This is a genomic window from Corynebacterium sputi DSM 45148 (assembly GCF_000427865.1).
GTDB classification, from domain to species: Bacteria; Actinomycetota; Actinomycetes; order Mycobacteriales; family Mycobacteriaceae; genus Corynebacterium; species Corynebacterium sputi.
Genome location: NZ_ATYV01000016.1, coordinates 1 through 57102, shown reverse-complemented (window position 1 = coordinate 57102; position 57102 = coordinate 1). Strand labels below are relative to the sequence as shown.

The following is a 57102-nucleotide window of genomic DNA, read 5'->3' as shown; positions in this document are numbered from 1 at the left end:
TGTCGGACAACCGCATCGGTAGGTGGCCGTTCAGCAGTCGCCCCAGCCGCGTGTAGTCCATCCCCGTCTGCTCGGCCAACCATTTCCTGTTGTGCCCGTGCCGCTGGAGGGTGCCCCGGACGACGATGGCGAAGCGGTGCTGCATGAGGCTGGCATAGGCCAGCCCTCGTCGTTCGTCACCGTCCGGGTAACGAACGAACTTCACGGTGGGGTTGCGCCCGAACAACTCCGGTAACTGGCAGAAGTCCCGTGGTGAGTAGGCGGGCGGAGAGGGCACCAACCCAGCCTGCCTCACCCAACCCTTCCCCCTAAGCGCCCACGCTGAGTCCTGAGAAATCTGCGCCCTAGGCGCAACTTCTGATCCTCCCTGGCGCCTCAATCACGACTCTGGGGTGGGTTCGCCTGCGTCTAGCATGATCGAGAACTCACTCTTGCTCCTGTGCGGAGCGCATCTCCGCTCCCGGCCACAAATCCGCCCCCAGCCACTGCTCCAATCGAGCGAGGGCCCCGAAGTCCGGCAGCGCCTCTCCTGCGAGCACCCGCTCGACAGTTCGCCTGCTCACCTTGGCCTCTCGCTCGATGCTGCGCAGCGACGGGGCCCCTTTGGCCTCCAGAGCCTTCAGCAGCCGGTTGACGAACTCCTGCGCGTAGATCGCGCTTACCGGTGCGTCCTTGCGGAGCCTGCCCGTGGGCCACTGGCCACGCGCGACGTACTCGCGTGGGGCGGCGTCTCCTCCGGACCTGGGCATGTCCTCAGCCTAGAGCCAGTCGCTCTCGATTCCAGGATTGTCGGGGTTCCTTACTATAGTTGTGTCGATGGGTCTTATAGGACCCACGCGCACAACGGAGGTAGGCCATGCCCAAGCATCGCGTCATCGGAGGCGTCGTCGTGACGACCCCCGAAGGCGTGTTCGCCAACTACCGCCCTGCGGCCCACCTGATCTCAGCAGAGGTTTGGGAACGGGTGCGCCCCATCGCCATCGACGCCTGCCGCGCCGCCGACTACGCCTCGGTCGCCTCGGCCCTCCACTGCCTGGGCACTGTCACCAACTTCCTCGCGTGGGCTCACTGTGAAGGACTGTCACTGGAGCCGGAGGCGGTCTTCATCCCGGCCCACGTGGAGCGCTACTGCGCCACCGCGCTGAAGCATCTGTCCTCGGTGACCCAATCGACCCGACGCGGTTACCTGCGGCGGGTGGCACGGGCGTGCACGAAGAAGGCCCCGTGGGCTCCGCCTCCCAAGCCGTTCGCCAACAACCACACGATCCAGCCGCCCTACCAGGCGCACGAGGTCGAGGCACTCTGGGCTGCCGCACGGTCCCAAGCCACCGAGCATCGCCAGCGCGTGGCCACGGCCATCCTGACCCTCGGCTTGGGCGCTGGGGTGAAACCGGGCGAGATGATCTCCGTTTGTGCCGAGATGGTCGCCCGTCACCCGCATGACCGCCGCCTGGTCGTGATCCTGCTGGAAGACCGCGTGGTGCCCGTGCGCTCCCAGTACGTCGAGGAACTGCTGGACCTGTGCAGGCGCTTCCCCGAGGGTCCGCTCGTCGGGGCGCACAAGGCGACCGCCAAGGACCCGCTGGGAGCCCTTCGCCAGAACATGCGGTGGCCCGACTGGGTGGCCTTCCGTCCTGCACGGCTCCGGACCACCTGGATGGCCGACGTGCTGGCGCAAGACGTGCGCATCAGCGAGTTCATGAAGATCGCTGGCACGGTGTCCTCCAAGTCCCTGGAGGTCATCGCGCCCTACGTCGCGCAGCGCATCGAGCGGGATGAGTACCTCTTCGCGGCTGCCGGGTTGGTGCGCCGATGAGGTGGCGCACCGGACCCGTGGACACCCCCACCTTCAACCGCGCGCGAGCCATCGTCCGCGCAGCGCGGGTGACCCAGCGGTGCCAGCAGGACATGACCGCTCATCGCGGGCGCAAGCGTTCCTACACGTATGAGGCCCTGTTCACCGTCTTCCAGATCGCCGCCATCGAGGGCTTAGGAGAACTGCTCGTGTCCGATGCCGCCCAGGCGCTCGTCCGGCTCACCCCGAGTCAGCGCGAGACGCTCGGGATCAAGCACCAGTGGTCCTATGACCTCGTGGAGCAGGCCGTGGCCGAACTCGGTGCCGCCTTCAAGGAACGGGTCGACCTCACGACGGGCGAAGTGCGCGATCCCCGACTGTCGGTGACCTTGGCGGAGTTCATGACCTCGATGGCCAGCGACTTCATCCCCAGCCAAATCCCCCAGTCCGACACCCAAGCCATCGACTCCACGGACTACGAGGCCCACGCCCGGAGGCGATCCTGGAAGCACCTCATGAAGGCCGACATCCCCGAGGACTCCCTACCCGAGTTGGACGCGCTGGGAGGCGACGCGCCCAAGAACGAGCCGGGCTGGCCCCTTCAAGGTGCTGACGGGCGGCATCAGCACACCGTCGACCCCGACGCCCGCGACGGCTGCCGGGCAGGGAAGAACCGCAACCGCAAGGGCGTCTTCTGCGGCTGGGACCTGCACCTGTCCGTGGACGTGCCCGACCTGGGCGGTGACGCTCGCCCGGGCCTGATCCGGGGAGCCTCCCTGGTCCCTGCGGGAACGTACAAGGCCGAGGGCGGCCTGTCGTTGATCGACGCCATGATCGCCGCCGGCAGGAAGCCCTCGACCATCCTGGTCGACCGTGGCTACACCTACCTCGCCACCGGCCAGTGGGCACGCCCCGTATGGATGCGCGGCATCGAGCAGGTCCTCGACCTCCACACGACCCAGCGGGGAACTCGCCCCGGGCCGATCCCCGGCACCATCTTCGTGGACGGGGGCCTGTTCAAGGAGACCCTCCCGAAGGACCTCCGCTCGCTGGGCGGCTTCTCTCTGGGCATGAGCGCCGAGGCCAAGGCACTGCTGGCCGAGCAGTACGACCGGCGCAAGTACCACGCCTTCACCCCCATGGGAGCGCCGAACTACGAGCGAGCCACGCAGCGCTACCGCGACCCGGTTCTCTCCGGCACGATGCGCTGCGCGAACCACCCGGCCTCGCTGCGCCTCGACGCGGCCCGTTACCCCCAGACCCAGTGCGTCGAAGGTGAGCCGTGCCACTGCGGCACTACCGTGACCCTCGGCCCCGACGACCTGCTCAACCTGCGCCAGCGCGTCCTTTACGGCACCACCAAGTGGAAGGCTTCCTACGGTCGCCGCTCCGCCGTGGAGTCGACCAACGCTTGCGCCAAGGTGCACCACGCCCGCCTCACCCGGCACTCGACCCGCGTCCGAGGGACAGAGCGAAACGGCATCCTGCTGTCGTTCATCCTCGCGGCGGTCAATGCCTCGATCCTTCTGACGCGCTACGGCTACGACGTGGGCGATCCACCGCAGGTCGCAGACGACGAGGTGATCGAGCCGCTGCCCAGCGCGAGGCCGACGAAGGCCCTGCATCGCCAGCGGAAGTTCAGCCGACCGCGACGGGCCCAGGCACCACCCGGCCCTGCACACACCGGACCCCCCACGGCGCCCTGGGTCACGGTGAAGCGGACCGCCAAGTCCCCCGGCAAGAGAAGCGTCAAGACGATGTAGCACCCCACAGCGATGGCCCCTGCCCGGAAACACCCGGGCAGGGGCCGTTTTGCGTCTGGAAGCGGCCCGCGCACCCTCAACCGCCCACCAAGGCGGCGTGGATGGTGCGCTCAGGGTCCGAAGCCGTGAGATAGGTCTGGCCAGAGGGCCCGAAGGACCTCTGGCCAGCCATTTCCTGAGTCGATGGGGCCACATTGACTGTGACACCTACTGTGCGCCCGAAGGGATTCGAACCCCTAACCTTCTGATCCGTAGTCAGATGCTCTATCCGTTGAGCTACGGGCGCAGTCCGTTGCGGTGACATCGTCGCTGCAACGAAATGTAACAATACCCAGGCACCACCAACCAGACAAATCCCCTGGTGAGGGGTGATGGGAGGTGAGGTGGGCGTCGGGAAGCCGGTAGTTTTACACCAGCGCCACCAGGACCTCCTGAACGATGATGAACACACCCATCACCATGACGAACCAGCCGAAAGCCTTGCGCAGCGTCTGCTCCGGGATCCGGGAGGCGAGCAGGTACCCACCCTGTGCGCCAACAATCGCGATAGCGGAGAAACCGAGGACCAGCGGCCAGTCGATCTGCACGTTGACGAGATATCCGCTGAGTCCTGCGGCTGACTTCATGGAGATGACCAACAATGACGTGCCAACGGCGGCGGTCATCGGCAGGCCAGCCAAGAGAACCAGCGCCGGGACGATCATGAATCCACCACCAGCGCCAACGACACCAGTCGCGATTCCCACCAGCAATCCGTCGATGGCGATCCGCACTGATTGAAATGGCGCCGGCTCACCACCAGGTGAAGTGCGAGAACTCGGCAGTCGACGCGGCCGGAGCATCGCCGCCGACGTCGCGATCATCATCACCGCGAACGCCACCATCAGTACCTCCCCTGGGAGGACTCCTCCGAGGAGCCCGCCGAGGAATGCTCCAACCATTCCCGCGGCACCGAAGATCAATCCGATTCGCCAACGGACCCGTCGAGCCCGGGCATGCGGAATCATTCCGAACAGCGCTGTTAAGCCAACGATGACAAGCGAGGAAGCGATCGCCTCGTGCGGCTCCATACCCAGCACATAGGTAAGGACCGGCACCGTCAGAATCGATCCGCCACCACCGAGCACACCAACCAGCACCCCGACGATTACTGCCGCCAGTACCGCTATCACCATCACCACGATTCAAACCATAGCGCCCCACACCGGTTCTGATCCCAAGCACAGGTGATGACACACTTGTGCCGATGCTCCGCCGCTATGCGGAGCCGCACGGTTCACACTGACTGCCCGAGGATTGCCTGCATGAACACGAAGACCGTATCCGCCGCTACCGCATTGCCGGTCGTAGCGCTGCTGACGCTCACCGCATGCGGTGACGCGGACACCGACCATAACTCCATCGGAGAAGCCTTGGCTGACGACTTCGTCGCCGCACTTAGCTCCGGAGATGCAGGTCTTGCCAGCGAGGTAGCCTGCCCGCCCATCGCGGACCAGATGGAACAGGTCGTAGCCCTGGCGGGCATGGAAGACATCGACGGCATGACCATCGATGAGTACGGCGAGGCCACCTCAACCGACGAGGACGGCGGCGAACACGCCTTCTCCTACCCCATCGAGTTCACGACTCATTACAGCGACGATTCGGACGATTTCTCCGAATCACTGACGCTCGACATCGAGAACGTCGATGGTGACTGGTGCATCGCGAACCTGAACTGACCGTCCGCGTGACACACTGCCCGCCAACTCTGAGACCGGGGACGACACACATGAAAAAGACCACCGCATCCACGATGATCGCGCTGCCCGCCACCGCACTGCTCACGCTGAGCGCCTGCGCATCGGACGAGGTCGACCACAACGACATTGGACAGTCCCTAGCCGATGAGTTCATGGCCGGAGTCGACGCGAACGACACCGAAAAGGCGACCGGAGCTTCCTGCCCCGACTTCCAGGGACCGGCTACGCAGCTCATCACCGCAACGCAGGACCAGATGGACATCGAGTCAGTGACCGTGAACGAGCACGGCGATGCCGTGACCAATGATGGCGACGATGATGCCTTCGACTACCCGGTCGAGATCACCACCGCGTTCAACGACGACGCTGCCGACGTGGTGGAGCTACTGACATTCAACATCGAGAATGTCGAGGGCGAATGGTGCATCGCCAACCTGAGCTGACCTGATCAGGGCCAAAAAACGCACTTACTGTTGGCAACAAAAAGAATTAAAATGGTGAATATCGGCGCTGGTGCCGATCCCTCAAGAGGAGATTCGCCATGGCAACGTCACACCCTCTCACCATCACACTGACTGCAGTGCTCGCCGATGCCGCGGGCGTGCTAGATATCCCTGCCGAGGACATTGACGTCCTCGAGGTGACCTCCATCGAATGGCCGGATTCATGCCTCGGAGTGCCCGGCACAGACGAAATGTGCGCCGAGGTGATTACACCGGGCTACCGGATCACCCTGGCTGGCGGACTGATCTATCACACAGATCGGCAGGGCAACTTCCGTCAGGCCAGATGCCACCCGGACGACGAAACAACCATTCGACTTAGCTACCTGGTCATCGGTGGCGTAGGCGGTTGGTCCACGAGTTTTGAGACCGACAGTTCCCGCCTGACTGAGGCGGAGGACAAGGAACTGCGGCGACTGATCGCGGACGCCGACTTCTTCAATGTGCCCAACGTTGAACCCACAACAGTCATCATGGACGGATTCACCGGCCGCTTGAAGATCGCAGTGGGGCGCCGACACCATGAGGTCGTCCGGGGCGACGGCATCGAGTACGAGGACACCGCAGAATTCCTGGCGCTACGGCAGTGGGCCCAGGACCGGACACCGCCACTGCACGGCAGACCGTTCACAAGAATCGAAGACTGAGCGATGCGGCCCCATCAACGCAAAGACCCGAACCCCGACCCTGTTTCCAGGGCCAAGATCCGGGTCTTGGCTGTTTGGTGCGCCCGAAGGGATTCGAACCCCTAACCTTCTGATCCGTAGTCAGATGCTCTATCCGTTGAGCTACGGGCGCGTGGCGGAGGCGAGAGGATTCGAACCTCCGGCCCACTTGCGTAGGCAACTCCTTAGCAGGGAGCCCCATTCGGCCGCTCTGGCACGCCTCCACGCACGAAAAACCTGCAAAGCAGGTCTTCCGCTGGTGATTCTAGCCGCCCTTCCCGGATCAACAAAACTGCCCCGGTCAACCAGGTCAGCGGCCCTCGGCGCATGAGGTCACGGGCGTGGCGCGTAGTGTGTTCCCCATGATTCGCGACCTCTCACAGCTTCCTGCGTACGTACCCGGCACAGCAGCACCTGAGTCGTTGAAGATCTCCAGCAACGAAATGGCACACAACCCTCTGGAGTCGGTGCAGCAGGTCATCGCCGACACCGCGGGCCAGGTCAATCGCTACCCCGACCTGACTGCCACGTCGCTGCGCACCGAACTCGCGGACTACCTGGGGATCACGTTCGACCAGGTTGCCGTTGGCTGCGGCAGCTCGGCGCTGTGCCAGCAGCTGGTTCAGGCGACGTGCCAGGACGGCGACGAGGTCGTCTTCCCGTGGCGCAGCTTCGAGGCCTACCCGATCTTTGCCCATGTCGCCGGCGCGACTCCGGTGCCGGTGCCGTTGACCCCGGAGTTCCGTCATGACTTCCCGGCATTGCTCGAGGCAGTCACCGACCGCACCCGACTGGTGTTCCTGTGTAACCCGAATAACCCCACGGGCACTACGTTCTCCACCGCTGAGTTGGAAGAATTCTTGGCGAAGGTGCCGAAGGATGTCGTGGTGGCTCTCGACGAGGCATACATCGAGTTCGCAGACGGCTTCGACCCGCGCGATCCCGGCGCGATTAATGGCGAATTGCCGAACGCCGTGGAAACGATCACCAAGCACGACAATGTGGTTGTCCTGCGCACGTTCTCCAAGGTGTGGGGCCTGGCTGGTCTGCGCGTTGGTTATGCCTTCGGTCCGGTTCCGCTTATCGACGCCGTGAACCGCGTCGCAATCCCCTTCTCTGTGAACATGCTCGCTCAGACCGCCGCGGTGGCATGCCTGCGCCCTGAGGCCCGCGACGAACTGCTCAACCGCGTAAAGGGTGTGACAGAGCAGCGTCTGCGCACCACCGAGGCAATCAATGGCGCCACAGGTGTCAAGACCGTTGTCACCGGGACCCAGGCGAACTTCGTGTGGATCCCTGAGGACCGAATCCCCGCGCTGTCGGTCATCGCTGGCACCACCGGCGGCGGCGAGGCTCTCACCGCCGTGCTGGCCGAGCGCTTGGTGAACGTCCGCCACTTCCCCGGCGAAGGCATCCGAATCACGGTCACCACCGCAGACGAGGTGGACCGCCTTCTCGCCGCCCTGCAGGTCGGCTAGCGCGGCCACGTATCGCTATGCGGTGCAGGAACCGCCCTGCACCGGGTGCTGCCGGATGACGGCGGCCAGTTCGTCGAGCATTTCCTGCGCCGTCTCGTAGGTGCCGTCACCAGGCTCCACCGCGACCGAGATGCCCAGGAAGCTCGAGGGCAGCGGGTAGGCGTCGTACTGCGTGTAGTCACGGTCCTGCGTGCCGACGCCCTCAGTGCGCGTTGTCGACGTCGGATCCTCAGAGACAGGAACCTCGTTCTCAGTGACGTAACTTGATCCGGCACCAGGGATGACACCGAATTCACGGACGAAGTAGTTACCGTCATCGTCTGGCGACCAGCCGCCCTTAAAACGGGCGCCGTCGATCGTGCCAAGGCCATACCGCTGCTCCTGGACGACGTGGCCCATGACCTGCGAAATCTCCTCGCCACCGTCAATGCACGGCAGGTTAGCGCCAAAGGTCGCCTGATCAACCAGCGACCATTCAGTCAGTCCGAACGGGGTGCTGCCACCGGCATCGTCGCTGCGCTGGAACTCGGTCTCCATGTCGCCGCCATCGCGAAGTACCTCGTCCACACCATCACCGGTGCCAGACCAGTCGCCGAGGCTGTTCCACAGCGCTTCAGCGGCCTCATTGTCAGACCACGCCAGGGACGCTTCAAGCGAGTCGTCAATTTCCTGGCGTTCCCGAAGCACGGCGACACCGATCGGGACCTTGGCGGTTGACCAGGCGGGACCGTCGAGAAGCGTTCCTGCGAATGCTGCTGCCGGCACATCCGCTTCGAGCCCGGCTCCTGGCAGTGCCATCGCCAGCCCAACAGAGCCGTCGTACTTGTTTTCCACGGCCGAGACCGCGTCCGCCCACTCCTGCGGAATCGCCTCACCCCGAGCGTTATCGGCGGGAACGGTCGTCTCGCCGGCGGCACCGTTGTCCGCTCCACATCCGATCAAAAGTCCAGCGGCCACCACGAGAGCCGTGACGCCGGTGAACCGACGACCTACGGCACTGTGGCTAGCCCGATGACGAAAAATCTCCATACCTGAAAAATACGCCCTCCGGTGCCGGTCAACTAATCCTCACGCGTGTCTTCGGCAGCCCTGAAGGAGCACTCATGTTTTTGATTCGAGAAACGCAAAGCTGCAGTTGAGCAAACAAAAATGCTTCACGACACCACGAGCGCCTACCCGAGACCTCCCCCAGCGAAGGTCCGGACCTTAGACGACCTTGACGACAGCGTTATTGCCACCCTCACAGGTGATGACAGTCCCGTCGTCATTACACGTCATGGTGTATTCATCACCGGTGACTGGACTGCGCACATTCAGTACCGAGTTGGTTTCCCCATCGGTGTCGTGAAAGTGCTCTGCCACCGCATCACGCACTGCCACGGAGAACTCACAACTGGTGACCGTGGTGGCCGAGTACGCGTAATTCAGCTGACCCAAATCACCGGAGCCACCACACTGGGTCCAGGACGCCGGTGGTTCGAATCCGTCTGCGCGCCCGCCGGCATCATCACCATCGTTATCGGTATCGGTCGGAGCGGCAGGCACCTCCGTGAGATTCTGCGCCTGGGTCTGACCATCATCGTCGGTAGTAGCCAGCATGAAGCCGAACACTCCGATGACCGGGACCAAGATGAGCGCCAGCACCACGATCAAGGCAATCTTCGTGCCATTGCCACCGGGCTTCTGGTACTGCGGCTGCATTTGTGGCGGCATGGGCGGCTGTTGGCCGTATCCGCCGGGAACGCCCTGACGAGGCGCGGTCCCCGGGAACGGTGCACGACCGGCCTGGCCCGGCTGCGGGTAGCCCTGCTGACCGGGGTAATTCGGACCACCAACGAGAGCCCCATAGCCGGAGGCGCCATATTCCTGGTCCCACATATCGCCGCCGACCTGCGGTTGTTCACCGGTGTCTTGAGCTGACGGGCCGACGCGACCGCCGGAGCGGGAGGGCCCAAAATCGCTGTTATCGGACCATGCCTGACCCGGTCCGGACCATGCGTCTCCCCAATCATCACCACCGGACGACCTATCGGACCCTCCCATAGCTCCTCCGATCAGCTCTGCCGACGAGGTCCTGCCCCTGCGGAACTGCTGCCGGGACCGGCCCCACATTGCGGAGATGGAGGGATTTGAACCCCCGGTCCGGTTAAGGACGCTCGCTTTCAAGGCGAGTGCATTCGGCCGCTCTGCCACATCTCCAACTGTCTTCCTCCAGCCATGGGAACCCCATGACCAGAAAGACCAGAATCAGCCTACCGTCAACTGCTCTCAGTTCCGAACTGAATGGTGGCGTGTCCCCGAAAAGTCCCAACAACCCCTAAACGACACCCTTGTGTCCTAGGACACACTGCAGGGTTAGGGTGGTTCTCATGAAGGCCATCATCCAGACCGATACATCCAATCCCCGAGCACTGGAATGGGGCGACACCGACACGCCCACTGCAGGACCGGGCGAGGTCCTCGTCAAGGTTGCCGCGACATCCGTAAACCGCGCTGACCTGCTCCAAACCCGTGGCCACTACCCACCGCCGGAGGGCGACAGCGAGATCATCGGGTTGGAGTGCACCGGCACCATCGCCGAAATCCCCGGCGACACAGACTCCACTGGCTGGCAGGTCGGCGATGAGGTGGCGTGCCTGCTCTCTGGTGGCGGTTACGCCGAGTACGTTGTCGTCCCGGTCGGGCAGCTGATGGGAATCCCGGAGGGATTCTCGCTTACCGACGCCGCAGCCATGGTCGAGGTCGCCTGCACCGCCTGGTCCAACATCGCGATGACTGCGGGGCTCAAAGAGGGCGAAACCGTTCTTATCCACGGCGGCGCTGGTGGCGTGGGAACTTTTGCGATCCAGATGTGTAAGTACCTGGGTGCCACCGTCGCGGTGACCGCGGGGTCTGCTGAGAAGCTGCAGACCTGCCGTGAGTTGGGCGCGGATATCCTCATCAACTATCGCGAAGAGGAATTCGAGGCTGTCATGGCCGAGCACGGCGGCGCGGACGTCATCCTCGACATCATGGGGGCCAAGTACCTTGATCGGAACGTCAAGGCCCTGGCTAAGGACGGCCGACTGGTGATCATCGGACTGCAGGGTGGTATCAAGGGTGAACTCAACATTGCCCGCCTGCTGTCGAAGCGAGCCTCTGTGACCGCAACTGGCTTGCGCTACCGGGACCGGGACGGCAAGACGAGGATCGTCTCCTCTACCGAAGACACCGTCTGGCCGCTGCTGGCCGATGGCACCATCAAGACCTCCGTCCACACCACCATGGACATCAAGGATGCTGCCAAGGCCCATGAACTGCTGGATTCGGGTGAGGTGACCGGAAAGATTGTTCTGACCGTCGGGTAAGCCCTTCTGTCATTCAGCTCTTCCGGTCTCGCCGGAACGCTGCCCTGCCAGGGACTCTGCGCGGGCAGTGACCCACTGGCGCACCGAAGAGATCTCAGCGTCGATGTCCTCCTGCGCCAGCCCCTCAGTGGCCGGGACCGCCCGGGCGAGCGAATCCACGATGGCTTCCGCAGCACCAGAGCCATACATCTGGCCATACAGGCGCCAGTAGGTCTCGGTGTAGAGGTCAGCGAACGCGTCCGATTCCAGGAACCGGGATTTCAGTTCATTGCCGCCCATCCCGGGCCCACCCTGGCCGTCCATGCCCGCGGGAGGTTCCATCCCTTCGGGCATGTTTGGCATGTCGGGCATCTCTGGCATGGCCCCCATGTCAGGCATCTCGCCCGTATCCGGCATCTCGGGCATGTCACCAGGCATACCGCCACCACCGCCACCCATCGTGGTGTCGTCATCAGGTCCGGCGTCAGTGGATCCCATCATCGACATGTTGAGATCCCAGGAGACAACGCTGATCAGGCCAGTGTCTCGGTCCCACCACAGGTAATAGTTCTGACCGGGCCCGGCCATGTCGTCGCCATTACCGAGCAGATTCTGCGTGGCCAGATATTCGGCAAAGCTCTCGACGTCGACATACTCCGCCAGATGCTCATCAAATTCCGCATCATCGGCGGTATCGAGCCACTTCAGCAGATTGATAATCGGCTGCAGATCCCCGTCGCCATCGCCGTTTTCTTGGGTGAACTGGCTGGTGTACGCGCTTTGGTCGTCGCCTTGATAGGTGAAGGAACTACTGGCGTCGGCCTTGTAGAGGATGCCGTTGCCGAGTTCGGCCGCGTAGTTCTCGTCGGGTACCTCGATGACGAGGCGGATGGTGTCGGGGCCGCCGTTGATGGAGTACGTCGTATAGGCGAACCGTTGGCTCGGCTGATCAGTCTCAGCCGTCAACGCCAATGCTGTGGCCTCCTCCACGACCGGAGTTCCCGGTCGGACCGATAGTTCGGTGAGCCCCTGGTAGACGCGGCCGTCGACGTATTTGTCGAAGCTAAGCAGCAATGGATAGGTAGATGGATCATCAGCGTCAACGCCGGTGTTCATCATCCCGCCGGGACCGCCATCGGACGATTCCGTCGCGTTCAGGGAACCAAGCGTCGAGTTTCCCTTCAGGCGCACGCCGACATCGTCGATAGTCACTCCATCGATCACCACAGTCGCCTTGAACCACGTCTTGTCGCCGTCATCTTGGTAATCCGAAACCATGTCCTCGAGGTATCCCTCTGGCAGGTCGATGGAGATGGAGTGGGATGAGGCGTCGAAAAGCGAATCGTTTGCCTGTCCCACATCGATGGTCGCCGTCGCCTCCTGCGTCACCGACACGGAGGAGGTGACGTATGGAACCACCGTCGCGGTCCCCGCCAACGCACCGACGCTCAACACCCCAGCAGCGGTTACGGCAACCAGCCGCCGGTTCATCCGCCACACTGACTTTTTCAGCTCCGGCATCACTACACGTCCGTCTGATCGTGACCGGTCAGCACGGTGGCTTTCTGCCCCATATTCACTTCACGCAGCTTCCCGACGACTTCAGCGCCCGTCACACCCTTCTTCATATGGGCCGTGTACGCCATTTCGGTGAGCGCGCCGCCGCGAACCAAATCAACGCTGACCAGCTCAAACTCATCGCAATTATCAGCGAGAATGCGCTCGACGGCCTCGGTGTAGGAGGTGTTCGTGCCGTCGTCGGCTGGGACCTGAACCTTGATGAGCTGGCGCTGGATGTCGAGGTGGAACCAGTCGAAACGGTGCATGATCAGCAATGCTGCGCAGATGAAGATGGCCGCGCCGATCGCGAGGACATAAAAGCGCGTTCCGACGGTCATACCAATCGCCATCGCCAAGAACACAAAACCCACATCCCTGGTTTCTTTGATCGCGTTGCGGAAGCGGACCACTGAGAGCGCTCCGACAAGGGCGAAGGCGCGGGCGATGTTGGAGCCGACCACAAGCATGATGACGGCGAGGACCATTGCCACCAGTACCAGCGTCTGCACGAAGGACTGGGAGTAGGAGATGTTTTTGTGAGTGCGCTGGTAGACGGTGCCGATGATCGTCGTGAGGACGAAGGACAGGGTCAGCGCGATCAATACGTCCGTAACTGAGAAGGTGCCGGACAGGTCCTGGAAGTCCAGGGAGAACAGGTTGTTGAGATCCACGGGGATTCTTCTTTCAGGAAATAGTGCAGGGAAAAGTGTGTGAATCGGTGCTGGGTCTGGATCAGAGGATCCGGTCGACAGCGCCTGCTGCGGAGGCTGGCATCACGTCGTATTGGTCAATGGCCCGGCAGTACTTCGACATGCGTATGACGGTGAGACCGCAGCGGGCGGTGACGTCGGTAAGCCAGAGCGGGACCCGCTCGTCGGCTTTGATCTCCATGACGACGCAATCGTTCGGAACCAGCGGGCGGTTGGTCGTGTCCGGCATACCGAGGCGAAGATCTCGGTCCCGCCCGGTGACTGCGTGGTCAAAGGTGACGCGGACGCCATCTTCGAGGTCACGGCCGACATACGGCTCGCGCCGATAGGCCGTCATCGCGATCGGCCGCAGGTCACAGGTATCAACGAGCGTCTCGATCTCGCTGAGGAGCCCGTGGTGTCGGGGCTCGGCGACCGGGTAGAGATCCTCCGCACGAAGGCGGGTGCCGGTGGAGGAACCGGAGGCGTCGCACAGCGACAGTGCCTGCGCCAACGGCAGCTCTAGGCGCCGTTTCTGGGTGACGCGGTTCATGCGCTGCTTAATCTCTACGGTGACTGGAGACTGGGCGGTGGTCTCGCCCTCGCCGTAACGGCGCACGCGCAATTTGCGGCGGAATTTCAGACCCTCGATCTTCTCCCAATAAAACCGCAGGTCCTGCGAGTCGTAGTAGAGGGATTCGACGCGGTAGCCCGCCGGCGGTTCCATCGGATCGCGGTCGAGGTAGTCCGCGAATTCCTCACGAAGCCTCGGGAGATCCTTTTCCGCGACGAGGTACTTGATCTCGTAGCGATTGAAACGGTGCGGCACGGCGGTCGCAGATGTCCGCGTCGGCGGGTTCGGCCTTGTCGTGTTGGTGCTGTTGAATGCCATGCCGAGCAATTAACTCGCCGACCGTGTGAGGTCGTATGGGTCCACCTGTCAGCTATCTGTGAGTGTCGTTCCCAGCAAACTCACAGCGACCTTCCAGCGTCGTCGACGGGATTGCACCGATACTTGCCGTATGACTTCGCACAAGATCCTGGTGGTCGATGATGAACTGAGCATCGTCGACCTGCTTAGCGTCAGCCTCCGCTTCCAGGGGTTCGACGTCCGCACCGCCGCCGATGGGCGCGAGGCGCTGACTGCGGCCCTCGACTTCTCCCCGGACGTGATCATCCTCGACGTGATGATGCCCTACGCGGACGGCTTCACCGTCCTGGAGCGTCTGCGCGGCTCCGGCTCGGATGCCCCGGTGCTGTTTCTCACCGCGCGTGGGGATGTCTCTGACCGCGTCCGGGGCCTCACCGCTGGCGGCGACGACTACGTGACCAAGCCTTTCAGCCTCGAGGAGGTCATCGCGCGCGTCAACGTTCTGCTGCGCCGAGGTCCCGTGCTTGACGACGCCCCCACCTCCACCATCGAATTCGGCCCTATCGAGCTGGACGAGGACGCTCACGAGGTCTTCAGCAACGGCACCCTAGTCGACCTGTCCCCCACCGAGTTTTCGTTGCTTCGTTATCTCCTAGTCAACCAAGGTGTAGTGCTGTCCAAGGCGAAGATCCTGGACCACGTGTGGAATTACGACTTCGGTGGTGACGGCAACGTCGTGGAGACTTATGTTTCTTACCTGCGCCGCAAGCTCGGAGAGCCGGCGGACGGGTACCTGCAGACGGTGCGCGGCGTTGGTTACGTGCTGCGTGAGCCTCAATGAGGGAGGTGGGGTCAGTGTCGACAACGGTGGACAATACCAGGGGTTTTCTAGATCGGCAGCCACTGAGAAGGCTGCTTGTCATCGCGGTCACGGTGATTACCTTCGCGGGGCTTGTGGTCTCTGGGATCGCGGTGACGCTGACCATGCGGACGAGCCTGATGGACGGGGTGGACGACGATCTCTATGCCGCCTCCGCCGACTGGGTGCACCGACCGGCTCCTAGTCCGGACGTCTTTCCCCAGGAGCCGCCCAACCCTGACCGGCCGCCGTCTCGGTTCTTCGTGCTGCGCACCGACGGCAGCAGTACCGGCGCGGAGACGGTCATCAATGACAATGACACCTCGCCCGACCTCGGCGATCCCATGGAGCTGGCCACTAGTGAGCCCATGACCGTCCCATCCGTCGACGGCAGCAGTAGTTGGCGGATCGTTGCTGTCGACACGGCGGACACCGGCCGGATGGTCCTCGGCATTCCGCTTGATGACGAGGTCAGCGGCACCGTCAATCGCCTTATCCTGGTGCAGGTAATCGTCAGTGTGCCCGTGCTGTTGTTGCTTGCAGCCGGTGGCACTCTTTTGGTCCGCCGCTCACTACGTCCGCTGGACGAAGTGGAGACTGCTGCCGCTGGCATCGCCTCTGGTGACCTCAGTACCCGGCTGCCGGAGCGGCCCTCCGGCACCGAGGTCGGCTCTCTGACAGAGAGTTTCAACGAGATGGCAGAGAAGGTCCAGACCTCCTTCGCCGAGGTAGCTGCCTCTGAAGCCACTGCCCGATCTTCTGAAGAGCGGATGCGCCGGTTCGTCGCCGATGCCGGACATGAACTGCGCACTCCCCTGACCTCGGTCGTAGGATTCACAGACCTACACGCCCAGGGAGCGGTCCCCGCGGACTTCGCTTTTGAACGGATCCGCGGCGAGTCGGCCCGAATGTCCCAGTTGGTCGAGGATCTGCTGACCCTCGCGCACTTCGACGAGGAACGTCCCATCGAGCATGGTCCGGTCGACCTGGTGACGGTGATCGGTGACTCGGTCGCCGCCACCCGGGCCGCCCACCCAGACCTGGATGTGGAGGTCCGCATCAACAGCGCCACCCAAATCAGCGGTGACAGCGCGCGCCTGCGCCAAGTGCTGATGAACCTGCTGACCAATGCCGCAAAGTACACCCAGGAAGGGACCCACGTTGAGGTGACTCTCGACGAGGACCCTCAGAATGCGTCAGCGGTCATCACCGTCGCCGATGACGGCCCGGGAATGACGCAGGAGCAAGCTGCGACGGTCTTCGACAGATTTGTGCGGCTGGATGAGTCACGGACTCGCAGCGGCGATCGTGCCGGCGGATCCGGGCTCGGTCTAAGCATTGTCCGCGGGATCGTGGAATCCCACGGGGGACGCGTCACACTAGACACGGCCCCGGGCCAGGGCTGCAGTTTCAAGATCGAACTGCCGCTGAACTGACCCGGGGCCGCGCTCTGAGGACTATGCCTCGGTGATCTGACCGACCAACTCCTCCAGCACGTCTTCCAGGGCCACGATGCCTGCAACCGTGTCCCCATCTCGCACAACTGCGAGGTGAGTGCCGCTCTTTCGCATCTTGTCCGCGACCAGCAGGACCGAGACGTCACGCTTGAACTCAAGCAGCGGACGGATCATTTCCTTGGTGAGCGGGCGGTCTCGATGTTCGGCAGCCAAGGTGTCCTTGACGTGGACGTATCCGAGCATGCTCGCACCGTCCGTGACCGGGAACCTGGAGTACCGCTCCAGCGCTGCAGCCTCGACTTCATTGGGAGTCGAGTCCACCGGCAGCACCGACACCTCAGCGATCGGGATGAGGATCTGCCCCGCAGTACGGGTCTCGAAGGAGAGGGCGTTCTCCAGGAGATCCGCTTCCTCGGGGTCGATCAGGCCCTCTTCGTGAGATTCCTTCACCATGTCCGACACCTCTTCGCGAGTGAAGGCACTGGTCACCTCGTTCTTCGGCGTGAAGCCGAACGCGCGGAGGATCAGGTTGGCGATGGAGTTCATCATCCACAGGAACGGCCGCAGCACGGTGACGATCAGAAGCAGCGGCGGAGCCAACTTCAAAGCGAGCTTCTCGGGTCCGGCCAGCGCGATGTTCTTCGGGACCATCTCGCCAAGCACCACATGCAGCACTGTCACCAGTGCGTACGCGACGGCGTAGGAGATCGTATCGATCCAAACCGGTGGCACACCGGCCAACTCAAGCGGCCCTTCCAGAACCGTCTTAACCAGTGGCTTCGTCACGAAGCCGAGCACCAGTGAACACACGGTGATACCCAACTGAGCACCTGCCATCATCAGCGAGACATTCTCCATGCCACGAAGGGTCAAGCGGGCAGCGCGGTTGCCCGCTTCCGCCATCGGTTCGATGATGCTTCGTCGTGCGGAGATCAACGAGAACTCCGCGCCAACGAAGAAAAAGTTGCCGGCAAGCAGGACAATCGTCCAGAAAATTCCCATCAGGTCCATTACCTGCTCACCTCCGCAACGACACGGACAACGGAGAATTGATCCATCTCCATCACCCGAAGCACGACTCTGGACTCACTGAGATCGTCATCAACAGTCACTTCGTCACCGACCTCAGCGATTCGACCCAGTTCGGTAGTCACGAGGCCACCGATGGTCTCGTAGTCGTCACTGTCTGGCAGGTCCACACCGATAATCTCGGCGACCTCGTCGGGCCGCATGTATCCGTCAAGGGCCCAGGCGTTGTCACCAACCTGGGTGAATCGCCCGGTGCCAGGGTCATGTTCGTCGGTTACTTCGCCGATAATTTCTTCCAGCACGTCTTCCAGGGTGACCAGGCCGACAATGGAGCCATGTCCGTCGATGACCAATGCACAGTGCAGCGGTTCGCTGCGAAGTTCGCCGGCAAGGTCGTCGAGCGGGATGCTCTCGGGGATCACAGCGGCGTCGTCGACGATCTCTGCCACGGGCGTCGTCGCACGCTCAGAGACCGGGACCACCAGGGCACTGCGCAAATGCACGACACCAACCAATGAATCCTCGGCAGCATCGATGACGGGGAAGCGAGAGAAGCCGGTCTCGGCGACTCGCTCTAGAACATCAGAGGCCATCGACTCCGCAGAGATGGCCGCCATGCGTGAGCGTGGGGTCATCACCTCGCGGGTCTTACGTTCAGTGAAGGTCACAGTGCGGTGCAGGAGCTTGCCCGTCTGGGCGGTGAGCGTGCCTTGCTTCACCGAGTGCGTGGCCAGTGAGGCCAACTCGGCGGTGGAACGCGCCGAGGCGAGCTCTTCCTGCGGCTCGATGCGCATCATCCGGAGGATGCCGTTCGCCATCCCATTGAAGAACTTCAACAGAGGTGCCGTACAGAAACTGAATCCGCGCTGGAACCAGGTCACCTTCCGCGCAGTCCACAACGGCTTGGCGATGGCGAGGTTCTTCGGGATCATCTCGCCAAAGATCATCGTGAGGAAAGTGGCGATCACCAGAGCCAAGGTTACCGATACTCCCCTCGCCGCCACCGGATCCAGTCCGGCGTCAGTAAGGGGCGTGACGAGGAGGTCCGCGATAGCGGGTTCAGCGATGAAGCCGATGCCCAGGTTGGTCAAGGTTATGCCGAGCTGAGCCCCGGAGAGCTGCGTCGAGAGTGTCTCCACTCCCTGCAGGACACCTGCGGCACGTTTGTCACCGCTTGCTGCGGCTGCTTTGACCTCATTGCGATTGACGGTGATCAGGGAGAACTCGGCTGCGACGAACAAGCCGCCGGCGATGATTATCGCCGCGGCCGCCAGCAGGTAAACTATTTCCACGATCCTCCCTCCCGTCTTCTGACGAGTTCCTTATACGGAAGGGAGCCGGTACTAAGACCCGGACTGTCGCTGGGGGCGTCCATCATTCCTCTCACAAAGTGCAAAGTAGTTCACGTTCGTGACCTAATGAGATAACGATACCGGAAATCCCCGGCTTACGCCGTTAGCCCAGCGAGCGCACTGCGCGGACCAGTTGATCGACGTCGTGGCGGAGGTTAAACGGCTGCAGCCCCACGACCACAGCACCGCCCTCCTCAAACACGCCAATCGCCTCTAGGAGGCCAGAGTTTCCACGCTCTGCGATGGAGGTAACCACCCCGTTGTCCATGAGCCTGCGCACCACAGTTGCTGCGGGAACTCCGTTGACGATGAAGCTCACGCGTCCAATGCGATCGACCCCGCCTTCAGCCTCGTCACCGTCCATGCAGACGATGTGGACGCGGTCGAGGTAGCGCAGGCCGTCGATAAGCCTGTTGGTAAGCGTCTCGACGTACTTCTGCACCTGCGGGACCGACTGCTCAATCCGGCGGCGACGAGTGCCCTTCGCTTCGCGATCCAAGGTCGCAACATGCTGGACGGACTCGCCGACTCCACCGAGCAGACCCGGCGCGGCGCTGTCGACTTCAAGGCGCTGGGCACCTTCTGCGGCGGGCGTCAGTGCCACCGACGAGAGCTTCCGGAACATCATCGGGTCGCGGAAGATGAGTGCGGACACTTCCGGTCCACCCCACTGGGCAGCATCAACCAGCACAATGTCTGCGCCCAGAGCCTGCATGTCCACGACGCGGTGAGCGGCGAAATCAGTCGCATCAACCAGAAACCACGCTTCGGGGTTCTGATGCGCGATGTCTGCGATCTTCCGCACCGGCGAGATCGCACCGACGTGCGGGTCTGCGGCAGAAACAACAACCAGGCGCGTGCGGCGGTTCACCAATCCGTCGAACTGCCAGGACGGAACGACACCTGTCGACAAGTCGGCCTCTGCGTAGCGCAGCTTCGTGCCGAACATGTCTGCAGCCCGCTCAACCGGGATGCGAGTAGAGGGGCGGCCGGTGCGGGAGAGCACCAGCTCGGTGCCCAGGGTGAGCCTGCGACCCATGGAGTGCATGAGCTGCTGCATCAACTGGTACCTAGAGGACCCGAGCACCACGTTCGATGCCCGGCCCCCGACCATGTCCGCGAACGCACGGCGTGCGTTCATCGCCATCTCCGCAGCTGCCGAGCTTCCGGCCTCCCGCGAGCGGGAGTGGATACCGGAGCTCGGCTCCGACCGCAGCTTCTTCGGCGCGGACCGGAACGAGGTGGATACCGCCGCCGATGTCCGCGCGGGAATCTGAGGGCGTTCGGCACCGTTCAGGTACGTCCAGCCGTCAGACAGGGAGGTGTAGGTGCCGCGAGTCGTGGGGACATCGAAGGTCATGTCCGTCCTCTCTGTGGTGTGAACTTTCCGCGTTCACACAATCTTGCGAATCGCTGTTCTGACAAAGCAACCATAGCCCCCACCCCGGGTTGTTGGGGAAGCCACCAGCGCGCGGCGGGTAGGTTGGGGTCCGTGGAATCAGAGAACGAACCGACACCGCAGCCCGCCAACGGCGTGACTGCCCGGATGATGGCAGTCGAACCAGAGGGCTCGGCACCTACATCAGACTCGCGTACTTTCAAGGCCGCGTGGAGGGATCTCTCCCGCGGTTTCCAGCAGCGTGAACTGTGGCTCGAACTCGGACTGCAGGACATCAAACAGCGGTACCGCCGGTCGACGCTCGGTCCGTTGTGGATCACCATCGCCACCGGTGCGATGGCGTTGGCCCTGGGCTTGCTTTATTCGATGCTGTTCCAGCTCGACTTAGCCTACTTTCTCCCGCACGTGACTGTCGGCCTTATCATCTGGAATTTCATCTCCGGGTGTGTCCGTGAAGGCTCCCAGGTCTTCATCGACAACGAGGGACTGATCAAGCAACTGCCTTCTGCGTTGTCAGTGCACGTGTACAGACTGGTGTGGCGCCAGCTGCTCTTCTTGGCGCACAACATGGTGATCTGGGCGATTCTCGTGGTCGTTTTCCGCCCTGACCTGGGCTGGAACTTCTGGATGTCCATCCCGGCACTTTTGATCATCGTGATCAACGGCGTGTGGGTGACCATGTTCTTCGGCATCCTGGCAACCCGCTACCGCGATGTCGCCCCGCTGCTGGAGAGCCTCATTCAGCTGGTCTTCTACATGACCCCCATCGTGTGGTCGACCCGAACGCTGTACGAGCAAGGTGGCGCTGTGGCCGATCGCGCCCGCATCGCCGAGATCAACCCCCTGTATCACTACCTGGAGATCATCCGCGGCCCCCTGACCGGGCAACATGTCGCCGCGTACCACTGGTGGATTGTCCTAGGCTGCACCGCCGGTGGACTCATCCTCGCCCTCGTCGCGATGCGTCAGTGGCGCTCCCGCGTGAGCTACTGGGTCTAACCAGGTCACGAGCGCACAAGCTAAGGAATCACAGGAAACACCATGGTCAGCATTGACACCTATAACGCTTGCGTCGACTTCCCTATCTTCGACGCAAAGTCCCGATCGATGAAAAAGGCCTTCCTCGGCGCTGCCGGTGGTGCCATCGGCCGCAACGAATCTAACGTCGTCGTCGTCGAGGCGCTGAAGAACGTCAACCTCCACCTGCAGACCGGCGATCGCGTCGGTTTGGTCGGTCACAATGGCGCCGGCAAGTCAACCCTCTTGCGGTTGCTGGCGGGCATTTACGAACCGACCCGCGGCTCCTCTGACATTCGCGGTCGTGTCGCGCCAGTCTTCGACTTGGGCGTGGGCATGGATCCGGAGATCTCGGGCCTGGAGAACATCATCATCCGTGGCCTGTTCCTCGGTCAGTCCCGCAAGCAGATGAAGGCGAAGCTCGATGACATCGCGGAGTTCACCGAACTCGGCGACTACCTCCAGATGCCCCTTCGCACCTATTCCACCGGCATGCGCATCCGCCTGGCGCTGGGCGTGGTCACCTCCATCGAGCCGGAGATCCTGCTGCTCGACGAAGGTATCGGCGCCGTCGACGCTGCATTCCTCGCCAAGGCTCGAAATCGCCTGGAGGAGCTGGTGGAGCGCTCCGGAATCCTGGTTTTCGCCTCGCATTCCAATGACTTCTTGGCGCAGCTCTGCGACACGGCGCTATGGGTTGACCACGGCGAAATCCGGTCGGCCGGGGCCGTCGACGATATCGTCGAGCAGTACGAAGGCCCTGACGCGGCGAATCACGTGCGCCGCATCCTCGAGGAGAAGAACCGATGAGCGAGAACGTGTCTGTGGCGGCGGTCGTCGTCACGCACAACCGCCTGGAGTCCCTGGTCGGTTCCTTGGACATCCTGGTTGGGCAGAGTCATGCACCGCAGTGGATCATCGTGGTCGACAACGCCGATGACCCAGCAGTGCGCGACGCCGTGGAGTCCCGGAATTCCGGCGCGATCCAGACGATCTACCTCGGCTCGAAGACCAACCTCGGCGGTGCCGGCGGGTTCGCGCTTGGCATGCTCACGGCGCTGACGCTCGGTGCGGACTGGGTCTGGTGCGCGGACGATGATGGTCGCCCCGAGGGCCCGGAAGTCCTCGCCACACTCCTGGAGTGCGCTGACCGCCATGGTCTGGAGGCGGTCTCCCCCGTCGTCTGTGACATCGACGAGCCGGACCGGCTCGCTTTCCCCCTCCGCCGTGGTCTGGAGTGGCGTCGCTACCGGTCGGAGCTCACCGATCCGAAGGCAAACGACAAAGATTCGCTTCCCGACGACCTCCTCCCCGGCATCGCCTCCCTCTTCAACGGGGCCCTTCTCTCCGCAAGCACCCTCCAGCGGACCGGTGTTCCGGACTACCGGCTGTTCATCCGGGGCGATGAGGTGGAGTTCCACCGTCGTCTCCAGCGCACCGGCGTCCCGTTCGGCACGTGCCTGACCACCGCATACTTGCATCCCTCTGGCACGGAGGAGTTCCGACCGATCCTCGGTGGCCGTATGCACACGCAGTACCCGGACAACGAGGCCAAGCGGTACTTCACCTACCGCAACCGCGGTTACCTGATGAACCAGCCGGGCATGCGGAAGCTGCTGCCACAGGAGTACGCCCGCTTCGGGTGGTTCTTCCTGGTGCAGAAGCGTGATATCAAGGGATTCCGCAACTGGCTCTCCCTGCATAAGCAGGGTCGCGAGGAAAAGTTCGAGCCGTACTCCGGCTAAGCCTAGTCCGGACTGAGGCCGCCCCGACGCCGCGAATACAGGTGCTCCGGGCGGCCTGACCTGCCATAGCGCAGGCGAACGTGAACGGCACCTTCTGAGGCCATCGCCGCCAGTCGGCGTTGCGCAGTCGCCCGGGAGACACCTGCACGTTCAGCGGCGTCTGCGGCGGCGAGTTCGCCGTCGCCGAGGGCGTCGAGAAGCAGCTGTTCAGTCGCGGACCGCGACGCCCCAGCGGACTGACCCGGCGCGTGCAGCAGTCCCGAGCCCGCTGGTGCCGGCGATCCTGCTGCTGGTCTCCCTCGCCAGCGTCCCGCTCGGCGATCACCACCGGAAGGTGCTGTGGCCGGCCTTGGTGGTCTCCCTGGTGATGCTTGCGGTGGGAATCGCCGTCGGTGTCATCCCGCTGGTGGCCTAACTACACACTGCCGCCGCGCCTTCGCCGGGGTCACTCCCCGGCGAAGAGCCTGCGCCAGTTGTCTCGGTCCACCAGTTCTGGAACGGCGGCCTCGTAACTCATCGCCACTTCAGGTCCATCCGACAACAGTCGCTTGGACACTTTCGCCAACTTGGTGAGCAGATCTTTAGCTTTCTCCGCATCTCGGGTGCGGTGTCGCACAGCGGATTGAGAAGCGTCGGTGACGAAAGCTTCCCCGTACAACGAGACATTCCACCACTGAGAATCCTCGAACGGGACAACAACTGGGCCCGGTGCAACCTTTCCGGCAAGTTGCTTCGCAGTTCGTTTGGCCAGGACTAGGTCCCTGCGGTTCGGTGCCGGGGGGAATCCCGCACGTGCCACGGGGATCACGTCAGGGGTTTCGGACGGATCCAAGGGAATGGTCTCGGAGTACTGCTTCCGCTCCGCGTTGACCTGTCCCAATGCGGAGGTACCGCCGTCCTGCAGGAGGCCCGGCCCCTCTAGGAAGTCTTCCACCGCCTTCAAGTGAGTATGCGCCAGTCCGTATTGCATCGCGGCAATAGACCGCGCGATCTGACGAGACATTTGCTTCGCCACTCCCTTCGCGTCGAACTGGCCCCGCACCGCCGCAGTAATGAGCCCATTGCGCATCGCGAAGTAGTGACCGAATCCGTCCACGTCCTTCCAATAAAACTCGGCGTGCCAGACTGCCGCACCAGGAAGTGTCACGGTGGGAATCCCGTAGTCCCTGCCTCGCAGGCTGTACTCCACGTCGTCCCATTGGAAAAACACCGGCAGCGGAAGGCCGATTCGTTCCACGACCTCCCCGGGGATCAAGCACGACCACCAACCGTTGTATTCGGTGTCCGCACGTCGCTCTGGGAGCGGTCCGGTAACCAAGTCGAAGTTATGAACGGTGTACTTGTCCGTCGGCAATCCCCTCTTCAACGACTGCAGGTTTGCTCCCTCTGCAGAGGCAAGCAGGTAATCCGGGTTGAAGAGATAAAGCATCTGAGCCCCGAGAATCGTCGGCTCGGTGGTGAACTTCGCCATTCCCGCCAGACGGAGCACAGTTTCAGGTTCGACTCGGACATCGTCGTCCATCAGCAAAACGTCCACGCCATCTGTGCCCTGTTCGGTTGCCTCCACGATCCCGCGGGTGAAACCACCGGCCCCGCCCAAATTGGCCTGCCGGATCAGTACCAAGGTTTCTCCGAGGGCCTCGCTGGCTCGCTGGAAACCTTCCTGCTCAGCAACTGGCTGGTCACCCTGATCAGTGACATACAGTCGGTGGATTGCAGAAGCCACCTCATCATCTGCCGCGATCGTCTCGACGGTAGTGGCACAGTCAACAGGCCGGTTGAAGGAACACACCGCAATTGACAGCTTCCTGTCCTGCGCGCTGTCAGCAACCGTCCACCGGACCGCTGAAACCTTCACCTCTGCCGCAGAGGTACGGAACTCCGTCCACATAGATCCGCCGTCGAGGAAGGTCGTCAGCGGAACTTCAATTGACGCGGTGCCGGACTCTGTCACGATCGTCGATCCGAGGGTACAGACGTGCGCTCCGATATCTGAAGCCCTGACCAGAACCTCCACCGGCTCGCCTGCCAGTTGCAGCTCACAGCTCAGTGTCACCGCCCGGACGCGGGTCCACCGCTGCCAGTATGACGCCGGAAATCGGCCGAAATACGTGTCTGAGGTGAACGTGGATTCAGCGGCGATGGTCACGGAACCGCGTCGCTGAACCGCCGAGCCTCGAAGTACCTTGCCGTAGAGATCCGGGTTCACCCACTCGGTGGGTCCGGCGAACAAGGTCCGTTGCACCAGAGTCATCGGACCTGTGGCGCCGTCTGTGTCAGTCATGACTGTGAAGCTAGCAAACGACGATCCACCTGGTAGATCATCACGCCGTCATTCTCATACACGAGTCGGAAGGCTGGGCTTTCATCCAGCTTGAAGAATCCGCCGGCAGTTGCATCCCGGTGGAATACGCGAGTGGGCCCGTACATCACCCACCTCACATCCAAGTCTTCGATAGCCGTCTCGGCATCCTCGCGGTAGACCGCACCGGGCACCCCCGCATCATGGGCAAATTGGTTGAGCAGCACCCGTTCTGCGCCGTGCTTTACCTCAGCGTTTCGCCCCAGCGGAACGTTGAAAACTACGGGGATCCCGTACAAGGAATACAGCCACGGGGAACCGTCACTGGCATCATTGAGGACCGTTCCACCCCGGTAATGGTCCGCGAGCCACGCATATGCCTCAAGTTCGGCGTCGGTAACTAAACGGTCATCTTCTACCCAACCGATGGAAGCGACTTCGCTTCTCGACGCCTCCGTCGTCACCGCCACCGTCGTCGACCAGACAACCAGAACAACAGAGAGCAGCATCGGCACAATCCACTGGGTCCGACCCGCCCGATTTTTCACGATAGCGGCCACCAAGCGCATCAACGCCTGTGCCCCGACCGCAGCCGCCGCCACCCAGGCGATCACGCCGATTGCAGCTAGTCGCCTCCAATCATTCCACCAGAGGTAGGTCAGCTCCTGCGTCCACTGCGAGTCCGAGCCTCGGCACAAAATGGCCAACCAGATCGCGACTGCTCCGACGAGGACAGTCGGCAGTGCGCGCCGGAATCCCGAACGCCACATGATGATGCCGACCAGACCTACCGCAGCAAGAATCAATACGAGGATCCGAACCGCGTCCGGGCTGCCCGCCAAGAACGCTAGAACATTCACCGAACCCTCGATGGTGTCGACCGCGGGCCAGCTGAAGGTGCTGAGGTCACCTGCGATCCCAGTTTGGACCGTCGTGAGAGTCAGCGCTCCGGCCAGAGCTGCAGCGAGGACAACCCAGATAACGGATCCGGGCCGCTCCACATCGACGCCACGACGGCGCCGGCACCAAGCGATGGCATTGCCAGCGACAGCTCCCAGGCCTTGCAGCAGTGCCACCGCGATCACGATGATTCCGACGGACGGATGCAGCGACACGATGCCGAGAATTCCCAGTGCGACGACGGGGACGGCGCCTGGAGAAGGACGTCGTAAAGCAGCGGCAACCGCCGCTATGACGCCCGGTAGAGCGGCCACCGCCATGCCGAATGGGGCAAGTTGCCCATAGGAAACCAGTTCCGTTGGGAAGAACGGCAGAATCACCGCAACGATGGCGGCGACAAACAAGGCGACATTGCGCGCTCCGAATTCCGAAGCCATGGCAACAGAGCCGAGGACGAATACCGGTGCGGTGAGCACAATCAGCGCCACGTAGGCACCCGGGAGCTGCCATCCGGTGAGTAGGACGCCAATGGCTCCGACAGCGTGATAGGCCGACGGATAGTACGGATTCGGGTTCTCCGGTTCGTTGACCTCAGCCAGGCACGTCGCGCAGGCCTGACCGTTCTCCGCGATCCAGCGCATTGCCGTGGAGTGAAACAGCGCGTCAAAGGTGGGGACCGTTGAATCCAAACCGCCAACCGCACGCATGATTGATCCAGCCGACAGAACCGCAACCGCCCCGACTCCGAGCACTGTCGCCGTACCAACCGGAATCCGCCAGCGGCGCCGGACAGCGACGGCCCCGTCAGGGAAACTTCCAGGATCTCCGGCGTCGGCTCGCCCACGCAGCCGCGAGTTGACGGTCCCTGCGATGATCCACAGCAGACCGCTGAGAAGCACCGATACGACCGTCAGCCCGATGAAACCCCATGTGAATGAGGTTCCGTTCCAGCGGACACCGCGATCGTCGAAGAGCCCGGTGAGGAGGCTGGCTCCACCGAACGTAACTGCCGGAGCCGCCGCAAGCGCAACAACGACAAACGCCGGGCCGGGCCTGCTGAGTCGGTCGGCCTTGCGTTCAGGTCCAGACATCACAGATGCCACAGCCACCACTAGACCGGGAACAAAAATAACCAGAGTCACAGCTCCGAGGAGGACCCAGCTGTGAAGCGTCGTCAGGCTCAATTGGTTGCTCAAGACCACGTCGGTGCTCATTGTGGCCTCGCTACTTCACCCGGAAGATGATCGCCCGCTGGACGATGAAGTTGATGACAGTGGCAACACCTTGCGCGACGACGAAGGCGCCAAACTGGGCCACTGAAGCGGGCCAATCCAAGTCGTACAACACCGGCAGGAGGACTTCGAAGATGCCCACCTGAGCGACAAACGTGATGATGTACAGCACCGCGACGGCGACGAGTCTGCGCACCGATGCCTCCGCTTGGAACGTCCACCGGCGGTTAATCATGTACGCGGTAATGGTGCCGGCAACCCAACCGAAGGTCTTCGCCCAGAAGGACGTCAGGTCAACCAGATTGAGGAGGATCCACGTCAGACCGAAGTCCACAACTGCCGCGAGCACACCAGACATCACAAACCGAAGGATCTGGGTCCTCAGATCCAATCCGGTGGTGATCTCGACGTGGTCTACGTCGTCTCCGGCTGCGGCAGCGGAGCCGTTCAGCCTGTTCGAAGGTTCATTCACGGGCTGAACTATACCCCTGAACTGCGGTGAAAGATCAGCGTCGCAAAGACTCGCGCAGCAGATCCAGACGAATGTCCGTTGGCTGCGGGTTGTCGCCCAGTGCCCCGACGTCCTGCAACGCACCCAAGGTATCGGCGCACAGTTCGTCGATGTCCTCCCCACTTAGGGGGAACCCGTCTTCGCGGCACCACATCAGGCGGTCCATGGTGTGCGTGGCGATGTCGTGTCGCACATCGTCGTCCACGAGCGCCGCGGCGCACAGAAGTGTCACCCACGCGGCGTCCCGGCCTGCCGCATTGTCCTCCGCCGATTCTCTCGGCAGGGACCGCATGAAGGCGGACTCGGTGGGCCCAACGCATGTCTCTCGGCGCAGGTCCAGTGCCTGCAGCAGCGGAACAAACTCCACTGCACCACAGCGCTCAATCAGTTCACTGACCTCCTCATGGGCCCCAGAGAGGGTCCTCGCCATCGTGTCTTCACCGGTCAGGTCGGCGTTGATCGCGGCGATGTCTACTTCTCCAGTGCCACCCAGCGCGTCCGCACCGTCGACGGACCCGGATCCGCCGATGCACAGCACGTCCGGGGTCGCCTCGTCTCGAGCGAAAGCTTCGCGGACCTCGAGGTTGTGTTCCCACAGCCCCCAGGTCCAGGTCAGGCAATCTTTCGGCTCGGTGAGCACCTCCCCTACGCGCCAGTCCGGCGGGACCACAGTCCCGTCCACCAGGAACCTTTGCGGCGCCGCGTCCCGCGTGGACCAGCCGAACAGGCGACAGAGAGCGTCGCCAAGCTCATGCATGGTCAGGGAGTCATTGACCCCGAAGGTGCGGGTGACCGAGACCGGTTCCATCGAGAGCGCAGCACCGATGATCAGGGTGGCGGGCTCATGCGCCACCCTGATCCCCGGGAACGCCACAACGTTGTCGGTATCAGTCGGCATGGCCCCAATCGTAAAGACGAAACGATCCTTTCGCCGCCAACGTCACATTCGGGTAAAGCTGGCACTCCCCCTGTCCCGTAGTGCTCCTGACCCGTATGCGCGCAGATGCGTACACTCGCGCTCACAAGTTTCGGACGACAGAAAGGATCGACTATGGGACTCGATGACAAGATGAAGAACGCAGCAGAGAAGGCTGGCGGCGAAGCCAAGGAGACCTTCGGCGAGGCCACTGACAACGAGCAGCTCCAGGCAGAGGGTAAGGCCGACAAGCTGAAGTCCGATGCCAAGGAGAAGTTCGAGGACGTCAAGGACAAGGCGGCCGAGAAGTTCAACAACCTCACCGATCGGGACTAATTACTCCTGAATCCGCCGAACCCCGGTTCACTCAGAGATGAGTGAGTCGGGGTTCGCGCGTTTTTCAGCACTATCGGCAGCGGCTGAGGCTGAGCACCGGCCGAGCCCTGCAGGTAGCGGCGCCGCCGACGCTGGGAATCAATTTCGGCCCACGTCTCAGTGAGCTCCTCAATTCCTCGGGCCCAGGCAAGTGCGCCTGCGGCAGCTTGCTTCCCGACGTGCGGAAACTCCACAGCCTCAACCTCCGACACCGCAGGAAACCTCGGCATTGTCAGCGAGGCTTTGCCCGGCTGGGACTTTTCTTCTTCCGCGCGTGCCTTAAGAACCGATACTTCGTCACGGACGCCCGCAACGGTTGCCGGAACATCCACGCGATGCGGACCGACGGCGTCGAGCACTACCTGCGGGAGTTCGTCGCTCACCTGTAGGACCGCGCAGCCAGCGGTGATATTCCGAACGGTATCGGCCGCGTCGACGGCGTCTGCGTCGACAAGCCACGCCCCGGACATCCGGTCCCCAGAACTCGACGGCGCCAACTGCACATGCCATACGACGATCTCGGAACCGACCGCATCGACAACCGCGACGGTCTGGACAGAACCTTCAGCTACCTCACCCATGAATCCAGAGGCTACCCTGCCACCATGTTCGGAATCTTCCGCAGGAAAAAGGACGACAACAAAGACGTCCACATCGCCGCTGAGCGCACAGAGACCCCCATGTCCGGTCCCATGACGCTGATGGTCTCCCAGGAGATGCCTCTTTTGGACTCCTCCAGCCGGGCGCGGGTCTACGAGATCCTGCGCAACTACGACGGCCCGACTATCACCAGCCAAGAAGAGATGCCTCAGGAGCTGCGCGAGATCCTGGACCTCGAAGAGGGCCTCGAGCGGGGGGAACCGGAGGTGCGGGGGCACTCCGGCTAGGAGCAAGGTCACGGTGGTTTTCCGCGCTGTCCTACGGAAACCCTCAGAAAACAGAGGTAGCCTCATGCCTGATGTCGACCAACACGGGCACGTCCAGCACCGGAGCTTCGAACGGTGCCACCGGAGCCTTTCACACAGAAGCGAAGTCCCTGACCGGTTGGGGCCGCACCGCCCCCAGCACCGCTGAGGTGCTGTCGACGCCGGACGTCTCCGTCATCGCAGACGCCGTCCGCGCAGTCGCCGAGCAGAACGACGGCAAGCCTGCCCACCTGCGCCGCGGCGTGATCGCCCGCGGCATGGGCCGTTCCTACGGCGATCCTGCACAGAACTCCGGCGGACTCGTCGTGGACATGCAGGCACTCAACCGCATCCACACGATCGATCCGGATAACGCGATCGTGGATGTCGACGGCGGCGTGACTCTCGACCAGTTGATGAAGGCCGCGCTGCCCTACGGCCTGTGGGTTCCGGTACTGCCGGGCACCCGCCAGGTCACTATCGGTGGCGCCATCGGACCGGACATCCACGGCAAGAACCACCACTCCGCCGGCTCGTTCGGCAATCACGTGGTCTCCATGGAACTGCTCGTGGCTGACGGCCGCGTGCTGCACTTGGAGCCAGAAGGCACCGACGACGATCCGAAGGGCACTCTCTTCTGGGCCACCGTCGGCGGCATGGGATTAACCGGCATCATCCTGCGTGCCCGCATCCGCATGACCAAGACGGAGACTGCCTACTTCATCGCGGACGGTGACCTGACGCAGAACCTCGACGAGACCGTCGAGTTCCACTCCGATGGTTCCGAGCACAACTTCACGTACTCCTCCGCCTGGTTCGACGCGATCTCCCCGGAGCCGAAACTCGGCCGTGCCGCGATCTCCCGAGGATCTCTGGCGACCTTGGAGCAGCTCCAGGAGCTCTCCCCGAAGCTGGCGAAGGACCCGCTGAAGTTCAACGCACCTCAGCTGGTAACCGTTCCGGATATCTTCCCGTCCTTCACCATGAACAAGCTGTCTATGGTCGCGATCGGTGAACTCTGGTGGCTGAAGTCCGGTACCTACAAGAACCAGGTCCAGAACCTCACGCAGTTCTATCAGCCGCTCGACCTCATCGGAGAGTGGAACCGCGGCTACGGTTCCAAGGGCTTCCTGCAGTACCAGTTCGTGGTTCCCACCGAGGCTGTCGACGCATTCAAGCAGATCATCCGGGACATCCAGAGCTCCGGTCATTACTCCGCATTGAACGTGTTCAAGCTGTTCGGTGAAGGTAACCGAGCGCCGCTGTCCTACCCGATGAAGGGCTGGAATGTCTGCGTCGACTTCCCGATCAAGCCGGACCTGGGCAAGTTCCTGGACGACCTGGACCAGCGCGTCAACGAATTCGGTGGACGCCTGTACCTAGCCAAGGAGTCCCGCACCTCCGCGGGCATGTTCCATGAGATGTACCCGGGAATCGACGGCTGGCTGCAGACCCGCCGCGAGATCGACCCGACGGGTGTCTTCGAGTCGGACATGAGCCGCCGTCTGGAACTGAGCTAGTTCCCGCCATCTATCCCTGATCCCTCTAGATCCACCGGAAATCACCGGACTACAAGGAGCACCATTTCATGATCAACGCAGTCGGCGCGCCCCAGTCGATCCTCGTCCTGGGCGGAACCAGCGAAATCGGCCTGGCCATCACCGAGGAGTACCTCAAGCGCGGCCCCGCCCGTGTCACCCTCGCGGCTCTGCCCAATGACCCGACCCTGGATGCGGCGACCGAGAAGCTCCAGGCTGCCGGCGCCTCTGAGGTTCGCACCCTCAACTTCGACGCCGGTGACTTTGAGTCCCATCCGGCTGTCATCGATGAGGCTTTCGCCGCTGGCGACATCGACATCTGCATCGTTGCTTTCGGTCTGCTCGGCGATGCCGAGGAACTGTGGCAGAACCAGAAGAAGGCCGTCCAGATCGCCAACATCAACTACACCGGCGCTGTGTCCGTCGGTGTGCTGGTCGGCGAGAAATTCCGCGCGCAGGGCCACGGCCAGTTCATCGTGATGAGCACCGTCGCCGGCGAGCGCGTCCGTCGCTCCAACTTCGTCTACGGCTCCACCAAGGCTGGCCTGGACGGTTTCTACCTCAACCTCGGTGAGGCACTGGAGAAGGATGGCGTCAAGGTTCTGGTCATTCGCCCGGGACAGGTGCGTACCCGCATGTCCGCTGGTGTGAAGGATGCGCCGCTGACGGTGAACAAGGAGGACGTGGCGCAGCTGGCTGTGAAGTCCGTCGATGCCGGCAAGACCCTGGTGTGGGCGCCGCCGGCCTTCCGCTTTGTCATGCTGATCTTGAAGAACATCCCGCGCCCGATCTTCAAGTACCTGCCGATCTAAACACCTGACGGAGACCGACCTCTCCGCGTAGCCGGACCACCCTTCGAACGTTGCAGAACCATCTGTGTTGTGCAGCGTTCGAAGGGTGTTTGAGCTACGAAGACAGGGCATCGAGACCGATCAAGACAAAGGACCCACCCAGTGACCGAACAGACCACCTCCTCCACTGACACTGCGGTGTACAGCCCGGAGGTGCTCGCTGCGATTCAGAAGCGCACGCTACGCGTCGTAGTGTTCAGCCAGGTACTCGGCGGAGCGGGACTCGCCGCTGGCATCACTGTCGGTGCCCTGCTGGCGCAGGATCTGCTCGGGTCGGCGAACCTGGCCGGTGTGCCGACGGCGCTGTTCACCCTGGGCTCAGCCCTGACCGCATTCTTGGTGGGACGTGTGACTCAGCGTCGTGGGCGCAGAGTCGGCTTGGGCTACGGGTTCGTCGCCGGCGGTATCGGTGCAATTGGTGTCATCGTCGCAGCCACCGCGAATCTGGTGCCGCTGTTGTTCATCTCGCTCTTCATCTACGGCGCCGGCACCGCGACGAATCTGCAGGCCAGGTACGCCGGAACCGATCTGGCACAGCCTCATCAGCGCGGCCAGGCAGTCAGCATCGCGTTGGTGTCGACCACTCTCGGAGCCGTTGCCGGGCCGAACCTGGTCGGTCCGCTCGGTGGCCTCGCCGAGGGCTTTGGGCTTCCGGCGCTGACCGGCCCCTTCTTGCTCGCGGCGGTGGCATATCTCTCTGCCGGGCTGGTGTTCATTATTTTCCTGAGGCCGGATCCGTTTCTTGTGGGACAGGACGTCGGGAAGCAAGATCTTGTGCTTAACGACGCCCCCAGCGTCCGCACCGGAGCCTGGGTCGGCGCGGTGGTGATGGTGTTGACACAGGTGACGATGGTCGCGGTGATGACAATGACGCCGATTCACATGCGCGGCCACGGGCACGGGCTGGAGGCGGTGGGCCTGGTGATTGGCCTGCACGTAGGAGCGATGTACCTGCCGTCGCTGGTGACCGGGCGACTCGTGGACAAGATTGGTCGCGTCTGGATGGCCATCGCTGCGGGCGTGACGCTGCTGGCGGCAGGACTGGTTGCGGCGCTGTCGCCGGCGGAAGCCCTGGTCGGGATCACAGTGGGGCTCATGCTGCTGGGACTTGGCTGGAACTTCGGACTGATTGCTGGAACGACGATGGTGATCGATGCGACTGATCCGGCTACTCGCCCGAAGGTGCAGGGCTCCATCGATGTGCTGATTGCTCTGGCCGGTGCAGGCAGCGGTGTGACGGCCGGACTCATCGTCGCATGGCAGGACTTCCCCACCCTGGCAATTTTCTGGGGTTCGGCTGCACTGCTTGTAATTCCGGCGCTGCTGCTCCTACGAGAACCGAACCGTGAGCGACCTGAGCAGGCGCTAACACTGTAAGCAACGGCTCATATGCAATGCTTACTTTCATGAGCAACACCCCTTCTGACGACTCAGGCACGGCCCCCGAAACGCCGGCAGACACTACCGGCGCCGCCGCGGCCACGTCCGACGTCGATACCGCAGACCCGCGGGAGCATGCAGGGGACACACCCGTCGACACTGGAGCCGCGGCCACGGCCATGCGAAAGCTCGGATTCGACGACCCGGTGGGCGAGGTCTTCGCCGACGATCAGATGCGGCTGCGAAACGCCGTCATTGGTGTCGCCGCGGCTGCCTTCGGTAGCGCTGCCCTGATGATGGTGGTCTGGTTCGTGCTGTCGCGGATGTCGCTGCCGGCATTTGGCGGCTCGATGATGACGAGGGCATTGTCGACGGCGGGGACCGTCGGGATGCTGGTCGTTGTCACCGTTCTGATGGGTTGGTGGGCGTACCGAGGCAGCTCCAGCCCCCGCCCCTTGCGAATGATCTCCTACGCCGCGGCGTATCTGTCCCCGGCGGCTCTGGTCGCAACGACCCTTGCTCTGCCGCTTGGCTCCACTCGGCTGTACCTGGACGGCATCAGTGTCGACCAGGAGTTCCGTACCGAGTACCTGTCGCGGCTGACCGCTGAGCCGGGACTGCACGACATGGCGTACATGGACGTGGCGTCCTACTATCCCGCTGGCTGGTTCTGGCTCGGTGGTCGGTTCTCCAACTTCCTGGGTATGCCTGGCTGGGAAGCGTTCCAGCCGTGGTCGCTGGTCACCCTCGCCGTAGCCGGTTCGATCCTCGTTCCAGTGTGGCAGCGCCTCTGCGGATCTCTTCCCGTAGCCACCGCGATCGCCCTGGTCACCACCGCAATTGCACTGAGCACCACCGCTGACGAGCCGTACGCGGCCGTCGTGGCGATGGGACTTCCGGCCATGACTGTTATGGCCCGCCGAGCACTCAGTGGCGCGCGCTCCGCGATGATCGGCACGACGGTGTTCTTGGGTGTCTCCGCGACGTTCTACACGCTGCACACCGGTGTCGGCGCGCTGATCGTCATCGTGCTGGCGCTGCTGATGGCAGTGCTGATCAAGTCCCTCGTGCCGGTGATCCGACTTGTGATTATCGGAGTCGGCTCGATGGTGATTGCCGCGATCGTTTGGGCTCCGTACATCCTGGCTCGACTGACCGGTGAGCCTGCTTCCGGTGCCACCGCGACGCATTACCTGCCCGCCAATGGTGCGAGCGTGCCGCTGCCGATGCTCTCCGGATCGATCATTGGTGTCCTGTGCCTGATCGGTGTCATCTGGCTCGTGGTCCGCGCCGTGGACCCGGATACTCGTGCGCTCGGCATGGGGGTGCTAGTGATGTACGGCTGGACGATCGCCTCAATGATCGCGACCCTCGGCGGCCAGACCCTCCTGGGCTTCCGCCTCGCCGCTCCGATCACGATGGCACTGGCCACCGCTGGTGTGTTCGGCATCGCCGATATGCGCCTGAACGGGGTACCTCGACTGTGGCCGCACATGGTCCGAGGCGATATCGCCGTGAAGATCAGCGCAGCACTTGGTGTCCTGGTCCTCATTGCCGGAATCGCCTACGCGCAGGCGATTCCGAACCGACTGCACCACCCGATCGACCTCGCGCACACCGACACGGATGGATACGGAGAGCGCGCAGACCACTTCTCCCCTGATGCCGGTTCGTATTACGGCGAGATTGACGAACTTCTCACCGACGCTGGGCTGGTCCACAGCGAAAACGTGGTCCTCACCGATGAGCGAAACTTCCAGGCATTCTTCCCCTGGTACTCATTCCAGGCCCTGACGAGCCATTACGCGAACCCGCTGGGTGAGTTCGATAAGCGGAACCAAGCCATCGAAGAGTGGACCGCAATCACTGACCCGGAGGAGCTGATCCAGGCGATCGACGACACTCCGTGGGCTGGACCGGACGCGATGGTTCTGCGCGGTGACCTGGATAAGCCGACCCTCACGATCGACCTGGCCGATGACATCTACCCGAACAACCCGAACGTGCTGTTCCGGGGCGTCGCCTTTGACATGGATGTGTTCTCAGACGAGTACTGGGACACCGAACAGGTCGGCCCATTCGTTGTGCTGATCCGCAAGTGAGCCGGGGTCTACGGACAAGGATCGCGGCCAAGTAGCTTCCGGGTGAATCGACTTATTTGTATATGCGGGTGAAGTACTTCATTTGTCTAGGGCTTTAACCTGCCTGTCACGTAAGATCACGATTCGTGATTGCTGAAAACCCAGATCCGAATGGCCGCCGCGGCTCAGGCGACTCTGAAGATGACGTAGCAGGAGCCGGTGCCCCCACGCGTGACACCTCACTTCCGCCGACGGAAATCGAGAGCTCGGTCGTCGCGTCAGAGACGGTTCAGGTTGATTCCGTCGAGCGCCCCGCCATGGATGGACCGACTCCTTCGCCGCTGGTGAACTGGACCGCGATCATCGCGGGCATCGTCGGATTCGTCATGTTCGTCGCGCTGCCGTTCCTGCCCGTCAAACAGGAACAGACGTCCCTGACGTGGCCGCAGAACGACACCCTGAACTCGGTGTATGCGCCTCTCATCTCGCAGGCACCGTCTAATCTCGATGCCTCCATCCCGTTGTCGTTGGTGGACGAGCTCGACGAGAGTGATGTTCTCTTCGGCACCCTTCCTCCACGCACTGACAACGCGACGAATGACGGGATGCAAGTTCGCATCACCGAGGATTCCTTCGACGTCATCGTCCGGAACCGGGTGCTGCTATCCCTCAATGAGGAGCAGCTGAGTGAGAACATCGGCAGCAATCTGCGGATCTACTCCGATGCTGAGAACACCTGGGCGGAGGTGGAAGGCGCCACCAACGACGAGGGCGAGCCACTTCGTGGCGGGCTGACCGGTGACAGCCGTCCACAGGTCGTCGGTATCTACACGGATCTTCCAGCAGACGAGAGTTCTGCCGCCGCAGTCTCAGACGGGCTGAACGTCCACGTCGAGATCGACTCTCGATTCACCGCGAGCCCGACCTTTATCAAGGCCGCGTTCATGGTCGTCGGGCTGATCCTGATGATCGCCTCGCTGTGGGCCCTGCGCCGGATCGACCTGGTCAATGGCGGAAGTCTGCCAAGGTGGCTGCCGCGCAACGCCTGGCGTCCACGACTGCTCGATTACATCGTCGTCAGCACCCTGCTGATCTGGCATGTCATCGGCGCGAACACCTCCGATGACGGCTACATCTTCACCATGGCCCGCGTGTCCGAAGGCTCCGGGTACATGGCGAACTACTATCGCTGGCTCGGAGTGTCAGAATCGCCATTTGGTTGGCCGTTCTACGACCTCCTGGCGCTGATGGTTCAGGTGTCTACTGCCTCGATGTGGATGCGCCTGCCGGCACTGATTGCCGGCATTGTCGTGTGGTTCACGTTGTCCAGACTGATCATTCCGCGTCTGGGCAAGGGGATCTCGTCCCGACGAGTCGCGTACTGGTCTGCCGCCGGCGTTTTCCTCTCTTTCTGGCTGCCGTACAACAACGGTCTTCGTCCGGAGCCGGTCATTGCCTGCATGGCGCTGCTTGCTTGGGTGTTCATCGAGCGTTCGATTTACACCCGACGACTGTTCCCTGCCGCGATCGGTGTCATCATCGCGACCCTGGCGTTGGGCTCCGGCCCGACCGGCCTCATGGCGCTCGCAGCCATCCTCGGTGGACTGCCGGCGCTGATCCGTATCGTCGTCGAGCGGCACAAGGCTCTCGGTGGCGGATGGAAGGCACCGGTCATGCAGATTGCGCCGTTCCTCGCCGCAGGCACCGCGATCCTCATCGGCGTGTTCTCGCAGCAGACACTGGCGACGGTCCTTGAGGCCACCCGTGTCCGAGGTGCCATTGGCCCGAACCAGGCCTGGTACGAGGAGCCGATCCGCTGGTACTGGCTGATCCTGCAGTCTGTCGATGGATCCATGACTCGACGCTTCGGCGTGATGATGGCAGTCCTCTGCCTGGTCATTACGATCGTTGCGCTGCTGCGTCACCGCACCGTGCCGGGTGCCCTGGCTGCGCCGACGACGCGCCTGGTGTTCATGTTCGTCGGCACCATGTTCTTCATGACATTCACGCCGACGAAGTGGACCCACCACTTCGGCGTGTACGCCGGTATTGCCGCAGCCCTCGCTGCGTTGGCCGCCGTCGCGATCAGCCACTGGTGCGTTAACTCCCGTCGTAACCGGGTGTTGTTCTCTGGTGTGATGTTGCTGATCCTCGCGTACACCTTCACCGGCATTAATGGCTGGTGGTACGTCGGCGCCTACGGTGTCCCCTGGTACGACAAGACCGTGCAGCTAAGCGGGCACGAAGCCAACTCTGTGATCTTGCTGCTGGCGATGCTGGTGCTGGCCGCCGGTGTCATCTTCGGCTTTGTCGACGAGTACAAGGGACAACCGGAACCGTCGACCGTCGCAAAGCGAATGCGCCTGGGCACTTTGTCCGCGTCTCCGATCGCGGTAGTGACCTTCCTGATGGTGGCCTTCTCTGTCCTGTCGATGCTCAAGGGCATCCAGGGCCAGTGGCCGGCCTACACCATCGCGCAGGGCAACATGCGTGCGCTGACCGGCAATAGCTGCAACCTTGCTGACGACATCTTGGTGGAGCAAGACTCCAACCGTGACTTCCTCTCCCCGGTCAACGGATCCCTTGGGGATTCCCTAAACCCGGGCGACAACGGCATTGGATTCTCCCCCAACGGTCTACCGAGCGACATGACTGCTGACGCAGAATGGGTCGACGACGGCACCAGTAACTCTGATACCAGCGAGCTAGATGGCAACTGGGCCACCGGTGACGCCGCCGGTACCGACGGTGGATTCAGTGGCATCGGCGGAATCAACGGTTCGCGCGCGAACCTTCCGTTCGGACTGTCCCGAGATGTCGTTCCGGTCCTCGGTACCTTCTCTGAGGACGTGCAGGTCCCGGCGTCCCTGGAGACCGAATGGTACGAGCTGCCGGAGCGTTCCGACGAGCAGCCGCTCCTGGTTGTCACCGCCGGTGGCCGCATCGCGCACCACGACTACAACGGTGTGCAGCAGTCCGGGCAGGACCTCCTGTTCGAGTTCGGCCGTGAGGTCAACGGCGAGTGGGAGACCCTCGGCACTGCCGAGCCGATGGACATCGGCCCGCAGCCGGCTTGGCGTAACTTGCGCCTGCCGATGGACCAGGTTCCGGAGGAAGCAACTGCAGTTCGCCTGCAGGTCGAGGACACGAACCTCACCCGTGGTGAGTGGATCGCAGTGACGCCGCCACGTGCGCCAATTATGGAGCCGCTCAACGACGTTGTCACACCGGAAATCCCGACTATGGTCGACTGGGCTGCAGCATTCCAGTTCCCGTGCCAGCGTCCGTTCGATCACTGGGGCGGCGTCGCGGAGAACCCCGAGTACCGAATTATGCCGGACCGCCCACTGAAGCTAATTCAGGACAACTGGCAGTCTGGCGGCGGCGGTGGACTCTTAGGCCTGACCAACGCAGTCAACCGCCAGCAGACCCTGTCGACGTACCAGCTGAACGACTGGGGCCGTGACTGGGGCTCGGTGGAGCAGCTGTCACTTCGCCCGAACCGTGATGGTGCGCTGCCGGACAAGGCCGCCATCGACGTCGAACAGATGACCCGCTCCGGCCTATGGTCGCCCGGCAAAATGCTCGTCGACAATGACGGCGCGATGAGCAACACCGTCAAGAGCGACAGCGGTGATGAGCTCGAAGAAGGCACCGAAGGGGAGAACTAACCCCTGATCAATTGCTTATAACGCCGCCCCTGGGATTCCCTGGGGCGGCGTTATGCTTTTCGCATGAGTGAGTCTAGGTCCGAAAACGTTCCAGCAGAGACGATCATCGTGGCGGCCTGCGTCATCACACGTGACGACGGACGGGTCCTGACAGTCCGCAAACGAGGCACCGACGCATTCATGCTGCCCGGCGGAAAGCCGGACACGGACGAAACACCCGTCGAGACTGTCACCCGCGAGTTATCCGAGGAGCTGGGGCTCTACTTGGACCCGGCACTGCTCGAGGAATACGGGACCGTCACCGACGCTGCCGCTAATGAACCAGGAGCTCAGGTCACCGGCCACCATTTCCGCTGGCGCGGGCAGACCCCAGACCCGTCTCCAGCCGCAGAGATCGAGGAACTGCGTTGGGTCGACCCGATGGTTCCGGCCGGCACTCTTGCCCCCATGCTGGTCAACCACACGCTGCCGATGCTCCGGGCGGAAGCGGCTCGGAGCCAGACATCTCCGTCAACATTCGACCCGGCACCAGTGCGGACCATTGGGTCGGCGACAGTCTTCGCAGGTTCAGGCGACGGAGCAGATCCGCTCTGGCGCCGCACCGCTAACCAGCTCGGGGAGATTCTCGGCCGGGAACGGATCGAGGTGGTTTACGGTGGCGCCGCAGTTGGGCTCATGGGCGCCGTGGCGGACTCTGCGCTGTCCACCGGCGGTCGAGTCACCGGTGTGATGCCTGGCCTGCTCATAGACCGGGAGATTGGGCATCGGGGGCTGACACATTTCGAGCGGGTCGGGACAATGGCCGAGCGCAAGCAAAGGATGTATGAGCTTGGCGACGCTTTCGTCGCTCTCCCAGGAGGCGCAGGCACCCTAGAGGAGCTCTTCGAGGTGTGGACCCAGCAACACATTGGTCTCCACGAGAAGCCGGTTGCGCTGGTCGGTCCAGACGGGTTCTGGCAGCCATTGATCGACTTGTTGCAGTCCTTGGTCGAAGCGGAGTTCATCCGCGCGCGTTCAGTGGAATCCCTCATCGTCGTCGAGGACGTTGCGGATCTTCTCCCGGCACTGGCGCAGTGGGCGTCCCCCGGATCGAAGTGGTCCTGAGTCCCCGGTCTGCAAGCTCAAAAATGCCCCGCAGCCTTCCCCAGCTGCGGGACATTCTCGGTGAGGAGACCCGGCTGACTTCCCTCAACCGGGCTTCCTCAAGTGGTGACAGGCTGGAGTGCCCCGCCACCAAGTATGTGTGGCTGCGTTAACGCAGCGAACTGTTCAGCACGTCGATCAGGTCCGAGATGGTGAACTCGAAGTCGCCGGTCTCAGTGATGTCCAGCATGCCGCGCAGCATGCTCAAGAGGTTGTCGAAGCGAAGCTCCGACAGGTACTCGATGACCTGCTCCTCGGTGAGGTCAGTGGCCTCGGCGATCTCAGCGATCTCCTCATCAGTGAGGTCGTCGACGTTGATCTCCGTGGCTTCTTCCTCGGTGCCTTCGGTCTCAGTGCCCTCGGTCTCGGTTGCCTCGGTGCTCTCGGTCGGCTCGGTGGCCTCGGACTCGGTCGGCTCCGTCGTCTCAGTCTCGGTCGGCTCCGCCGGGAGGACCGTCGCGGACGGTTCGTCGGTAGAGGTCGAGGTCTCAGACTCGGTGGCCGTATCGGATTCCGTGGTCTCCGTCTCGGTGGTGGTCTCGGCGGGTTTCGTTTCCGTCGACGTCTCCCGGATATCCACGGTTCCGCCGGACGAACCGGCACCCTCGGATGCGGAGTTCACCAGTGAGAACAGGACATCGAAGATCGAAAGAATCTGGCCTTGCTCGACACCGTCCTGCGCCATCGTGTCTAGCATGTCGATCAGGTTGCTGATCATGTCTGCGGAGATGGGCTCGTTGTAGGACTTGTCCGAGGTCGACCCGGAGGCCATGATCTCGGAGAAGGTGTCCGTCAGTTCATCAGCTGTCTTTTCCTCCTCGGCGAATGCCTTGAGGTCCGCCTCGGTGCCGTTGAACAGGTTGAGGTCAACCGGAGTGATCAGGCCGTCGATCTTGCCGGTCTCCGAACGCTGCCAGATGGTCATCTGGTCCCAGCCACCCGGGATGTCGTCTGTCGGCGGCTCATCCTGGTAGGCGGCGAGCCACAGCGGGTACTCCGAGAAGTCAGTGGTGTTGTCCATCTCCACGCGCCAGAAGGAGCGGTAGGTGTACATCATCGGCTGGCGGCCGGTCTGCTCCTCGACGCGCTCCATGAACTCATGAGCCCACTCATTGATCTCTTCCGGGCTCTGGCCGTTGGCCAGTTCCAGGTCGAGGACTGGGGGCAAAGTGGTGGCGCCTTCGGGCTGCAGCTTGAGGGCTTCAACGAAGTCGTCGGCCTGCTCGGTGGCATCCAGGTCCGGGTGGGCCTTGTGGTACGCGCCGATGATGAGGCCGTTGGCGTGGGCCTCGGCGGAGTCGTTTTCGAAGTTCGCGTTCGGGCCGTCGACGGGGTCGGTGGCCTTAATGATGGCGAAGGACTCGCCGTTGCCTGCAACGCGCTCCCAGTCGATGGATTCGGGTTCCGGGTGCTGCCAACGAGAGACGTCGATACCCCGTGCGGACTCGTCAGTGAAAGCCTTGGCGGTCGGAACCGGGGCGACGAACGACATCAGCAACGCGAGCGCAGCCGCGACGGCGACGATTGCCGCTGCGGATCGGCCGCGCGGAACTGCGGTGATTGTCTGATTTCTGACCATGACTCCACATCTAACCACAACTTTCACATTAGTCACAGCAGAATCATCAAGAACATTGATCACTTCCGTTATGCGGGGCCGACGACAACCTCCCTAGACTCCTAAACTGGCCGCATGAGCAACGCGACCAAGCTCCAGACCACACTCCCCGCAGCAACCGAGGATCTCTTCCGCCATGAGAACGGCGAATGGATCGACCAGCACTCCATCCCCGCAGATCGCTCCATCGACGGCGCGTTCCATGCATTGCGCGATCGTGCCGAGTCAGATGTGCGAGTGATCATCGAAAACGCTGAGCCGGAGTCCGCGATCGGCAAGCTCTACGGCGGATTCATGGACGAAGACGCGATCGAAGCCGCCGGCGTGGACGCGCTGGCCGCTGACCTGGCGGAACTTGAAGTCGACGACAAGAACGAGCTCGCACTGGCTCTCGGCCGCCTGGATCGGGCAGGGGTTGGCGGACATGCCGGCTTCTACGTCGCCAAGGATGCGACGTCCGATCTCGCTCGCCTCTACTTGGTGCAGAGCGGTCTCGGGCTTCCCGACGAGGCCTACTACCGCGAAGACGTCCACGCCGAGGTGCTCGCGGAGTACCGCGCGCACCTAGCCCGCCTCCTCGAGGTGCTTGACGACGCCACGGTCCACGCCAACGACTTCGAAGGTTCCACCATCGCCGACTCCTTCGATATCGGAGAGGCTGAGGAAGCGGCCAGGCGGGTTGTGAACGTCGAGAAGCGGCTGGCCGCAGGCCATTGGGACGTCGTCGCGTCACGCGACGCGATGAAGACGCACAACCCCACCACGATCAGCGAGCTTCCGAACGGTTTCCCCTGGTCCGAGTGGTTCGCCGAGATGGGTGTCACTGCGTCCGTCGTTGACCCGATCATCGTGCGCCAGCCGAGTTACCTAGATGACTTCGTGAAGCTCTGGGAAGAGACCGACCTGGAAGACCTGCGACTGTGGGCCTTGGTGCGAGTGCTCAAGGAGCGTGCTCCGTACCTTCCCGCAGCCTTCGTGGAGGAGAACTTCGACTTCAACGGTCGTATTCTCACCGGTACCGAGGAGATGCGCGCTCGGTGGAAGCGCGGCGTCGGATTTGTCGAAGGGGCCGTCGGCCAGGAGGTGGGCAAGCAGTTCGTCGCCGAGCATTTCCCGCCGGAATACAAGGAGCGCATGCTCGAACTGGTCGACTACTTGATCGCCGCGTACCGCCAGCGCATCGTCCAGCTGCCGTGGATGACCGCGCAGACTCAGGAGCGCGCACTGGAGAAGCTCGGCCAGTTCAAGGCCAAGATCGGATACCCGGACACCTGGCGTTCCTATGACGACCTCGAGGTCACCGGCACTCTCATGGACGATGTGCGCGCAAGCAGCCGCTTCGACCATGACTACGAGGTAGCGAAGCTCGGCAAACCTGCCAACCGGGACGAATGGTTTGCCACCCCGCAGACGGTCAATGCCTTCTACAACCCCACTGTCAACGACATCACCTTCCCCGCCGCGATCCTGCGTCCGCCGTTCTTCGCAGCCGAGGCCACTGATGCAGAAAACTTCGGCGCCATCGGCGCAGTCATCGGTCACGAGATCGGCCACGGTTTCGATGACCAGGGATCGCAGTATGACGGCTCCGGCAACATTAGCCAGTGGTGGACCGACGAGGACCGCGCAGCCTTCGAGGAACTGACCGGCAAGTTGGTTGACCAGTTCGACGGCCTAGTTCCCTCAGTACTCAAGGAGGCTGGCAAGACCGATCAGGGCGTCAACGGACAGTTCACCCTCGGTGAGAACATCGGCGATCTTGGCGGTCTCGGAATCGCGGTCGTCGCGTACCGCACCTGGCTCAATGACAAGGGACTGGACGATTCACCGGAGGCATTCCGCGGCATCTTCGAGTCCTGGGCGCTGGTGTGGCGCACGAAGATTCGCCCGGAGATGGCCGCTCAGTACCTGGCCATCGATCCGCACTCCCCCGCCGAGTTCCGGTGCAACGTGATCGTCTCGAACATCGACGAGTTCCACCAGGCCTTCGGTACCTCCGAGGGCGACGGCATGTGGCGCTCGGAGGATGACCGCGTGATCATCTGGTAGTTCCCAACCGGGACCGGCCGCCTACTTCACGTGCTTGGCTGCCAGGTCCCGGAAGACGGCGGTGTTCAGGCGGAATGCGGTGACTGACTCATCGGCCAACGCTGCACGGGAAGACTCGCCGGTCAGCGGGAGTTCGTCGAGCTGCACTCGGTAGGCATCGCGATAGGGCTTGATCTTTCCGATGGCTGCGAAGTCGTAGAAACGGGCTCCGTCGCCATCGATGCCGTAGTGGTCGCTGAGGCGTCGGCCGATGACCTGACCTCCGGAAATGTCACCGAGGTAGCGCACGTAGTGGTGTGCAACGACAGCTGCGGCGTCACGCTTTTCGGCCAGGCCCTCCAGGTGGCGGACGTAGGCGGCGGTGGACGGATCGGCGGTGATCTGCGCGCGCCAGTTCTCACCGAGCAGCGCAGCCAGGTCCAGTTCCAGGGCCGGGACGCGCTCCAGGCGAGGGTCATAAATACCTGCCGCGATCGGATCCTCAGACACCTCACGCACGGCATTTTCCAGCGCGACATAGATGAACCAGAGCTGCGCAGCCAGGTCGGCGGCAGCGGCCGAGTCTAGGTCGCCGTCGAGGAGACGCGACATGAAGCCGGAGTTCTCGGCCTCATCGTGAACCACGGCAGTGGCCTCACGAAGGATGACGGACAGCGGGCGTTCGGTGTCCGTTGCGGACTCCTGGGTAATCGGGGACATCGCGTCCCTCCCTTCCATATTGTTTTTATTGGTGTAGTTCCGAGCCTTTGCCGGAACGATAACGGCATTGCCTGCGGAGTCGCGGAGAATTTCCACGGGAGTTCCATAAATTCTGCTGACCAGGTCAGCGGTGAGCGTCTGCTCCGGGGCTCCCCTGGCCACGATTTCGCCTCTCTCCAAGACGACCACATCATCGGCGTGTGCAGCAGCAGCGGACAGGTCGTGGAGCACCACAATCACCGTCGCACCAGCGGCAGCGCGTTCAGCAGCAATCCGCAGAACGGCCTCGGCGTGGCGGAGGTCGAGGGCTGCGGTGGGCTCGTCGAGAAGCAGTACTGGAGTGTCCTGCAGCAGCACGCGCGCGAGGTGCACGCGAGACAGTTCTCCGCCAGAGAGCACCGTCACCGGCCTATCCAGCAGGTGTGCGATGTCGCAGGAACGGATGATCCGCGCACGCAGCTCGGGGTCCGCCTGCGCATGTGGGGCGCGCCCAAAGTCGACTACTTCACCGGCGGTGAAGGGCACGCTCGCGGTCTGCGCCTGCATCAGCACGGCCCGAAGTTCAGCGAGGCGACGAGCACCGAGCTTCCCGACGTTCTCCTCCCCCATCACCGCCTCCCCACCTCCTGCAGGGATATCACCGGCAATAACCTTGAGCAGTGTCGATTTACCGGCACCGTTTGGTCCGACCAAAGCGGTGACTCGGCCGGGGGATGCGGACAAGGAAACGCTAGAAAGCAAGGACCTATTACCGATGCGGACCGTCAGATTCCGGACATGGACGGGGACGTTGCTCATCGCCGCACCGCCCGTCCGCCGCGCAGCAGCAACCAGAAGAAGACAGGTCCACCAATGAGTGCGGTGAGCATGCCCAGCGGAAGGTCCGCGCCCGCGACGAGAGTTCGGGCGGCAAGATCTGCGGCGGCAGCCGCGACTGCCCCACCGAGGATGCTGGCCGGGATCAGAGCGCGGTGGCCTGGCCCGATGATCAGGCGCAGGGCGTGCGGGATGACCAAGCCGATGAAGACAATGATTCCGGAGAACGCCACTCCCACCGCGACGATGAGAGCAGTGATCGCGATGGCGATGCGACGCAGTTTCGGCACATCAACACCGAGGTGACCCGCCTGTGCTTCACCGAGGCTGAGCAGGTCAAACGTACGAGCCATGGACCACAGTGCGGCAGCGCCCGGAATCGTCACGACAGCGACGATGATGACGGCGCTCCAATTCGCACCGGCGAAACTGCCCATCTGCCAGAAGACGATCCGATCTCGTGCCGAGGAATCTGCGACGAAGGTCAAAAGGCTCACCAAACCACCGCAGACTGCATTGACGGCAACACCGACGAGGATCACGCGGGCGACATCACGGCCGCCTCTGGCAGTCACAGCCACAATCGCGGTGGCGACGGCCCCGCCAAGAAACGCACCACCAGCGATCATCCAGTCAGATCCAGACGTTCCCAAAAATGCCGGAAGAGCAGCACCACCAGCGACTGTCATCGCCGAGGCACCCACTGCGGCACCGGAGGAGACACCGATCAGACCGGGCTCAGCCAGCGGGTTTCCGAAAATCGCCTGCAGCGCCACACCAGAAATCGCCAGACCTGCGCCAACCAACAAGGCCAGCACGATCCGTGGCAGGCGCACCTGCCACATCACCGCGTCCAAGCCAGCGCCCTCAGCGGCCGGCGCCGCCAGACCGAATACCCGCAGCAGCGAGTGCAGCGACTCCCCAACCGCACTTCCGTACTGCCCGACAACGACCGAGGCGAACACAATCCCCACCAACAGCACACCGAGTCCGACGTAGGTAGCGGTCACCTTCCGGGTGCGGCGCGAACGGGCTGCGGTTTCGACCGCGAATTCCCCGTGGTCGAGGTGGGGTGGGTGGGTGCTGGGGGCGTCGGGAAGCATCACTGTTCGTTCCCATACAACGCCTCAGCCATAGCTGTAATGACAGTCGCGGTGTCCGGGCCGAAGGAGAGGAGTTGCGAGTCGGGTACGTCGAGGACGCTGAGATTCTGCCCGGCGGGAGTTTGGGACATACCGGGAAGTTCGTTGATTGCCTCGGCGCCGCCGATGGATTCAAGGCCGCCGCTCATGACGATGACCGTGTCCGGCGCCGCCTGGACCAGCGCTTCCGGGGTGAGGTTGGTGAAGCTGCCGCCGATGCCGATGTCCTCAGCAGCGTCGACGCCGCCGAGCATCTCGATGAGTTCTCCACCGCCGCTATCTGGCCCAGCAATCATCGCGACGGAGGTACCGCGCAGGTAGAGGACCAACATGCGGCGGCCGTCTGCCATCGACTGCGCGGACTCGGCGGCGTTGTCGATACGCGAGTCAATCTCCTCAGCAACGGCATCCGCATCTGCGCTGAGCCCAAGTGCTGCGGCGACTTCATGGACCAGTTCATTGACGGTTTCCGGGGTGCGATCCCCATCGACCTCGACGACGGCCACTCCTGCCGCGCGCAGAGTCTGCAGAACCCGAGAGGGCCCGATGCTTCCGTCCGCAATGACCAGGTCCGGGCGAAGTTCCATCACCGTCTCGGCGTTGATGGAGTGCCCGCCTGGGGTCACCTGGGGAAGATCTTCGACAGCAGGGAAATCAGAGGCGGTGTCACGGCCAACGATTTGGTCGCCCATCCCCAGCGCATAGACCATGCGAGACAATGCCCCGGCGCGATCGAGCGTGAGGATGCGGTCGGTGCTCTCGACGGTGACGTCGCCATCGTCAGTCTGGACCGTGGTCGGCAATTGAGGATCCGGGTCGCTCAAGAGGATGTCCGGATTGTGGGACGGAAGATCCCCCGACACATGCCCGGTGGCGTTGATCTCCTGGTCAGAGGCACGCCCAGTCCCGGAGCACGCGGTCATTCCAAAGAGAAGAACCGTGACGAGAGACAGAACCGCGACCGCGCCCGGCCGCCGGGAAACGCTGCTGGACAACCGGGAACCTCCGACTAAAAATATCTACACCTAACAACTCCCAAAGTGTAGCATTAGCCTAACCTTAAACCGCATGGATTAGGAGTCCTAACTTATGGCTACCGCTCGCTTCCGCCGCAGTGTCTTCGCCGTCCCCGCGATCATCGCAGCCACCGCCTTAGTGGCGTGTGGATCTGACAGCAACAACGAGGTCGTCGAGGAGGTCATCGAGACCACCACCGAAACCACTGAAACGTCGACGGAGGACACCGCTGCCGAGGCCCCCGCAGGAGAAGTCGAACTCAGTGCCGCGCCGACTGAGAACCTCTCCGAGGGCGATCTCATCACCGTCGACCTGGCCGGACTGGTTCCTAGCTACGGCTACTACGTGGGCATCTGCAGCACCGAACGACCGGAAGGTTCCCAGGCACCGATCTGCACCGGTGATCGCTCTGGCGAGACCCAGGCATGGCTCGCCGAGAATGGCACCGTCCAGATTCCCGACAACGGCCAGGTCACGCTGGACCTAACCGCAGTTCCTACCGCCGAGGGTGAGGACACCGACTGCCGTACTCAGCAGTGCGTGCTGAAGGTCTTCGGTGATCACACCGAGGGCTTCGAGGATGTCGTCGAGGTTCCGGTTACCTTCGCCGCTTAAGTAGCCGCTGACCGGTGACCCCACTCGGTGACTTTTTCGGCCAATTAGCGCCGTTTTTTCACCGATCCGGGTCACCGCACTAGGTAACCTGACCGGATCTGCATCGATCGGATTCCAGCGCTGACAATGGCGAGCGATGCCAGCACAATCATCAGCGGCACCGGACCGTACGCCTGGGCGGCGACCTCGGTCAGCGCCGGCAGTCCGAACCCCAGGTACGCGGCAACGTAAAACACTCCAATCGCGGCGCCCCTACGAGCCGGCGGTGCTGAGGTCTCAACATCGGTAAGCCCCTGCCTCAGGCAGAGGCCGTAGGCAGATCCCATCAACACGCACACGATGAGGAACAACCAGATGGGCGGGGTGGCGCCGGCTAGACCTGCCAACAGGAAGCCCGCGGCGGCGCACACCGCGCCGACGACACCCGACCAGGGCCCCCAGCCGCGCCGACGGCCCAGAGCCTGGACGGTCAGTGCCGAAGAGAATCCGAAGATGGCAGCGATTCCCGGGACCAGGACAGCTGCGATAGGGACCTGCGGGGCCACCCGCCCTGCCATCACAACGAATGCGGTCGTCATGCAGGCGAACACCCACAGCGCCATCGGGACCGACAGCGCCATGCTCCTCGCGAAGCCAGTGGGCACTGCAACCTGCGCCGTGCTGCCTGGCACCGCAGCCTCGTGAGTTTCCAACGGAACGTCCCCCACGACCAGCGAGTAGCCCACAGCCAGCAACGACAACACCACGCTGAGGGCGAAAGCGACCGTCACCCCGAGTTCCGAGTTACCTCCAAATCCTGCCGCAACAATTCCAGAGGCGATCGGACCAAGCGCGAATCCACCGGTCAAGCAGATCCCGGCCATCGTCGTGCCTGCGACGCCTCGCAAACGTCCTGCCCACGCTGTACCTGCACTGACCGCGAGTCCCACACCCACGCCCACAAGCAGACGACCAATCATTAGCCCGACGCCGTCATTCCACGCCATCAAGCTCACATTGCCAAGCGCTGCCGCCACCGCACCGATGAGAACCACCGGGCGGGACCCGAAACGGTCCGCGAGGACTCCTCCACCGAGAAGGCTGGGAAGCAACCCAATCGCATAGACGCCGAAGGCGATATTCACCAGCAGCGGTGAGAGTCCCATGTCCTGCCGAAAGACAACGATCAGCGACGCGAAGTGGTTCGCCGCCCACCCAGCGGTGAGCAGCAACATCGCAACCGAGAAAAAGACCTTCGATTCGGTCCGGCCCGTGGAGGAAGTCACGGGAGAAGTCCGTCGAGAATCTCAGCGGCTGATGCCCGGCGCGCATCAACGAATCCGGTGCCGGCCCAGAGGTGGAGGTGCTCGGCGTCGTCAGCGACGGCGGCCTCGGAACGCATCCCTGCGGTCAAGTAATGCAGAGCCGGGTACTGCAGGGGCGCGTCATCGTTGTTCTCACGGATGAACTGGTTCTCAATGGCCCTGGCGGGCTTCCCTGTAAAAGCGGTGGTCAAGGTGGTGTCGCGGTCGCGGAGCTCCTCAATTGCCCGGCAGTGGGTTGGCTTCGTCCCAGCCTCTTCGGCGAGGAGAAACAGCGTGCCCACCTGCACCGCCGTCGCACCGGCTCCCAATAATGCGGCCACATCTGTGGAGCAGGAGACACCACCACCTGCAACGATGGGCTTGTCGGTGACCGATGCCGCATAAGTCACCAAGTCCACAGCCTCGTCCTCGGACTCATCGTCGAACCCGCTCACCGTCGCCCGGTGTCCGCCGGCGCTCACGCCTTGGATGCCAATCACATCAGCTCCCGACGCCCCCACCGCATCCACACCCGGACGACTCGTCGCATAAAGAACGACCGACTTACCTGCCGCCTGAATCCTCTGGATGTCCTCCGTCGAGGGGTACCCGAATACAAACGAGACGAAGGATGCGCCCGACTCGAGCGCGACCTCGATCTTCTCGTTGTAGAAGTCATCGGTCCAGACGGGCTCTTCCGGTAGCTTCTCCGGATCGATGTCCACTGAACCGAGCATCCGGTCGCGGTACGCCCGGTACTGCTCCTCATCTACGGCCGATTCGGTGACGTCCGGAACGAAGAGGTTGATGCCGTAGGGATGGCCGTCGATAAGCGAGGACACCTCTTCCACCTTCTGCCTCAGCGCATCCACACTCAGGTAACCGGAGGCGATGAACGGCAGTCCCCCAGCCTTTGCGACCGCGAGGCAGAGATCAGTTGTCGTCGGCCCTCCAGCCATCGGTGCGAGCACGATCGGTGTGGTGATGCCCCACTGTGACAACTGATCTGACATTGCGACCTCCCGGATTTCTCTGCGGACTCGTTTCGCCCGATCCTACGATCAACACCATGTCCCCCTCCGATTCCCCGTCCTCCACCCACCCCGATCGTCACATCGCGCTGCTTCCTGGTGACGGTATCGGCCCGGAGATCACCAACGCTTGCCTCCCGGTGCTGACGGCGGCCTTTCCGCACTGGCGGATCACCGCTCACGGAATCGGCTGGTCACACTGGTGCGCTGATGGGGACCCGGTGCCCGCGGAGACATGGGACGCCGTCACTGCAGCCGATGCGACGCTCATGGTGGCGATTACATCCAAGCCGGCCGCGACTGCAGAAGCAGAACTGGCAGAGGATCTGCGCGGCACCGGGCTGGTGTACCGCTCCCCTATCCTGCAGCTGAGAAAGAGCCTGGACCTATTCGCGAATATCCGCCCAGTCACTCTGCCTGGCGGCCATCGCATCACCGTCGTTCGAGAGAACACCGAGGGCCTCTACTCCCATGACGTGCGCGGATCTGACCTTGGCGGGGTATACGACCATATCGCAGAGGACCCGACTGTCCGGGAGACGTTAAAAGAAGGATCGCTTAACGACGTCGCCGTTTCTCTCCGCGTCTCCACCCTCCACGGCTGGCGCCGACTGCTCCGTTCAGCTGCAGAAATCGCTATCCGGGAGGGCCTGGATTCGGTGACGGTGGCCGACAAACCTAACGTGCTGCAGGCCTCCGGGGACATCGTGGTCCGAGCGATCGAGCAAGTATCTGCGGAACATCCCCAGGTGACATTCGAACTGGCGAACATCGATGTTGTCGCAATGAACCTGGTCACCGGACCGGAGCGGTACGGGATCATCGCTGCTGAGAACGTGTTCGGAGATATTCTTTCGGATATCACCGCGGGGCTCGGTGGTGGGTTGGGGGTTGTAGCGGCTGCGAACGTCGGGAAGCGTGGTGCGCTTTTCGAACCCGTTCACGGTTCGGCACCGGACATCGCCGGCACTGGCACTGCCGACCCGACTGCCTTCTTACGGGCAGCGATCATGTGCGCTGAGCACCTGGGGGCACCCGCTGACCTGGCCGGGGCACAGCTACTTACCGACGCCCTAGACCGGACCAAGCACAGCTTCACCGGGTCTACAGCGTTTTTCGCCGAAACCATCGGAGAATCCCTGCAGCAGAAGGGATGACCACATCTTCACTTTCGGCATTTTTCGTGCGTAGACTGGTCAAGTTCATCCACGTTGGATAGTTCTGCCTACATACCGTGTTATCACCGTCGGCACGAATCAGACCTGATTTCCGGAGTTCGTCACACCAATGCGTCCCCGCCGCGCGCACCTTCGCACCTCCGCAGTCCTCGCCGTAGTCTCCGCGCTCGGTGTGGGCGCTGTTGCCTGCGCACCTGCCTCCGCGGACAACGCAACAAGCGCTTCCACGACGACGGCAAGCGTGGATTACTCCAACCTCCCGCCGGTCACTCTCGATGGCATTAACGAGCGCACCCAGATCAGCATCATCCACCTGGGCACAGGTATCACCGTCGGGACAGAAAACCAGGACGAACCCCGCCCGGGCCTGTCGCAGAACAAGCTCTACATCGCGGACTGGGTGCTGCGAAACGGCACGGAGTCAGAGAAGAAGGACTCCATCAAGATGCTGAAGAATTCCCACGACATCACGGCGCAGACCCTCTTCCGCAAGTACGGGAAGAAGACGATCAGCGAGACCGCCACCCGCTACAACCTAGAGGACACCTACGCCAGCAGCCGCTGGGGATCAGCGCCGACGTCTACTGCGGATCTGGTGAAATTCATCCACACCAAGCTCGAGGAAGACCCGAACGACCCGCTGCTGAAGGCTTTGCGCACCACAACCTCGGTCGCCGCTGACGGCTATCCGCAGGACTTCGGTACCGCCAACATTTCGGGTGTCAAGGGCACCAAGTGGGGCTGGACGGACGACCGCTCCAGCGGCCACTCCTCCACCTCATTCAGCGACGACTTCATCATCTCTGTGCACACCTACGGTTCCCTGTCTGCCCACAACGCGGACGTGGCGCAGGCGATTAAGTCCACCAAGTCTCACTCCGGGTCTATGTCCCTGGATTGCTCACAGGAGACCGACGATGGCACCGGCACGCAGATTCTCGTGGAGTCGGTTCCGCTGCCGGGGCTTCCGGCGCTGTACCGCTGCTAGTTGCTGCCGCCTGGCGTCTCGGTCGCCGGGGTGCATTCGCGGTATCCGTCCGCCAATGACGTCAGGTTCGCTGCCGTCGCATCATCGACCGGGCGAGGGATTCCATCTCCTCCGATGAGCATCGGCTCCCAGTCTGCCTCGGTCACCAGCGGGCCGTCCTGCTCTTCATCCGAGGCGGGGATCTCCAGCTTCACGGCGAGAACACCAGTGTGACCTGCAGTATCGCGGTTCAAGTAGTAGATGAAGTTGCCGGTTCCGTAGTGAACGTAGGCGCCGTCAAGCCATCCGTGTCCGTTGACGCGGTGCTGGTGCCCGCCGACGATCACGTCCGCACCTGCCTCCTCCAACTTCTCGGAGGTCTCAATCGCCTGCTCACCTGGGCAGTGCAGCGCCTCGATGCCCCAGTGCATCATGACCACAACTGCGTCGTACTCAGCGTCCGCTTCCCGAACGGCAGTTAGCAGTCGGTCGCGCGGTGCGGCCGAGGCGATACCCATCTTGTTCTCGCCCGCCGAGTTGTACTCCAGCGTCTCCTCGTAGACCTCCGACGCGGCGATCACGGCGACCTTCGCGCCGTTGGCCTCGAGGATTGCCGGTTCGAAGGCTTCCTCAGCGTCGCGGCCGATGCCGATGATCGGGATCGGTGAGTCATCCTTCGCGTCGAAGGTGTCTTCAGCGCCGGACTCGCCGTAGTCGAAGGCGTGGTTATTGGCCATCGAGACGGCGTCCACGCCCGCGTTCTGCAGAGCGTCGAGTGCGGTTGCTGGTGCTCGGAAGGTGAACGGCTTGCCCGGGTACGCGGTGCCGCCCTCGGTGAGGGAGGTCTCCAGGTTCACCACCGACAGATCGGCGGCGCCGAGGGTGTCCTTCAGCTCGATCAGTGAGTTGTCGTTGCTGGCCAGCAGCGCGAGATGCTGCTCGAACATCACGTCCCCACCGAACGCCATCGTCAGCGACTTCGCCGGCTCGTACGCTTCTTCCTCGTTCTGTTCAGGTTGCCCCGAGCAGCCCGCCAAAAGACCAAGCGTCACGACGCCCCCAGCCACCCCAACCCACCGTCGACCCACCGGACCGTCTCCTAATATTGTGTTTTTCTACATTCCGAACTGGGAGAGGTCGATGCCTTCGAGCGGATCCGACTCGCGGATCTCTTCCTCCGGCGGCAACGGGACCTCACACAGGATGGTTGTTGCACCAGCCGGATCGACGATGGTCGCAACCGGTCCGAACTCCGTGTCCTGCACCGGAACCACGACCTCTCCGCCGAGGTCAACGACCGTATTGACGGCGGTGCCAATGTTCTCGACACCCAGGTACGAGATCCACCCTGCTCCGTTTCCAGGAGCCAGTGCGATTCCCGCGAACGCTGCATCTTCAGCGACGGCGATGGCGTAAGCCTCGGTTTCCGTCTGCAGTCGCACATCAATAGTCCAGCCGAACAGCTCGTGGTAGAACTTCACGGCTTCGTCGAAGTTGTCACCAACGACGAGTTCGAACCACACAGGCGCTCCGGGCTCACCAGCGGCGAACATTGCCTCATGGGTCGGCAGATCCAGCAGGCCAACGAGGGCTCCAGTGGGATCCTGAACAACGGCCATCGTGCCGCCATCAACCAGCGCGATCGGCTCCTGGACGATCTCGGCGCCCAACTTTCGAGCCTTCCCGACGGTCTCCTCCAGATCCTCCACATAGAAGTTCACCCGCCAGCGACTCTGCTCCTCGTCATTCGCCAGGAACGCCGACACCGGCAGTCCCTGCATCATGGCGACGCGTCGCTTCTCCCCTCCGTCTTCACCGCTGCTGCGGTACGACCATCCGAGAAGCGAGCGGTAGAAACGCTCGGACTTCTTCGGTGCGGCAGTCAGGAGATCGACGCGCACGGGCATACCGTCGGACGCGGGAAAAGCAGGCATTGGGGTCCTCCATGGTGACCTTGGCGTGTGGCCCGGGTTTCGTGGCCTGAACAGCATTCCTCAGGGTACTGCACCGGGCCAAGGCCCCGGATATGGGGCTTTACGTGCCCTTTTAAACGTATTACAATTACGTCGTGCGGATCATAATCTACACATCGGCCCGGGCCCACAGCATCAACGACGATGAAATTCGGGAGACAATAGAGTATCCGTACATTCGCTATCGCACCCAGTCACGAATTCAACCCGACGCCGAGACATACGTTTACATCGGCGGCCCGGACGGCGGACCATGGATCGAAGTGGCTGGCGAACAATTTCGCGATGAAATACACGTCTTCCATGCAATGTTGCTCACTCGTCGGGTCGCTGTTGAGGCATACCTCTTCACCGGAGAGACAATTTCACTGCTAGACGACATCGTTGGCCAACGAGATCAACGACCTAGAGAGGAGTAGAGAACGATGACCAAGTCCAACCGAACTCCAGATGATTATGCTGCAATGGCCGCAGAGTTCGAGCGCGGCGACTACGACCCCATCGGACCAGCGAACGTTAATTCTGAGTACAGAAAGGGCCGTCCTCGAAAAGGGGACTCGCGAAACTCGCACCCTATCTCGCTGCGACTAAACGAGCAGGATGTTGAGCGCCTTGAGAGTTACCTGCTGCAATCCCGCCGTGAACGCAGCGAAGTGCTTCGAGAGGCCATCAGTCAGTACCTGACTGAGCACGGAGCGTAGATAACCGGTGGAAACTTGCTTTCCTGCCGGTTGGTGTTGGGGTTGACCACCAGAATCCGGCAAGGACGCGACCCTGGCAACCACGACAGCGGTCGAGGCAGAGACCCTCAAAGAGGTGGCCGGAATCAGCGACTCGGCACTCAGCAAACATCTGCGTCGCCTCGCCGACGTCGGCTACATCTCACAGACCCTGGGCAGATCCCGTGGGCCCGGCCGCCCCGAATCTGGGTCTCTCTCACGAAGCGCGGCCACGCCGCCTACGGCCGGCACTTAACAGCGCTGCAACGCCTTACACAAGCACCCTCACACGCGCGGCCAGACCAGGGTGGAGCTATGCACGCATTGGGCCTGTAAAAGTAGTCGCGCCTTGATCGGCTTGTTTCTGCGGTTATTAGTCTACGTTGGCTAGATGCGGGTAAGCAGGAATGCCGAACATGTGGAATGCCTCGCACGGTTGGAACCCACTGGGAGCAATCTGGCGTGGGCACGAGCAGAACCCGGAGCCGTCCGCGAGGACTTCCTCGCGAGTGCGCCACGGAAAGCACGGTCACTATTTGACATAAGCAAAGACACAGCGCGCTCTACGGTGCTGGCCTGTGGCGGGACAATTTGCCCGCGCGAGCGCCAGTCATCTGGCTAGTTACTGCTCGAAGAGTTGCTCGGCCGCGTCCCTATCGATGTCCCCCTCCAGCGCGAGCAAACGTGCCACGTAGACAGCCTCAGTCATTTCCGTCGGGTCTGCTGCACGTGTAGGTGACATCTGAGTTGGCTTGCCCGGGAGGGTGGGCTGGAAGGATGTCATTGTGCCGAAGCCCTATCCCCGAGAGTTCCGTGACGACGTTGTGCGTGTTGCGAGGAGTCGTGAACCAGGTGTGACGATCGAGCAGATTGCGAAAGATTTCGGCGTTCACCCGATGACCCTGCAGAAATGGTTGCAGCGCGCCGCGGTGGAGGACGG

Annotated in this window: 53 protein-coding genes, 4 tRNA genes and 2 pseudogenes (1 of these 59 only partly in view); 29 read left to right on the top strand and 30 right to left on the bottom strand. The window is 62.7% G+C overall.

Annotated elements, in window-relative coordinates; all coding sequences use genetic code 11:
* Together YWU_RS0109450 and YWU_RS16180 are read right to left on the bottom strand one after the other, a co-directional pair.
* Nucleotides 1-277, bottom strand: partial view of a hypothetical protein gene (locus tag YWU_RS0109450; protein WP_205618315.1) — the 5' portion only. 86 nt of this gene lie to the left of the window's left edge; only the first 277 of its 363 coding nucleotides appear in the window; the start codon lies at nucleotides 275-277; the stop codon falls past the left edge of the window.
* 148 nt (nucleotides 278-425) lie between these two features.
* Complete coding sequence (locus YWU_RS16180; protein WP_051260228.1) at nucleotides 426-749, bottom strand: hypothetical protein; 324 nt, start codon at nucleotides 747-749, stop codon at nucleotides 426-428.
* Nucleotides 750-856: 107 nt separating this feature from the next.
* On the opposite strand from YWU_RS16180, the gene YWU_RS0109440 reads away from it, so the two are divergent.
* Together YWU_RS0109440 and YWU_RS0109435 are read left to right on the top strand one after the other, a co-directional pair.
* On the top strand, nucleotides 857-1816 hold the full coding sequence (locus YWU_RS0109440) for a hypothetical protein (protein ID WP_027020277.1): 960 nt from the start codon (nucleotides 857-859) through the stop codon (nucleotides 1814-1816).
* A 341-nt stretch (nucleotides 1817-2157) separates the two neighbouring features.
* Nucleotides 2158-3558 carry a hypothetical protein gene (locus tag YWU_RS0109435; RefSeq protein ID WP_156892787.1) on the top strand — a complete coding sequence of 467 codons (1401 nt, stop codon included), beginning with the start codon at nucleotides 2158-2160 and terminating at the stop codon, nucleotides 3556-3558.
* Nucleotides 3559-3771: 213 nt separating this feature from the next.
* Here YWU_RS0109435 and YWU_RS0109430 read toward each other — a convergent pair.
* A tRNA-Arg gene (locus tag YWU_RS0109430) sits at nucleotides 3772-3844 on the bottom strand.
* 121 nt (nucleotides 3845-3965) lie between these two features.
* Entirely contained in the window at nucleotides 3966-4733 is a 768-nt protein-coding gene (locus YWU_RS16175; RefSeq protein WP_034647617.1) for a sulfite exporter TauE/SafE family protein, read from the bottom strand.
* A gap of 129 nt (nucleotides 4734-4862) precedes the next feature.
* On the opposite strand from YWU_RS16175, the gene YWU_RS0109420 reads away from it, so the two are divergent.
* The 3 genes from YWU_RS0109420 to YWU_RS16170 all read left to right on the top strand — a co-directional run bounded on the left by YWU_RS0109420 (nucleotide 4863) and on the right by YWU_RS16170 (nucleotide 6450).
* Nucleotides 4863-5279 carry a hypothetical protein gene (locus tag YWU_RS0109420; RefSeq protein WP_027020275.1) on the top strand — a complete coding sequence of 139 codons (417 nt, stop codon included), beginning with the start codon at nucleotides 4863-4865 and terminating at the stop codon, nucleotides 5277-5279.
* Nucleotides 5280-5329: 50 nt separating this feature from the next.
* Nucleotides 5330-5743 carry a hypothetical protein gene (locus YWU_RS0109415; RefSeq protein WP_027020274.1) on the top strand — a complete coding sequence of 138 codons (414 nt, stop codon included), beginning with the start codon at nucleotides 5330-5332 and terminating at the stop codon, nucleotides 5741-5743.
* Between the two features lie 98 nt (nucleotides 5744-5841).
* Entirely contained in the window at nucleotides 5842-6450 is a 609-nt protein-coding gene (locus YWU_RS16170; RefSeq protein WP_034647616.1) for a hypothetical protein, read from the top strand.
* Between the two features lie 75 nt (nucleotides 6451-6525).
* Here the strand turns inward: YWU_RS16170 and YWU_RS0109405 are convergent.
* Together YWU_RS0109405 and YWU_RS0109400 are read right to left on the bottom strand one after the other, a co-directional pair.
* Nucleotides 6526-6601: transfer RNA gene (locus YWU_RS0109405), tRNA-Arg, on the bottom strand.
* A gap of 1 nt (nucleotide 6602) precedes the next feature.
* A tRNA-Ser gene (locus YWU_RS0109400) sits at nucleotides 6603-6692 on the bottom strand.
* 138 nt (nucleotides 6693-6830) lie between these two features.
* Between YWU_RS0109400 and YWU_RS0109395 the strand changes: the two genes are divergently transcribed.
* Complete coding sequence (locus YWU_RS0109395; RefSeq protein ID WP_027020273.1) at nucleotides 6831-7946, top strand: histidinol-phosphate transaminase; 1116 nt, start codon at nucleotides 6831-6833, stop codon at nucleotides 7944-7946.
* A gap of 15 nt (nucleotides 7947-7961) precedes the next feature.
* Here YWU_RS0109395 and YWU_RS17615 read toward each other — a convergent pair whose 3' ends face one another.
* From YWU_RS17615 to YWU_RS0109380, 3 genes are all read right to left on the bottom strand, one after another.
* The gene (locus tag YWU_RS17615) at nucleotides 7962-8975 is read right to left on the bottom strand and encodes a serine hydrolase (protein WP_051260227.1); all 1014 of its coding nucleotides are present in this window, start codon (nucleotides 8973-8975) and stop codon (nucleotides 7962-7964) included.
* A 177-nt stretch (nucleotides 8976-9152) separates the two neighbouring features.
* Nucleotides 9153-9989, bottom strand: a complete 837-nt coding sequence (locus tag YWU_RS17610) for a hypothetical protein (protein ID WP_051260226.1) — start codon at nucleotides 9987-9989, stop codon at nucleotides 9153-9155.
* Nucleotides 9990-10060: 71 nt separating this feature from the next.
* Nucleotides 10061-10145: transfer RNA gene (locus YWU_RS0109380), tRNA-Ser, on the bottom strand.
* Between the two features lie 170 nt (nucleotides 10146-10315).
* Between YWU_RS0109380 and YWU_RS0109375 the strand changes: the two genes are divergently transcribed.
* Nucleotides 10316-11293, top strand: a complete 978-nt coding sequence (locus tag YWU_RS0109375; protein ID WP_027020272.1) for an NAD(P)H-quinone oxidoreductase — start codon at nucleotides 10316-10318, stop codon at nucleotides 11291-11293.
* Nucleotides 11294-11302: 9 nt separating this feature from the next.
* On the opposite strand, the gene YWU_RS16155 is transcribed toward YWU_RS0109375, so the two are convergent.
* The 3 genes from YWU_RS16155 to YWU_RS0109360 form a co-directional block, all read right to left on the bottom strand.
* Complete coding sequence (locus YWU_RS16155) at nucleotides 11303-12793, bottom strand: CotH kinase family protein (protein WP_240484107.1); 1491 nt, start codon at nucleotides 12791-12793, stop codon at nucleotides 11303-11305.
* Nucleotides 12794-12795: 2 nt separating this feature from the next.
* The gene (locus YWU_RS0109365) at nucleotides 12796-13503 is read right to left on the bottom strand and encodes a DUF4956 domain-containing protein (RefSeq protein WP_420805302.1); all 708 of its coding nucleotides are present in this window, start codon (nucleotides 13501-13503) and stop codon (nucleotides 12796-12798) included.
* A 61-nt stretch (nucleotides 13504-13564) separates the two neighbouring features.
* Entirely contained in the window at nucleotides 13565-14413 is an 849-nt protein-coding gene (locus YWU_RS0109360; protein ID WP_034647631.1) for a polyphosphate polymerase domain-containing protein, read from the bottom strand.
* 130 nt (nucleotides 14414-14543) lie between these two features.
* Between YWU_RS0109360 and YWU_RS0109355 the strand changes: the two genes are divergently transcribed.
* Nucleotides 14544-15233 (top strand): response regulator transcription factor, encoded by a 690-nt coding sequence (locus YWU_RS0109355; RefSeq protein ID WP_027020269.1) that lies wholly within the window; start codon nucleotides 14544-14546, stop codon nucleotides 15231-15233.
* Between the two features lie 26 nt (nucleotides 15234-15259).
* A complete protein-coding gene (locus YWU_RS0109350) occupies nucleotides 15260-16687 on the top strand; it encodes a sensor histidine kinase (RefSeq protein WP_027020268.1) in 1428 nt (475 codons plus the stop codon).
* Nucleotides 16688-16708: 21 nt separating this feature from the next.
* Here YWU_RS0109350 and YWU_RS0109345 read toward each other — a convergent pair whose 3' ends face one another.
* From YWU_RS0109345 to YWU_RS0109335, 3 genes are all read right to left on the bottom strand, one after another.
* Nucleotides 16709-17719, bottom strand: coding sequence for a hemolysin family protein (locus YWU_RS0109345; protein WP_027020267.1), 1011 nt, complete (start codon nucleotides 17717-17719; stop codon nucleotides 16709-16711).
* Nucleotides 17719-19029 carry a hemolysin family protein gene (locus tag YWU_RS16150; RefSeq protein WP_034647614.1) on the bottom strand — a complete coding sequence of 437 codons (1311 nt, stop codon included), beginning with the start codon at nucleotides 19027-19029 and terminating at the stop codon, nucleotides 17719-17721. Before YWU_RS16150 ends, YWU_RS0109345 begins: the two co-directional genes overlap by 1 nt.
* Nucleotides 19030-19192: 163 nt before the next feature.
* Complete coding sequence (locus YWU_RS0109335; RefSeq protein ID WP_027020266.1) at nucleotides 19193-20449, bottom strand: aminotransferase class V-fold PLP-dependent enzyme; 1257 nt, start codon at nucleotides 20447-20449, stop codon at nucleotides 19193-19195.
* A gap of 186 nt (nucleotides 20450-20635) precedes the next feature.
* On the opposite strand from YWU_RS0109335, the gene wzm reads away from it, so the two are divergent.
* Genes wzm through glfT1 form a run of 3 tightly spaced genes read left to right on the top strand, consistent with a single transcriptional unit; the run spans nucleotide 20636 to nucleotide 23250 of the window.
* Nucleotides 20636-21487 (top strand): galactan export ABC transporter permease subunit Wzm/RfbD, encoded by an 852-nt coding sequence (gene wzm, locus YWU_RS0109330; protein ID WP_051260235.1) that lies wholly within the window; start codon nucleotides 20636-20638, stop codon nucleotides 21485-21487.
* A gap of 42 nt (nucleotides 21488-21529) precedes the next feature.
* The gene (gene wzt, locus YWU_RS0109325) at nucleotides 21530-22315 is read left to right on the top strand and encodes a galactan export ABC transporter ATP-binding subunit Wzt/RfbE (RefSeq protein ID WP_027020264.1); all 786 of its coding nucleotides are present in this window, start codon (nucleotides 21530-21532) and stop codon (nucleotides 22313-22315) included.
* On the top strand, nucleotides 22312-23250 hold the full coding sequence (gene glfT1 / locus YWU_RS0109320) for a galactofuranosyltransferase GlfT1 (protein WP_027020263.1): 939 nt from the start codon (nucleotides 22312-22314) through the stop codon (nucleotides 23248-23250). Before wzt ends, glfT1 begins: the two co-directional genes overlap by 4 nt.
* 2 nt (nucleotides 23251-23252) lie before the next feature.
* On the opposite strand, the pseudogene YWU_RS18625 reads toward glfT1, so the two are convergent.
* Nucleotides 23253-23477, bottom strand: a pseudogene (locus tag YWU_RS18625) (helix-turn-helix domain-containing protein); the annotation flags it as partial.
* A gap of 35 nt (nucleotides 23478-23512) precedes the next feature.
* On the opposite strand from YWU_RS18625, the pseudogene YWU_RS18190 reads away from it, so the two are divergent.
* Nucleotides 23513-23665: pseudogene (locus YWU_RS18190) on the top strand (citrate:proton symporter); the annotation flags it as partial.
* 30 nt (nucleotides 23666-23695) lie between these two features.
* On the opposite strand, the gene YWU_RS16145 reads toward YWU_RS18190, so the two are convergent.
* Genes YWU_RS16145 through YWU_RS0109295 form a run of 4 tightly spaced genes read right to left on the bottom strand, consistent with a single transcriptional unit; the run spans nucleotide 23696 to nucleotide 29093 of the window.
* Nucleotides 23696-25534, bottom strand: a complete 1839-nt coding sequence (locus YWU_RS16145; RefSeq protein ID WP_051260225.1) for a glycosyltransferase — start codon at nucleotides 25532-25534, stop codon at nucleotides 23696-23698.
* Nucleotides 25531-27666 (bottom strand): DUF6541 family protein, encoded by a 2136-nt coding sequence (locus YWU_RS0109305; RefSeq protein ID WP_156892785.1) that lies wholly within the window; start codon nucleotides 27664-27666, stop codon nucleotides 25531-25533. The genes YWU_RS16145 and YWU_RS0109305 overlap by 4 nt, the downstream gene beginning before the upstream one ends.
* 10 nt (nucleotides 27667-27676) lie before the next feature.
* A complete protein-coding gene (locus YWU_RS0109300) occupies nucleotides 27677-28156 on the bottom strand; it encodes a GtrA family protein (protein WP_240484106.1) in 480 nt (159 codons plus the stop codon).
* Nucleotides 28157-28190: 34 nt separating this feature from the next.
* The gene (locus YWU_RS0109295; protein ID WP_027020260.1) at nucleotides 28191-29093 is read right to left on the bottom strand and encodes a plasmid pRiA4b ORF-3 family protein; all 903 of its coding nucleotides are present in this window, start codon (nucleotides 29091-29093) and stop codon (nucleotides 28191-28193) included.
* Between the two features lie 153 nt (nucleotides 29094-29246).
* Between YWU_RS0109295 and YWU_RS0109290 the strand changes: the two genes are divergently transcribed.
* Complete coding sequence (locus tag YWU_RS0109290) at nucleotides 29247-29447, top strand: CsbD family protein (RefSeq protein WP_027020259.1); 201 nt, start codon at nucleotides 29247-29249, stop codon at nucleotides 29445-29447.
* Here YWU_RS0109290 and YWU_RS16140 read toward each other — a convergent pair.
* The gene (locus YWU_RS16140) at nucleotides 29444-30067 is read right to left on the bottom strand and encodes a hypothetical protein (RefSeq protein WP_051260224.1); all 624 of its coding nucleotides are present in this window, start codon (nucleotides 30065-30067) and stop codon (nucleotides 29444-29446) included. The two genes, YWU_RS0109290 and YWU_RS16140, sit on opposite strands and share 4 nt — an antisense overlap.
* A gap of 24 nt (nucleotides 30068-30091) precedes the next feature.
* Between YWU_RS16140 and YWU_RS16135 the strand changes: the two genes are divergently transcribed.
* The 7 genes from YWU_RS16135 (at nucleotide 30092) to YWU_RS17605 (ending at nucleotide 41016) form a co-directional block, all read left to right on the top strand.
* Nucleotides 30092-30373: a hypothetical protein gene (locus YWU_RS16135; RefSeq protein WP_051260223.1), complete on the top strand. Its 282-nt coding sequence runs from the start codon at nucleotides 30092-30094 to the stop codon at nucleotides 30371-30373.
* Nucleotides 30374-30444: 71 nt separating this feature from the next.
* Complete coding sequence (locus YWU_RS0109275; protein WP_027020258.1) at nucleotides 30445-31911, top strand: decaprenylphosphoryl-beta-D-ribose oxidase; 1467 nt, start codon at nucleotides 30445-30447, stop codon at nucleotides 31909-31911.
* Between the two features lie 68 nt (nucleotides 31912-31979).
* Entirely contained in the window at nucleotides 31980-32741 is a 762-nt protein-coding gene (locus YWU_RS0109270; RefSeq protein WP_027020257.1) for a decaprenylphospho-beta-D-erythro-pentofuranosid-2-ulose 2-reductase, read from the top strand.
* A 141-nt stretch (nucleotides 32742-32882) separates the two neighbouring features.
* A complete protein-coding gene (locus YWU_RS16130; protein WP_156892784.1) occupies nucleotides 32883-34157 on the top strand; it encodes an MFS transporter in 1275 nt (424 codons plus the stop codon).
* Nucleotides 34158-34186: 29 nt separating this feature from the next.
* A complete protein-coding gene (locus YWU_RS16125; protein WP_240484105.1) occupies nucleotides 34187-36262 on the top strand; it encodes a galactan 5-O-arabinofuranosyltransferase in 2076 nt (691 codons plus the stop codon).
* Between the two features lie 125 nt (nucleotides 36263-36387).
* Nucleotides 36388-39912 (top strand): arabinosyltransferase domain-containing protein, encoded by a 3525-nt coding sequence (locus YWU_RS16120; protein ID WP_240484104.1) that lies wholly within the window; start codon nucleotides 36388-36390, stop codon nucleotides 39910-39912.
* Nucleotides 39913-39975: 63 nt separating this feature from the next.
* The gene (locus YWU_RS17605) at nucleotides 39976-41016 is read left to right on the top strand and encodes a TIGR00730 family Rossman fold protein (protein WP_051260222.1); all 1041 of its coding nucleotides are present in this window, start codon (nucleotides 39976-39978) and stop codon (nucleotides 41014-41016) included.
* 148 nt (nucleotides 41017-41164) lie between these two features.
* On the opposite strand, the gene YWU_RS17600 is transcribed toward YWU_RS17605, so the two are convergent.
* Nucleotides 41165-42634: a glycoside hydrolase family 25 protein gene (locus YWU_RS17600; protein ID WP_051260221.1), complete on the bottom strand. Its 1470-nt coding sequence runs from the start codon at nucleotides 42632-42634 to the stop codon at nucleotides 41165-41167.
* A gap of 114 nt (nucleotides 42635-42748) precedes the next feature.
* Between YWU_RS17600 and YWU_RS0109240 the strand changes: the two genes are divergently transcribed.
* Nucleotides 42749-44722: a M13 family metallopeptidase gene (locus YWU_RS0109240; RefSeq protein ID WP_027020255.1), complete on the top strand. Its 1974-nt coding sequence runs from the start codon at nucleotides 42749-42751 to the stop codon at nucleotides 44720-44722.
* Nucleotides 44723-44743: 21 nt separating this feature from the next.
* Here YWU_RS0109240 and YWU_RS18840 read toward each other — a convergent pair whose 3' ends face one another.
* From YWU_RS18840 to YWU_RS0109225, 3 genes are read right to left on the bottom strand one after another with little or no spacing between them, the layout of a single operon-like run.
* Complete coding sequence (locus YWU_RS18840; RefSeq protein ID WP_338025282.1) at nucleotides 44744-46219, bottom strand: biliverdin-producing heme oxygenase; 1476 nt, start codon at nucleotides 46217-46219, stop codon at nucleotides 44744-44746.
* Nucleotides 46216-47340: an iron chelate uptake ABC transporter family permease subunit gene (locus YWU_RS16100; protein ID WP_051260220.1), complete on the bottom strand. Its 1125-nt coding sequence runs from the start codon at nucleotides 47338-47340 to the stop codon at nucleotides 46216-46218. The genes YWU_RS18840 and YWU_RS16100 overlap by 4 nt, the downstream gene beginning before the upstream one ends.
* A complete protein-coding gene (locus YWU_RS0109225; RefSeq protein WP_027020253.1) occupies nucleotides 47340-48374 on the bottom strand; it encodes a heme/hemin ABC transporter substrate-binding protein in 1035 nt (344 codons plus the stop codon). Before YWU_RS0109225 ends, YWU_RS16100 begins: the two co-directional genes overlap by 1 nt.
* Before the next feature lie 94 nt (nucleotides 48375-48468).
* Between YWU_RS0109225 and YWU_RS0109220 the strand changes: the two genes are divergently transcribed.
* Nucleotides 48469-49011, top strand: a complete 543-nt coding sequence (locus tag YWU_RS0109220; protein ID WP_027020252.1) for a neocarzinostatin apoprotein domain-containing protein — start codon at nucleotides 48469-48471, stop codon at nucleotides 49009-49011.
* A gap of 71 nt (nucleotides 49012-49082) precedes the next feature.
* On the opposite strand, the gene YWU_RS0109215 is transcribed toward YWU_RS0109220, so the two are convergent.
* Together YWU_RS0109215 and YWU_RS0109210 are read right to left on the bottom strand one after the other, a co-directional pair.
* Nucleotides 49083-50276: an MFS transporter gene (locus tag YWU_RS0109215; RefSeq protein WP_027020251.1), complete on the bottom strand. Its 1194-nt coding sequence runs from the start codon at nucleotides 50274-50276 to the stop codon at nucleotides 49083-49085.
* Nucleotides 50273-51307 (bottom strand): nitronate monooxygenase, encoded by a 1035-nt coding sequence (locus YWU_RS0109210; protein ID WP_027020250.1) that lies wholly within the window; start codon nucleotides 51305-51307, stop codon nucleotides 50273-50275. Before YWU_RS0109210 ends, YWU_RS0109215 begins: the two co-directional genes overlap by 4 nt.
* A 56-nt stretch (nucleotides 51308-51363) precedes the next feature.
* Here YWU_RS0109210 and YWU_RS0109205 point away from each other — a divergent pair, with 56 nt between their 5' ends.
* Nucleotides 51364-52482, top strand: coding sequence for an isocitrate/isopropylmalate family dehydrogenase (locus YWU_RS0109205; RefSeq protein WP_027020249.1), 1119 nt, complete (start codon nucleotides 51364-51366; stop codon nucleotides 52480-52482).
* Between the two features lie 130 nt (nucleotides 52483-52612).
* On the top strand, nucleotides 52613-53491 hold the full coding sequence (locus YWU_RS17595; protein WP_051260219.1) for a hypothetical protein: 879 nt from the start codon (nucleotides 52613-52615) through the stop codon (nucleotides 53489-53491).
* Here the strand turns inward: YWU_RS17595 and YWU_RS16090 are convergent.
* A complete protein-coding gene (locus YWU_RS16090) occupies nucleotides 53488-54522 on the bottom strand; it encodes a CapA family protein (protein ID WP_240484102.1) in 1035 nt (344 codons plus the stop codon). The genes YWU_RS17595 and YWU_RS16090 overlap by 4 nt on opposite strands.
* Nucleotides 54523-54585: 63 nt before the next feature.
* Nucleotides 54586-55404 (bottom strand): VOC family protein, encoded by an 819-nt coding sequence (locus YWU_RS0109190; protein ID WP_027020248.1) that lies wholly within the window; start codon nucleotides 55402-55404, stop codon nucleotides 54586-54588.
* 134 nt (nucleotides 55405-55538) lie between these two features.
* On the opposite strand from YWU_RS0109190, the gene YWU_RS0109185 reads away from it, so the two are divergent.
* From YWU_RS0109185 to YWU_RS18930, 3 genes are all read left to right on the top strand, one after another.
* On the top strand, nucleotides 55539-55862 hold the full coding sequence (locus YWU_RS0109185) for a hypothetical protein (RefSeq protein ID WP_027020247.1): 324 nt from the start codon (nucleotides 55539-55541) through the stop codon (nucleotides 55860-55862).
* 6 nt (nucleotides 55863-55868) lie between these two features.
* Nucleotides 55869-56144: a ribbon-helix-helix protein, CopG family gene (locus tag YWU_RS0109180; RefSeq protein WP_027020246.1), complete on the top strand. Its 276-nt coding sequence runs from the start codon at nucleotides 55869-55871 to the stop codon at nucleotides 56142-56144.
* 73 nt (nucleotides 56145-56217) lie between these two features.
* Nucleotides 56218-56418 carry a hypothetical protein gene (locus YWU_RS18930; RefSeq protein WP_156892790.1) on the top strand — a complete coding sequence of 67 codons (201 nt, stop codon included), beginning with the start codon at nucleotides 56218-56220 and terminating at the stop codon, nucleotides 56416-56418.
* A gap of 366 nt (nucleotides 56419-56784) precedes the next feature.
* Here the strand turns inward: YWU_RS18930 and YWU_RS18445 are convergent, their stop codons facing one another.
* Entirely contained in the window at nucleotides 56785-56946 is a 162-nt protein-coding gene (locus YWU_RS18445) for a hypothetical protein (protein WP_205618319.1), read from the bottom strand.
* Here YWU_RS18445 and YWU_RS18925 point away from each other — a divergent pair.
* A partial coding sequence (locus YWU_RS18925; protein ID WP_205618314.1) for a helix-turn-helix domain-containing protein occupies nucleotides 56927-57102 on the top strand: 176 nt, incomplete at its 3' end. The genes YWU_RS18445 and YWU_RS18925 overlap by 20 nt on opposite strands.

Coding starts and splice junctions, on each gene's coding strand:
- YWU_RS17595 (WP_051260219.1), top strand. CDS start 52,613: ATGCGTCCCCGCCGCGCGCACCTTCGCACCTCCGCAGTCCTCGCCGTA.
- YWU_RS0109440 (WP_027020277.1), top strand. CDS start 857: ATGCCCAAGCATCGCGTCATCGGAGGCGTCGTCGTGACGACCCCCGAA.
- YWU_RS16155 (WP_240484107.1), bottom strand. CDS start 12,793: ATGCCGGAGCTGAAAAAGTCAGTGTGGCGGATGAACCGGCGGCTGGTT.
- YWU_RS18840 (WP_338025282.1), bottom strand. CDS start 46,219: ATGAGCAACGTCCCCGTCCATGTCCGGAATCTGACGGTCCGCATCGGT.
- YWU_RS0109240 (WP_027020255.1), top strand. CDS start 42,749: ATGAGCAACGCGACCAAGCTCCAGACCACACTCCCCGCAGCAACCGAG.
- YWU_RS18445 (WP_205618319.1), bottom strand. CDS start 56,946: ATGACATCCTTCCAGCCCACCCTCCCGGGCAAGCCAACTCAGATGTCA.
- YWU_RS0109305 (WP_156892785.1), bottom strand. CDS start 27,666: ATGAGCACCGACGTGGTCTTGAGCAACCAATTGAGCCTGACGACGCTT.
- YWU_RS16145 (WP_051260225.1), bottom strand. CDS start 25,534: ATGACTGACACAGACGGCGCCACAGGTCCGATGACTCTGGTGCAACGG.
- YWU_RS0109295 (WP_027020260.1), bottom strand. CDS start 29,093: ATGCCGACTGATACCGACAACGTTGTGGCGTTCCCGGGGATCAGGGTG.
- glfT1 (WP_027020263.1), top strand. CDS start 22,312: ATGAGCGAGAACGTGTCTGTGGCGGCGGTCGTCGTCACGCACAACCGC.
- YWU_RS17610 (WP_051260226.1), bottom strand. CDS start 9,989: ATGGGAGGGTCCGATAGGTCGTCCGGTGGTGATGATTGGGGAGACGCA.
- YWU_RS0109375 (WP_027020272.1), top strand. CDS start 10,316: ATGAAGGCCATCATCCAGACCGATACATCCAATCCCCGAGCACTGGAA.
- YWU_RS17615 (WP_051260227.1), bottom strand. CDS start 8,975: ATGGAGATTTTTCGTCATCGGGCTAGCCACAGTGCCGTAGGTCGTCGG.
- YWU_RS0109205 (WP_027020249.1), top strand. CDS start 51,364: ATGTCCCCCTCCGATTCCCCGTCCTCCACCCACCCCGATCGTCACATC.
- YWU_RS0109360 (WP_034647631.1), bottom strand. CDS start 14,413: ATGGCATTCAACAGCACCAACACGACAAGGCCGAACCCGCCGACGCGG.
- YWU_RS0109210 (WP_027020250.1), bottom strand. CDS start 51,307: ATGTCAGATCAGTTGTCACAGTGGGGCATCACCACACCGATCGTGCTC.
- YWU_RS16135 (WP_051260223.1), top strand. CDS start 30,092: ATGTTCGGAATCTTCCGCAGGAAAAAGGACGACAACAAAGACGTCCAC.
- YWU_RS0109270 (WP_027020257.1), top strand. CDS start 31,980: ATGATCAACGCAGTCGGCGCGCCCCAGTCGATCCTCGTCCTGGGCGGA.
- YWU_RS0109355 (WP_027020269.1), top strand. CDS start 14,544: ATGACTTCGCACAAGATCCTGGTGGTCGATGATGAACTGAGCATCGTC.
- YWU_RS0109335 (WP_027020266.1), bottom strand. CDS start 20,449: ATGACCTTCGATGTCCCCACGACTCGCGGCACCTACACCTCCCTGTCT.
- YWU_RS16180 (WP_051260228.1), bottom strand. CDS start 749: ATGCCCAGGTCCGGAGGAGACGCCGCCCCACGCGAGTACGTCGCGCGT.
- YWU_RS16175 (WP_034647617.1), bottom strand. CDS start 4,733: ATGGTGATAGCGGTACTGGCGGCAGTAATCGTCGGGGTGCTGGTTGGT.
- wzm (WP_051260235.1), top strand. CDS start 20,636: ATGATGGCAGTCGAACCAGAGGGCTCGGCACCTACATCAGACTCGCGT.
- YWU_RS0109220 (WP_027020252.1), top strand. CDS start 48,469: ATGGCTACCGCTCGCTTCCGCCGCAGTGTCTTCGCCGTCCCCGCGATC.
- YWU_RS16170 (WP_034647616.1), top strand. CDS start 5,842: ATGGCAACGTCACACCCTCTCACCATCACACTGACTGCAGTGCTCGCC.
- YWU_RS16100 (WP_051260220.1), bottom strand. CDS start 47,340: ATGCTTCCCGACGCCCCCAGCACCCACCCACCCCACCTCGACCACGGG.
- wzt (WP_027020264.1), top strand. CDS start 21,530: ATGGTCAGCATTGACACCTATAACGCTTGCGTCGACTTCCCTATCTTC.
- YWU_RS0109395 (WP_027020273.1), top strand. CDS start 6,831: ATGATTCGCGACCTCTCACAGCTTCCTGCGTACGTACCCGGCACAGCA.
- YWU_RS0109345 (WP_027020267.1), bottom strand. CDS start 17,719: ATGGACCTGATGGGAATTTTCTGGACGATTGTCCTGCTTGCCGGCAAC.
- YWU_RS16125 (WP_240484105.1), top strand. CDS start 34,187: ATGAGCAACACCCCTTCTGACGACTCAGGCACGGCCCCCGAAACGCCG.
- YWU_RS16140 (WP_051260224.1), bottom strand. CDS start 30,067: ATGGGTGAGGTAGCTGAAGGTTCTGTCCAGACCGTCGCGGTTGTCGAT.
- YWU_RS0109420 (WP_027020275.1), top strand. CDS start 4,863: ATGAACACGAAGACCGTATCCGCCGCTACCGCATTGCCGGTCGTAGCG.
- YWU_RS17600 (WP_051260221.1), bottom strand. CDS start 42,634: ATGGTCAGAAATCAGACAATCACCGCAGTTCCGCGCGGCCGATCCGCA.
- YWU_RS0109290 (WP_027020259.1), top strand. CDS start 29,247: ATGGGACTCGATGACAAGATGAAGAACGCAGCAGAGAAGGCTGGCGGC.
- YWU_RS17605 (WP_051260222.1), top strand. CDS start 39,976: ATGAGTGAGTCTAGGTCCGAAAACGTTCCAGCAGAGACGATCATCGTG.
- YWU_RS0109415 (WP_027020274.1), top strand. CDS start 5,330: ATGAAAAAGACCACCGCATCCACGATGATCGCGCTGCCCGCCACCGCA.
- YWU_RS0109275 (WP_027020258.1), top strand. CDS start 30,445: ATGTCGACCAACACGGGCACGTCCAGCACCGGAGCTTCGAACGGTGCC.
- YWU_RS0109190 (WP_027020248.1), bottom strand. CDS start 55,404: ATGCCTGCTTTTCCCGCGTCCGACGGTATGCCCGTGCGCGTCGATCTC.
- YWU_RS0109180 (WP_027020246.1), top strand. CDS start 55,869: ATGACCAAGTCCAACCGAACTCCAGATGATTATGCTGCAATGGCCGCA.